Below are 57,671 nucleotides of genomic sequence, written 5' to 3' on the forward strand. Positions count from 1 at the left end.
TTCTACCCCCGCTTTAGTTAAGTTCTTGTTTTCTAATTTATTGACAGTACTATCGTCAACATATTGTCCTCTTACATCTAGTGTTTGACAGCTACTAGTAAATAACAACATTGATATTAAGGTTAGTATAGGAATAAAAATTTTCATATTGTTGCTTAAATATAATCTAGATTTCAGAATTGAAATATAGTACACTGCGCGGGTCTTTGACAAATACTTTTTAATTGACTTGAGTAAATTGTTGCGTGAACAGCACTTAGTACTATAAAAGGTCTGTTAATAATTTGTACTTTAAATGAGGTTTTAAATGGCAGTACCAAAAAAGAAAACATCAAAATCACGTCGTAACATGCGTCGTGCTCATCATGCATTAGGTAAGATCAATGTGGTAGTTGATAGTCGTACTGGTGAATATAAGCTACCACATCATATGTCATTAATTGATGGAACATATAATGAGCGATTAGTGATTGCTAAAAAAATAGCTACTGATGAAGCAGTTTGATAGTAACTTATCATTAGTGGAATCCTGATTTTATAGGTCTAGAGGTGCATAAGATTATATGACGTGTAAAATTATTGGATGTGGTGGCTATTTACCAAAAAAAATAGTAAGTAACCTAGATCTAGAGTCGTTTGTTGATACTACAGATGAGTGGATAAAATCAAGAACCGGAATTTTACAAAGACATCTAGCAGCTAGTGATGAATATACTTCACATTTGGCATTCAAAGCTGCTGAACATGCTTTGCAAGACGCCAATTTACTACCTACTGATATTGATTTAATCATTGTTTGTACAACAACGCCGGATAATAGTTTTCCCTCTACTGCTACTAAAGTACAAGGATATTTTGCATTAAAAAATACTCCCTCATTTGATCTACAAGCAGTATGTTCTGGTTTTATTTATGGGCTACAAATAGCCGATAGTCTAGTGGCATCTGGAAAATATAATACCATATTACTAATTTGCGCAGAAAAAATGTCATCTTTATTAGATTGGAGTGATCGAAGTACTTGCGTATTATTTGGTGATGGTGCTGGAGCAGTAGTGCTACAACGTAAGAGCGCCTCTGATAACCGATCATTAGTTGTATCTCCTGGAACAGAGATGAATTCTGGGATAATTGATAGCCAGATATATTCTGATGGTAGTTATGGCGATCTGCTATATACTGATGGCGGGGTGAGTTCTAATGGCCAAAGTGGTAAAATTAAAATGAAAGGTCCAGCTTTATTTAAAAATGCTGTAGAAAAAATGACTGATTCGGTTATCGAGATTTTAGTAAAAAACAATTTAACTATTGATGATATTAGCTATTTTATACCTCATCAAGCTAATATCAGAATTATTCAATCGATTGTTGAGCGGCTTAATATCAACGAGAATAAAGTAATAAAAACAATAGCTAAACATGCCAATTGTTCGGCATCATCAATTCCCTTGGCTCTCTCTGAATTAAAATCCTCAGAGGCACTAAACGAAGGCGATATTATCCTTTTTACAGCTTTTGGGGCGGGGTTAACTTGGGGGTCTGCGCTATATACTTGGTGAAAATTAACACAAATCCTTGAATACTCTCTAAAATATAAACACATTTAAAGAGAGTGTTCAATGAACCATACGCGTCAAGTTAAGGAAAAGAAAGGTATAAACACTACCCCACCACACCTCGTCATTGCGCGGGTGTTGTCGAAGCAGTCCAGTAAAACGAGTAACTATAACTAGATTGCTTCGACAACACCTGCGCAATGACGTGCTCTATTTTTATATTGAACACTCTCGAGTACCTGCGGGTCTAGGTTCCGTGTCTCCTTCAAATCCTCTCTCATGCTTGAGTTTGCTAGAGAAGTCTAATGTCATCCCGAACCATGCCCTGAACTTGCTTCACGGGTTGTTTCGGGATCTCATCAATTAGCGAGAGATCCTGAAATAAATTCAGGGGATGACATTACCAATTTTTCACTTACACAGAGTGTATATGCTATAAAATCGAAGTTGGAATGATATATTTTCTTAATATATTAATATAAATATATCATTCTTTTATATATATGTGTGTAAATTCATTGACATTTATAGAAATTTATATTATTTTATTGTGTATAGATACTTAGATATTATATTCTAATAAGAATCTTTAAACTAAATTACAAAAAATTAATGAGATTGCTAATATGTCAAAAAGAAAGATTGTTCCCCAAAAGATTGCTATTAAGCCAAAATCTACTCAAAAGTCCATTAGTAAATTTGAGGTTAATCAGGAATTAATATCTCTTATAGGAGGTGATTATGCACGTGAGTTAAAACAGTATTATACTGAGCGAAATCAAGCATTTAACGATTACTATAAGGAGAACTATGGTACTTTTAAAGAGTTTTATACGAGTAATACTGAAGTACAAGAATTTTTAAGACAATTTAATACTAAGCACAAAGAATTTAAAACATCCTATACTAATGAATACCAAAAATTGCAAACATCTTATAAAGCTCAAGAATTTGAGGTTAAGAAGAAAGAACTTAATGAACTTTATATGAATAAGGAGACAAAATTTAGAGAGCATTATATTATTATAGAGAACAAATTGAAAGCTAAATATACGGAAGAATGGAATGAACAACGTAAGGATGCGAAGAAAAAATTTCATATGGATTTTTATACTGATTTAGAGCAAAAATTGGCTGCCGGTAATAGTACTATTACTCAACTAGATGTATTTAATGCGCGGTATATTACTGAGCATGATCAAATATTTATACCAAAAGATTATTATGAGAGTCGTATGGAAGTACTAAAAAAGATTGTGCAAGACCATCCCGATCTACTGTATAATGTGCCTTATGTTGGTGTATCTCTTTTTAAATGGGCTAGTAGTGAACGCAAGCTCAGCGTATATGAGTTAAATCAATTATTAACTCTAACAGATAGTAATGGAATACCAGCAGTAAACTTTAATGAATACAATTACGAAGGTAATACTTTTTTAATTCAGCATATTCTCTTTGGTAATTTGGGGATAGTTCGAATACTACTTGATCTGAAAGATGGTAATGGCAATCCGCTGGTAAACGTCAATCAGGTAGATAAACATGCGGGTGCATCTCCTTTGATGTGGGCTGCGGGGGATAATAAGATGGAAATCCTTAAGCTACTATTCAACCTGAAAAATAGTGATGGCAGCCAAATGACAGATATTAAGATGAAAAATAATCTCGGTGAAAATATTTTACATTTTACTGCACGTGATCACAACAAAGATCAACGTACAATGAAATACTTATTAGGACAAAAAGATGAGAATGGCTTACCTTTATTTGACATCAATGAACGGACTCCAAGCGGTTGGACAGTTTTGGATTGTTATGATAATGATCCAGAGATGTTGCAATTTTTGTTAAATCATGGAGCTAAATATAAAGAAAAAGGAGCACACTCTGAAGAAGCAGATATTGCTAATGCTGGTCAATCCTCTCATGATAGCCGTGTCGATAAGCGCTCCAAAGAGTTATTATTACAACTACGTGAGAATTTTATGGTTGTTACAGATCTATATCAAGATTTATTTCCGGTTATTAACAATGCTATTACAGAATTAGGCAATATTTTCGCATCACCTACCCAAGATCAAAAATTAATCTCTATACCATTATTATTAATAAATGCTAAGGCCAGGGAGACTCTAAAACAAGCGCAAGATAGCCTATTACAAGCAAAATTGGCAACAGAATACAAAAACAAAAATGCAGAAGAGCAGCAAGAGCTAACGGATATTATATTAGATCCTAAGAAATTTTTTGCAAAAGCACTAAATACTATAGAAATAGTAGCAAAAAATAGCTGTAAAATAGGTAATGAGGAAACAACTTTTAACGAAGTTCTTGCTTTAGTTTTTAATGCAATGTTAGGAATTACTGAAGAAAATCCTAATGATAACACGAATTTGTGTAGTAATTTTATTAATCTTTGCGCTGAACTAGTAGATATGAGTACCACCTATTCTGCAGACAAAGGACTCAGTTGTAGTAATGGTACAATAAAAAAGCTGCTTAGTGTCATTGATAGTAAACATGAATCTTTGCAACCACAAGATGCTCCAAAATTAAATGTAGGTAATTATGAATACACAGAAGAGCAACTACAAGGATGGGTTATGGAAGCTTGGACAGGATTCAAGAATAAAGATGCTTTTATAGAGCATTATTTTGGTGGCGGTGATCAATTTAAGTTAGTGGTGAATGAATTTAGAGGTAAAATATTTCAGGTGTTATGCACATACCTATACGATAATAAATCATCGATTCCAGGTATATGTGAGATTGTCTCTAAGATAATCCAACCAAATACACACAAACACACATTGGAAACTCATCCAGAAATGGTTCTCACCGATATATTGGAAGCAATAGTTGATGAGTACGATAGGATGAATGCGTACAAGAAATACTTGCCATACGATGGCATAACGAAGCCCAACGATATTTACTATTACTTGGTTAAAGGAGGATGTAATAAAGAGGAGTTAGAGGATTTTCTTTGTGCTAATGGTGCTGGTCATGATATTAAAGCCGATAGTAAAATACATGCAGAAATGCTGTCATGCGCTAACTTGCTTAACAAGTATGGAAATCTTTGGGACCGTGTAGGTATTGATACTGCTAAACGTGAAGCTTTGATTGATGTTTTAGAACAAAAATCTGCAAACTCATTTAAGGACGCATTACAATTGATTAAAGACGATCATTGCGCCGAGTTACGGCAGAAGCTTATAGATGAGCAAATTGAAATAATTGTTTTTGATAAAAATAATCCATTAAGCTGGAAACAAATAAATGATTTACTTACAATTCTACCAGGAACCAAAATAAGCAGTATTAGTCTGAGTGCAAGTGATGCAACAGGTATTAACGGTTTTTTATCATCTTTAATCGAGAAGAACATTACTATTGAGTTTAAAATAGAAGTAAAGGGTTTTAACATCAAACATAATATTCTTACTAATGAGCTTTGTGAGTATATAGCTGAGTATAATCAGCACAAAAAACACTGGGATCAAAAAACATCATATGATAAGCTTGATAATATTAACCATTATTTGGGAGCGTTAGAAACTTACAATGAGCAGAAAACTATAATTAATTTAGGATCATCAAATACAATCGAAAACCTAGAGACAACAGCATTATTAGGTTTAACAAATGATACTAGTGCCAATATTATATCTGAGGAATAAATTTTTTATAAATAATAAGTTATTAGATGATAAAAACTTAAAGAAAGATAAAAGTTTACTATATTGTCGTTCTCGAGTAAAAAAGTAGGAGAGTGTTGTTTACGGTTTTTTTTAACCTGTCATTGCGAGACCATGTTAGTGGTCGAAGCAATCCAGTATTAACCCCGAGTTTCTGGATTACTTCGGAGCTAAAGCTCTTCGCAATGACAGGTTGTAGCTTTGCAAGTCGCATATAAACGCTTAAACTTAACATTTATGAACGCTCACAAAAGTAGATTAAAATATTATGAATACTACAAATCAAAACTCTATTACTATTACCAAGGAAAAGATCGCTGCCATGCTAAAATCAAAACTAGGATTCTCTGGCGTGGTTTGTGAGGAAATAGTAAATCAAATTTTTAACCAGATGCAAGTTATTTTAAAAAGTGAGCAGAAGTTAGTATTGCAGAAGTTTGGCAGTTTTAGTATCAATAATAAGAAAGCAAGACCCGGTCAAAATTTGCAGACCAAAACTCAAATGATTATTGAACCAAGAAGCGTTGTCAGCTTCTCTCCTGCCAAATATTTAAAGAATATAGTTAATGATCATCATGAACTAAAATGATTGCAAATTTACAATATAAAAAATACTACTTCATTGGTGAAGTAATAACCATACTCCAAATACCTGCTCATCAGTTTATGATATTTGGAGAAAGCTTTACCAAATTTTACTGTTACTAAAATTAAAGGTCGACGATATTGTACTCAAAATCACATACTTAGAAGAGGGCTAATTTTGAAAAATCATGGTCTATAATCATATATGTACACATAAACAAAAATCTGCAATTCCTATCCAGCATTATAAATTTTTGATCAAATTTTAAAACGAAACTCGCAATGAGTTGCAATATATTTGCTAGAATCTAATTCCAACCGCTTAAGTTTTATTAGAATTTTTTCTATTTCTTCTTGTTTTATAGAATTAGAATTATTTATTAAATATTCCATTCTTTTTTCAAGAAACAAAGCTTTCTGTTTGAATTTTATTAATTTATTACTTACGTTTGTGCTAACTTGACTAAGATGTTTGTCCATTTCTTTTGTTAAAGTTTCGATTAACTTAATTAACATAGTATCTATATCATTTAATTGCTTTTTTATGTTAATAGAGAATTGCTGTTTTGTCAGTTCAACTTTTGCCTTAATCCGTTCACGAGGTGTTCTCACAACATCGTTTGCCAAACCTAACTTTTCCATTAGTGCTATTATCCATTTGTGCACATCTAATTGATACCATTTGTGTCCATTCCTATAATCGCGTGGAAAGGCGTGGTGAAAATTATGCCAATTCTCTCCAAGAAACACAAAAAATAAAGATGGTATATCGCCTGCAGTACTATTTATATATTCTTTGCTTCCAAAAAAATGCACTACAGAATTAATACAGAAAGTTGCTTGTTGCTGGATGGCTCTTCCAATACCAATAAATATGAATCCAGCTAAGGAATATTGCAAACTACCACCTATAGCATAACCTATACAAAATGGAACTAATGTATTTACTATTATTGCTATACTCCAATAATTTTTAAATTGCCACATAATGATTTTGTTTTTTCCTAACCTCTTTAAAGCACTCCTCTCTATTTGCTTTCTAGGCGCTCCGCCATCTAACATCCACCCTATATGCGACCAAAAAAAACCTTTTAATTTTCCTTTAGTTGAATACTCATTCTTATTTTCTTCTAGCAGGCAGTACTTTAGAGGAGTATGTGGATCTTTTCCTAACACATCAGTATATGAATGATGTTTATCATGATCAGAAACCCAAGCAAGCACTGGTCCTTGCAAGGTTCCAGCTGATACTACTGCTAAAACAAACTCGATAAATTTGTTTGTTTTGTAAGATCCATGCGCCCATAGCCTGTGTATTCCTACCCCCACAGAAATACAAAAAGTATAAAAGGAGGCAATAATACATATAATTTCAAACGTAGAAATTCCGAATTTATTCCAGTAAAGGAATCCTAAAAAACATATTATTAATGGATATACTATCAGTACAAAACCAGCAATATAATTTATTTTAATATTTTTCATGGCAAACTGTTTTAGATAAATCAAGTTCTCGAACTACAAATTAGAGAATTTTTGATAGATTATTACTTTGTAAAAAAAACACAAGTACTTTTTTGGCTCTTATACCACCTTTTTATCTACTCCGCAAACAGGTAGTCATGTATTGTCTACCGACAACTGTAATTGTCGATTAGATTTTAGGCAGCAAGAAGCCTTCTACTTTACGCAAATGGTTAAAGCGTTACGAAGAGAAAGGGATAACAGGATTAAAAGAACTTAGCAGTAGGCCTCATTCTTTTTCTAGGAAAATATCAGACCAGCAAGCAAAGCTTGTGCTATCTCTACGTAATGAACGTAAATCAGGCGTTAGAAGAATACAAAGTGAGATCAAAAGATTATATGATACTTCACTTTCATTATCTACTATTCATAAAATCTTTAAAAATAACAATATATCATATTTACAAAAGAAAAGGCATTATCGCAAACAAGTCAAAAGGTATAATTGCAAGTTTCCAGGAGAACTAGTACAAATAGAACTTTGTAAAATAGCAGGAGGCTTATATCAGTATACGGCCATAGATGATGCCAATTTTTGTATAAATTTTTCAGTCCATTATATTTAACAATTAGCATACTCTTCTGTGGCATTTCCTATAATAGTATACTCTATGGCATTTCCTATAACTTTCCCTACCAATTCCACCATATTTTCTGAATTATAACACATAGTATTTAGGTACTTAATAGTGGGCGGGATATTTTTTTCAATAAAGTCTACTCCTTCTTTGTTAGAAAAATTACCACGTACATCTAAAGACACTATCTTAGTATGTGGTAGAGTTAGAGCCAACCGTTTCAAACCAATACTGCTAATAGAATTACAGCAGATATCAAGAAATTTAATTTGCATTTCAGGTAATCTCTCTGTCAGAGTAATAAGACCACAATCTCCAAATTTATTGTCACCTACATATAAGACTTGAATAGATAAAGGCAAATTAGCAAATATAGCTTCTATACCTTTATCTCCTATTAGATTGCTATTAAGATTTAAATACTTTAGAACAGAAAAATTAAATATTCCTGCTAAGGTTATAGAGGTTTTGTCACCTAAAGCATTAGAAGCTAAATTAAGCCCCTTTATAGTGCCACAGATTAGCAGCTTACTTATTGTAGCCAAATTTTTTTTAATAATAAGTTGTGAGTATTCTAAATTTAAGCAACTTGCTGAATAATCAATAATATTGGCATTGCTTTCTTTAAACGTAATAGTTACATCTGTAGTAGAAGTTTCAATAGTAATTTCATTAACTTGTTCAAAGGATTTGTCATGAGAATAAGATTTACCACTTAGAAGATTACATAATTTTTGTAAAAACGAGGTTTGAGCTGGTTGAGGATTATACGATTTTATCTTAGACATATATTTATCTTATTAATAGTTGTATAAATAATATTATAGTTGATAAGTTAATTATTGATTAACTATTATATGTCTTTTTCTAAGCATCAACTATGTTCTGTTATTTCACCTAGATTTTAACCTCTACATAAATTTTATATTATGAAAAATTCTTTATTTATTTTTGGATTAGGATATTCAGCCAGTGTATTAGCTAAAAATTTAGCTGCAAAGAACTGGCATATTTCTGGTACTTCACGAGACTACAATAAATGTCGGGATTATCAATGTCTTGGCTATGAAATGTTTGATTTTGCTGATACTAATATTCAAAAAGCATTGATTAAGAGTACACATTTGCTGGTTTCTATACCACCATCCACAGAGCAAATAGATCCTACTCTTGAGTTATACGGTAATTATTTACGCAGTAACCTAAATGGATCTTCTTTGCAATGGATAGGATATCTTTCTAGTACTGGAGTTTATGGTGATCATCAAGGAGCATGGGTTGATGAAGATACTTTATTAAAACCAAGTAGTAATAAACGCGCAGAACAACGCACAGCGGCAGAAATTGCTTGGCTAACTCTTGGTCAAGGACTTAATATTCAGACTAATATATTTCGTCTATCCGGTATTTACGGACCACAGCGTAACGTAATTCAACAATTAAAACATGGACAAGCACAATGTATTTTTAAAGAAGGACAAGTGTTTTCTCGCATTCATGTAGATGACATTGCAAATACATTAGAAATATCTATGCATAAATCAATGGCTGGTGCCATCTATAATATAAGTGATGATGAGCCAGCACCATCGCATGAAGTTATGCAGTACGCAGCTTCATTGCTTGGTTTGCCACCACCAACAATCATTCCCTACCATCAAGCAGCTTTATCAGAGATGGCGCAAGAATTTTATAGCAATAACCGTCGTATTAAAAATGATCGCATCAAAAATTATTTGGGGATCAAGCTCCAATATCCTACTTATAGAGAAGGGTTAGCAACGCTTATATACTGCGAGTAAATGAAAAGTTGGTAAAAATGTTTGTCATGCTGAACTCGTTTCAGCATCTCGTCAGGAACTCTCAAGATGCTGGAACGAGTTCAGTATGACTACTGCTATCCAAGGCTACGCACTGCAATTTTTTCAACTTTTCATTTACTCGCAGTATACGTACAGAAGTTTAACAATTTGATAGTCAATTATAATTGACTATTTGTTTTTAGTTTTTCCCAATACATCTCATGAATATTAATTACTTTTCCTAAATCTTCATGAAATAACCCATTTTTAATCACTTCTTTTGGTGGAAAAATGGCCTGATTATTTTTTAAATCTGGATCAATAATTTCTAACATTGCTTGATTTGGTACGCTATATCCTAGTTCTTCAGCAATTTGCTTGGCAATTTCAGGTCTATGAATAAAGCTAATAAACTTATAAGCATTGTCTAAATTTTTTGCACCAACTGGTATAGAAAAATTATCAAATGATAAAACAGCACCTTCTTTAGGGTAAATAAATTTTAAATTAGGATTTTCTTTCATGGCGATATAGGCTTCGCCATTCCAATTCATACCAATAATCACTTCTTCACTAATGTATGGTACCTTAGTAGATTCAGAAGAAAATAATTTTACATTAGGAATCAAGCTTGTTAGTTTCTCGTATGCTTGTTTTATATGGACTTCATTCGTTTCATTACCGCTATATCCTAATAAAGTTAAAGCGGCATGAAAAACTTCTCGCATATCATCAACCAACATCACTTTGCCTTTATAATTAGGATTAAATAAGTCTCCCCAACTGTCAATATTATCTTTGATATAAGCAGTATTGTATAATATACCAGTATAAGAAAACATAAATGGTATGCTATATTCATTATTAGGGTCAAATGATTGATTAAGTGCATCTGGGTCAATATTTTTAAAACTAGGAATCTTACTTTTATCTATTAATTGCAATAATTTATCCTGCTTCATTTTGCCGATAAAATAACTTGAAGGACAAACAATATCATAACCTGCTTTATCACCTAAAAGTTTCAGCTTTGAATACATTGACTCATTATTATCATAAGTAGATAATACTACCTGTACCCCAGATTCTTTAACAAACTCATCTATAACTTTTTGCGGTAATTCTTCAGCCCAGCAATATATATATAACTTCTGCTCATTTGCTTGAGCTGAGATCGAAATTACTGAAAGTAGAATAATAAAAAGTAATTTTCTCATTTTTTATTCCTCATAATTAATAATTGGGCAGTCACTATTAAACTAATAGATAAAAATAAAATAATTGCACAAATAGCATTAACTTCTGGCTTAACTCCTACCTTAGCCATAGAATATATTAATAATGGTAAAATTTCAAAAGTTGGACCAGTAACAAAATGGCTCACTACAACATCATCAAATGATATGATAAAAGCCAGCAACCATGAAGATAAAATAGTCGGGAAAATTATCGGTACTATAATTTTCCATAAAATACAAAAATCACTAGCTCCCAAATCTTTTGCCGCTTCAATAATATTTTTATCAAAAGATTTTAGCCTAGTCAGGATCGTAATTACCACAAATGGTAAACAAAAAGCAATGTGGGCAATTAATAAAGTAATAAAACCTAATGGCACTTGCAGTACCATGAAACAAATTAAAAAGCTTATACCCATCACAATCTCAGGCATAACTAGTGTTAGATAAATTAAAGCTTTTGAAAACTCTTTAAAACGATAATCATATTTAAAAAAGCTAAACACCGAGATGCAGCCGATAATAGTTGCCAATGTTGCTGCAATTGTTGATACAGTTAATGAATTAATTGTTGCTTTAATTAAAGCAGGATTATATAAAAACTTTTGATACCATTCTAAAGTAAAACCGCCCCAATTTATTCCATATTTTGACGCATTAAACGAATTAGTAATAAGTACCATAATTGGAAAATATAATGCTAATAAGAATAATATGGTATAGATAAATTTACAACACCTAATCATTTTGTTTTATCCATACTATCTTTAGATAATATCACCCAGAATGCCATCATTATAAATAGCGTCATACAGATTACTGAGCCTACTGGCCAATTACGTACAGTCAAAAACTGATTTTTAATTAAATTACCAATCATCATGTTTTTTGCTCCACCAAGGATATCTGATATGTAAAACATTCCTAAAGCCGATAGAAAAACAAACATACATCCAGAGATAATACCAGGATAGCTCATGGGAAAAATCACTTTCCAAAAAACCTGAAATTTTGAAGCACCAAGATCAAGCGCTGCTTCAATATACATGCGATCTATCTTTTCTAAGGCTAGATATAAAGGTAAAATCATAAAAGGAATTAGCGCATAAACCAAGCCTAATACTACCGCATAATCATTATATAATAAACTAATTGGTTGTTCAATAACCCCTACTTTGAGCAATAGCTTATTGATAAAACCATTGGTTCTCAATATTGGAATCATTGCATAGCATCTAATCATTGAACTAACCCAAAAAGGGATCATAGCAAACATTAAACATAAATTTTTAACTACCTTGTTTTCAATGCGAGAAATAATATATGCAAATGGATAGCCACAAATCAGGCTGTAGATAGTAGCAAGCGCAGCAATCTTAAAAGAATATAAATAGATAGTGAGGTAGGTATTAGTAAAAATTACCCGATAATTTTCTAAAGTAAATTCAAAGTTAATTAACTGTAGTTCGTCATATTTTAAAAAACTGGTGAATAATATCAGACTGTTAGGGATTAATACGAATAGCGACACCCAAAATAAGGTAAGAGATATAGCACTAGACTTAAATGAAATTTTACTAATCATCGGCTAAAATCACTTCCCAATTAGCTACCCAACTGACAACTACTTTTTGTCGACTGGTATATTCAAAATTTTCAGCATCTTCGTCAAAAAACTCACTAGCCTTTATCTTCTTGCCATTAGCTAATATAATTAATGAATCAAGCGTAGCGCCTTTATAAATAGTGCTCTCAACAACACCAATAATCTTATTGCTAGTATCTGAAGTTTCAGCTAGTGTTTCTATTCTAAGATCTTCAGGTCGGAGTAATATTTTTATATTATCACCTGTTTTAAAGTTATGAACGTTCGGTAGAGTATAATTAATTATACCCTCAATGATTACCTTAAGGTTATCACCATCAACTTCCATAACTAATCCATCAAAAACATTAATCTCTCCAACAAATTGTGCTACAAAAAGATTCTTTGGTGATTCATAAACTTCTATAGGATTACCAATCTGTTCTATTTGACCCTTACTCATTACTACTACTCGATCTGCCATCGATAAAGCTTCTTCCTGATCATGAGTAACAAACACAAAGGTAATGCCAAGTTTTTTATGTATCTGCTTCAATTCAAACTGCATTTCTTGCCTGAGCTTATAGTCTAAAGCACTTAGTGATTCATCAAATAATAATACTTTTGGTTGTTTGATTATTGCTCTCGCAATTGCTACTCGTTGTTGTTCTCCGCCAGATAATTGACTTGGCCTGCGCTCAGATAGTCCGTCAAGCCTTACTATCTTACATACTTGATCAACACTAGTTTGGATAAAATCTTTGCTTTTACCTTCCATGGTTAAGCCAAAAGCAATATTTTCATATACTGACATATGAGGAAAAAGAGCGTAATTCTGAAAAACTGTATTAACTTTTCTTCGGTTAGGCGGGACTTTATTTACATTCTGGCCATCAATGATAATATCACCTGAATCAGCGTTTTCAAAACCGGCAATCAACCTAAGTATAGTGGTCTTACCACTTCCAGAAGGTCCAAGTATCGAAATAAATTCACCTGCATAGATAGCTAGAGTAAGATTCTTAATAATACTTGTATTGTAATAACTTTTACTGACATTGATCAGTTCGATTACCGGAGTTTGTGCGTTCAATTCTTAATTATCCTCAAATATATTTGGTTTTTACTTAGTTCATGAAGTGGTTTTTGAAACACTCGCTATCATCCTGTATAAGTTTAGTAACTTGGTTTTAAAATTACTGAACTTAATGCAATTCTGTACATAGTAATTCCGTACATAGTAGTCATCCCGAACCTCACAGTAGTCATCCCGAAACAAGTTCGGGATGACACACGAGCTGCCGGCGATAACCGTAGACATTTCTCGGAAAAGCGCAAATGCTCTTGAATCTTCTACCTGTTAGCATGACATATAAAAGATTCTACTATATTTGTTAAAATCAGTAAATGAGAACTATGTGTTTATCAATAAAAAAGGACGCTAATTACTTAGCGTCCTTCAACACACTTGATTAAATGCAATTATTAAATATCAAATCTGATACCAAGCAATAAATTGTGTCCTTTATAAGCAGTTGTACCACTTGCTTCTTCACCTTTCTTAGCTTTTGTTTTACCAAAATCGATCCATCTATAAGCGAATTCAGCATTAACTCCAGGAGCTACTTCAGCAGCAGTACCCAATGTTAACTGATAAGCAGCATTATTCTTTTTCTTACTTGAGACATTTCCATTAGCACTATCAGTCATTTTTTCTTTAACTTGAGACCAACCAACACCAGCACCAACGAAGACTTTAGCAACACTAATATCAAATAAATCTACGTAACCATTAGCCATTAAGGCATAAATTGTGCCTTTATGTTTCACTGTAGTATTAACTCCGTCATTAGCTTTACCAGTTTTTTTCATTTCAGGATTTACTGGCGTAACGAAAGTCAAATCAACTCTAGTATTATCCATGACATAGTAACCAACACCTAAATCAAAAATTGCAGCTGTTTTTCCTTTCATTTTTAGCCCAGTATATTTATCTTTAGCTTTGTTTAGGATTATTCCACCAACATTAGCTTTGACATAAAACATATTTTCAGTACCTGCTAGTGCTGTTGTAGATAAAACAGCGCTGACTGCTGTAGCTATAAGTAATTTTTTCATAAAATATCTCCTTAAAATCTATTACTGTGTAATTAAAACCATAGTTAAGCTAATTTAGCATAGCTAAAAATACCCTCTATGAATCACCAGCAATAAATATCATTATTATTTAAATGATGATAGTATCAACGTTAAAGATCGATTATTTGACGGTATTTATAAATAGCAGTAGTGACAAAAAAACAACTAAATTACGTTGAAAATTAATGATTATAAATCATTAGATATATATTTTTTGAACTTATTTTGTTCATGTTTATATTTTTCAGCGTCTGGTAATGCCGCTTTCGTACTCGTAATATTAGGCCAGGTTTCAGCAAATATCTTTGCTCGCTCTACCCATTCTATTAATTCCGCTGATTCCGGTTTAATGGCATCGATTGGGCATTCAGGTTCACATACTCCACAATCTATACACTCATCAGGATTAATTACCAACATTAACTCTCCTTCGTAAAAACAATCAACGGGACATACTTCAACGCAAGTAGTATACTTACATTTAACACAACCATCCGTTACCACATAAGTCATCGCAGCATCCTATTCAATTTTAGTTGATTTAATAAAATCTGGGTTCTTATAAACAATATTAATAAAAAATAACATATAAAACTAATAAACATTAGCATTAATGGTAATAACATTGAGCTATGAATTGTTGGACTACCTAATCTTAAAACGCTTGCCGGTTGATGTAAACTATACCATATATCTACAGAGAATTTTACAATTGGCACGTTGATAAAACCTATCAGCGCAATCACTGCAGCCGGTTTTTCAGCTCTGGATATATTGTCACCACTATTGACTACCGCTAAATAACTAAGATATAAAATTAGCAAGATTAACATTGAAGTCAGTCTTGCATCCCATACCCACCAGGCTCCCCATATTGGCTTTCCCCATAAAGAGCCGGTAACCAAAGTAATCAAAGCAAAAGCTGCACCTGGTACAGCAGCAGCAATAGCCAACAAATATGATAGTTTGGTATTCCACACTAGATTGATTAAACTACAAACTGCAATAAAACTATATATTGTCAGAGACATCCATGCTGCCGGTACATGAATGTACATCATTTTCACCATTTCCCCTTGTTGATAATCAGCTGGCGATACTATTAGAGCTTGATATAGACCAAAGGTTAGCGATAATATAAGCATACACAGCAAAATAGGTACCAAGCGCGCGGTAAATCTAGAAAAAAAATATGGATTCAATAATTTCAACATTACTTAATAATTATTGTTGATAATATACTATGCTGTAAACTTTTACCCAAATGGCAAGATCTTCTGTAACTTGGATATTTAGTAGGAGAAGTATAGGTATCTTCTGATATTTTAGTGATTTGATTAACTCCAGATGCTACTAATTTCATTTCTACAAATGATGGTAAATCAAACATATAATGGTTAGCTTTGGTGGATGGAATAAAAAATCGCTGATAATCTGACTGTTGGTTAACAAAATCTTGATAATATTGTTGATCAACTTCATATGAAGATTGCTGGATGGCTGGGCCAATAACAGCAGCAATTATATCAGCTTCCGCTACTCGCATTTGATCAATTAAATTGATGATTATATCTGCTTTGGCGCTTTTCCAACCACAATGAGCTGCTCCAATCACCTTTCCTTTAATGCAATAAAGCAATACTGGAACACAATCTGCTGTTTGTATTGCTAATGCCAAATTATTGGTAGCAGTAACTGCAGCATCTCCTTCAGGCTCAACTTCCCCAATATTCTGAATAGTATCAGCATCAATTACTGTATTTCCATGAGTTTGATTTAAGATTAAAATATCATTTGCAGCTAATGCAGCTAATATTGCTTTTAAATTATTATCTATTTCAGCTTCATTGCTATTAGGTTTGTATTTTCTATAAACATGGCTAGACTTAGTAAATTCTCGATCAAAAATTCGATAATATACTTTATCAGTTACTAATTCTTTAAGCATGTTAAACACATATATTAATTCTATAGCAAAATTATCAGATCACTTGCAAAAACACAAGCTGTTAGAATATATAGCCACTCAATTTATCAGGGAATATAAACTAATCCCATGCATTGGCGTAGAAATAGAATTTTACCTAAGCGATCAAATTAATATTGTCGAATTTGAAAATAGGCTTGGAATCAGCGTAAAAAAAGAAAAAGGTAAAAATCAATTTGAAATAGATTTAGCACCAACTACAGAGTTAATAAATTATATTCAGCAAATAAATTCTATTCGAGTTAATATCAGTAATATCGCTTCACAATTAAATGGTCATGCAGATTTTCGTAGCAAGCCTTTTATTAATGATTATGGCAATGCTATGCATTTTCACATAAGTTTTATTAATACACTTAATTATCATCCTCACGCAGGAATGATATTAAAATTAGATGATAGCTTTTTTACGCATGCAGCCAGAAGTCTATGCCACTTTATGCTTGATAGTTTACTGATTTTCTTGCCAGAAGAAGAGGATTATTTACGCTTAAACAAAAGATTTATGGCGCCGACACATGTGTCATTTGGAGGTAATAATCGAACAGTAGCCATTAGAATACCTGATTTATTACCTAGAAGACTTGAGCATCGGCTTGCAAGCTCATTAGTCGACCCTTATATTGCCATTTTCACTATTCTAAAATCAATATATCGTGGCCTACAAGATCCACAAATTATTAGAAATATACCTAAAATATATGGCAATGCTTTTGATGCACAATATAATCTGACACCATTACCAATAAGCCGTAAACACGCTCAAGAGATTTTTGACCCCTCATTTTTCTTAAAGTAATGATTTAGAGCCTGTCAGATCAGTAGATATAAGAGAGGAAGTTTTAGGAAAAACGAAGTCGAGTGCCGCAAGTAGTCTTTGAGTTTGTTTCGGAACTTCGACTGCGTTTTGAGTGAGCAAAATTACCCCTTATATCTACTGATCTGGCAGGCTCTTAGACTATTGTATCAAATCCTTTACTCTACTTTTTAATAAATACCCAATCAAATTCTGAAGATGCATGCACATTAAACTGATATCCGCCACCAATAAATGTTTTTAGCATTTCAGTTGTATCAATGGAATTCTTAATGATAAAATCAACCATTAAACCTCGAGCTTTCTTGGCGTTTAGCCCAATTATTCGCAATTTACCATTATGCTCTTCTTTAAAATAAATATTTATCATCGGATAAATCAGTAAATTCTTATCGATTACATTAGCATATTCCATAGAAGATAAATTAATTAAATATGGTGTCTGATGCTGCTTTAGCGATAGATTAATATGTTCGGTTATGATAGTTCTCCAAAAATCATATAAATTAGTACCTGGTAATTGTTGTGACATCTCAAGCCGGTATGGCTTAATATAATCTAGCGGCCTCAAAACTCCGTATAATCCGGATATGATAAAAATATGCTGTTGTAGAAAATCTGCTTGTGCTACCCTAATTGCTGATTTATCTATTTTTTTATATAAATCCCCATCATACGCAAATATTGCCTGCTTGACCGGTAGATCAGCAAAATCTGAGAATCTACGATAGTTCAACTCAGCAATCTTATCGCTGACATTCATTAATTTTTGTAACTGAGATACCGATAATTGTTGGATAATTTCTACTAATTCGGTGGTTTGTTCAGTAAATAGAGGTTCTGTGCCTATTGATAGTTTAACAGCAGATTTCCAGTCTAATGATTTTGCTGGTGAAATTATACTGATCATGCAATAGCTCTATTCTTCATCAATAAATAATTAAACTCTGCTCCATAAATAAAAAGCATATTAATTATATAAAAAAAGATCAAGGTTACGATAATACTTCCCAAAGAACCATACACTACACTTAATTGATTATAATAAATAATATTGCTAGATAATAAATGTCCACTAACTACCCAAAGAAATACTGTCAATACCGATCCCGGCAGAACATCGACAAAATTTATGCTTACATTTGGTATTATATAATATAAAGTAGAAACACTGATAAAAAGTGCAATTAGAATAAAACTATACCTAAAGAAATTTAATACCGATTCATAACCTTTAACAATTTCCAATATACTAGGTATTTTGGCTAAACCTATTGGTATAATTACTAATAAAAACATCGTAAATGTAATTAATAGACTAATTATTAAGAACTGAACTATACTAAGTAATCGGCGTCTTATATAAGTTGGCGGTGAAGTAATTTCATGTACTCGATTTAATATTGTGCGTAAACATTCGACAAATGACGATGCAGTCCAGATGCTACCAACAATTGCTAGAGTTAATAGGCTCTGCGGCGGAACTTTACTCAACTCATTTAGTCTGTTTTTAATAATATCAGTAGTATTTTCAGGCATGTTTACCAGTAAAAAATCAATGAAATTCTGCCCTAATTCCGAGGCGCCAACAAAACTTGTCAACGCTAGAAAAAAAATCAAAAATGGGAAGATAGATAGTAATATCATAAATGACATGTATCCAGCATGCTCAACTCCATCATGTTCTATGGTTCTTACTGCCGCCTGATACAAACAGCTGATAATTTTTTTCATGTTTAATAATATAATACTTCTCAGATGGAATAATCTCAGAAGTCTATTATAGTTTTATTTAAAACACAACTAATCAATAGCTTTCTGAATCTTAGTACTTAATACTTAAGATAATGGTTATGATTACAGCGTAATCATTAAAAAACATTAAATAGTTATTGCCTAAGTGCTTTAAGTATAGTAGATTTACATCCGCAGTTTGAATTTACGATATTCTAACTATTAGTTAATTAATTAATTATAATCACTTGGAGGCTGTGATGGCTAGAAAAAATAATTATATTCAAGAAGTTGATCGCTTTATTGGCGACAAAATTTATGCATTAAGATTGGCCAAAGGCTTATCTAGACAGCAACTCGCAGAAGTAATTGGCGTTACTCATCAACAATTACAAAAATATGAAAAAGGCACTAATAGAATTTCTGTTGGTAGATTAGTGCTAATTGCTAAGGCATTAAATAAAACCATAGAATATTTCTACAGTGGACTAGAGGATCAAAATACAGAACCAACGCTAACTCAACATCAACGTATGTGTATTGAAGTATCAAGAAATTTTATGAAAATACGTAGCGCTGATCACCAAAATGTGATAAACGCCTTAGTCAAATCTTTAGTTAAAGAATCAGCATAAGCTGATTCTTTAAGCATCTCAATATAACATATGATACTCGTTAGTTACTTAAATCCCCAAATGATTCCTAGATTTTGTACTTGTTCAATAGTTTTTAATTGCCATAAATAGTATTTGCTATATAAATTTATTTAAATATTCCCCTAAATATCTCATTAAATATGCATAAATATAGAACACATAATTGTAATGAGTTGCGATTACATCACGAAAATCAGATTGTTAAATTATCGGGTTGGGTACATCGCAGGCGCGACCATGGTAATTTAGTATTTATAGATCTTAGAGATCATTTTGGCCTTACTCAATTAGTATTTACCGATATCGACGCTCAGTTAATGGATCTGGCAAGTAGATTGCGATATGAAACTGTAATCACCGTCATCGGTAATGTTACTGCTAGAACACCTGAAACTATTAATAATTCGCTTGCAACTGGTGATATTGAAGTAGTAGTTAATGAGTTAATTGTTGAATCCGCAGCAGAGATGCTACCGATAATAGTTAATGGTGACCAAGAAGCTCCTGAAGAGACCAGATTGAAATATCGTTTTCTAGATTTACGTCGAGAAAAGCTGCATCAAAACATTATTTTAAGATCACAAATTATTACGGAAATACGTAATTTAATGTTAGAGAGAGGATTTACAGAATTTCAAACTCCTATTCTTACAGCTAGTTCACCAGAAGGAGCGCGAGATTTTCTGGTGCCAAGTCGTCTACATCCGGGTAAATTTTATGCGCTACCACAAGCACCACAGCAATTTAAGCAATTATTGATGATTTCAGGATTTGATCGTTATTTTCAGATTGCGCCTTGCTTTCGTGATGAGGATGCCAGAAGCGATCGTTCGCCAGGAGAATTTTATCAGCTAGATGTTGAAATGTCATTCGTAACCCAGGAAGATGTGTTTAATACTATCGAACCGGTAATGTTTCAGCTTTTTTCTAAATTTTCTGATAATAAAATAATCAATAGCCCGTTTCCAAGAATAAGCTATAAGCAGGCAATGCTTAAATATGGTTCAGACAAGCCTGATCTGCGTAATCCAATTGTAATTGCTGATGTCACGGAAATATTTAGAAACTCAGAATTTTCTATTTTTCGCGAGAATATCAAAAAAGGTTTTATCGTTCGCGCAATTCCAGCGCCAAAAGCAGCAAGTTTTGCTAGAAGCTTTTTTGATAAAATGATTGAATTTGCGGTTGCTGAAGGTGCGGGCGGCTTAGGTTATATTCAATTTACTTCTGATGCAGAAGTAAAAGGACCAATTGCAAAATTCTTAACTAAGGAGCAGTTAAGTCAACTAAAAGCACTAGCCAATTTAAATGATGGTGATGCTGTATTTTTCGCCAGTGATCTTGAACCTAAAGCTGCAAAAATTGCCGGCAAAGTACGAATTAAACTAGCAGACGAATTAAACTTATTAGAAACTGATAGTTTTAAATTTTGTTGGATTACAGATTTTCCATTTTATGAATTAAATGAAGAGACCGGTAAAATTGATTTTAGCCATAACCCGTTCTCAATGCCACAAGGAGGACTGGAAGCTTTAGAAGCAGCCACGACTGAAGAAGAATTATTGGCAATTACCGCTTACCAGTATGATATTGTATGTAATGGGATAGAATTATCTAGTGGTGCCATTAGAAATCATAAACCTGAGATTATGTATAAAGCCTTTGAGATTGTTGGCTATGATCATGACGTGGTAGATCAGAAATTTGGTGGGATGATTAAAGCTTTTAAATTTGGAGCGCCGCCACATGGCGGTATTGCTCCAGGAATTGATCGAATGGTAATGTTACTAGCAGGTACCGCAAATATCAGAGAAGTCATTGCTTTTCCTTTAAATCAACAAGCCGAAGATTTATTGATGAGCGCACCTAATTATGTTGATAATAAACAGTTAAGAGAGTTGAATATAATGCTGTCACCATCAGTACAGCTTAAACTTAAGAAAGAGATATAGCAGTTATGAGATCATTATACTTCAGCAGACCTCTTTTACAAACTCTATTTCTTTGGTTAAAATTTACTCACACGCTGCGGTCTATATTAATTCCAATTATTATTGCACTTAATATCACGGTTGCATCAGCAAGTAGTATACAAACTACGATTAAACTCACCACAAAGAAATATCTTGCTACTCGTTTCCTTAATGCTACTTTTATGTTTGCCAATAATGATGGCGTGTTAGATATAGGAGCTAAAGGAATTTTTGATCTAAATGGTACACAGTTAAAAGCTAATGAGAAAATGCCTATCGCTTCCGGTACTAAGCCGATTACTGCAGCCGCGATATTAAGGTTATATGATCAAGGTAAATTAGATATACAAGATCCGATTAGTAAATATTTAGATCAAAAATCAGATGTTTGGATAACTAAAATGCCAGATTGGGCTGATGATGTGTCTATACATCACCTACTTACTCATACTAGTGGCATTGCTGAATACTACATGAATGCGCCTATAAATATAAATATGTCCTTACAAGATATCAATAAATCTATTGTTAGTTTTGCAGCTTCTAAAGCTTTAGCCTTTAATCCTGGGGATCAATATCTATACAGTAATACTAATTACATTATTTTAGGAATGGTTATTGAAAAAGTAAGTGGAAAACGATTGGCACAATTTTTTAATGATGAATTTTTTAAACCTCTTAAAATGAAGGCTTCTTATTTACCATCGTTAGAAGAATCTATACTTATTCAGCAAAGTAACCCTAATCGCTCCTTATATCCCGTACGTTATGTTGCAATCCCTACCGGTGGTAAACCAAAATTGGAACTAGCTAAATTTGAATATATGTTTGTTCCATATGCTGATGGTGGAGTCTTTTCTAATACTCGTGACATTATTACATGGTATAAAGCTCTGCATCAAGGGCAAGTATTATCAGATAAATCATATAAGATGATGATCACAAAATATCTTCCCGTACCGAGTAGATCAGGACGTAAAAATTACACCGGTTATGGAGTGTTTATTTCTGAATTTACCAATGGTGATACTCTGATTCATCACTCGGGTAGCAAAAGCGGTATTAGTGAAGCTGGATTTATTCCTGAGCAAAATCTTTATTTCGCAATCCTTGGTAATGTATCCATGGAATCACGAGAAAAAATAAGTAATACAATTGATTTAGATAAGCCTGAGAACCAATTAGATATTATTTATTTTAGAGAAGCTGTACTGACTGCTGTTGAAGGTAATTAAAAAATAGACCTCTTTCTAAACTCTACTTCTGCGGATGATTTGTACACAGGTCCGGTACTCGAATCCGAAACAAACCTAGAGTGCGCTGCGGGTCGAGGTTCCGTGTCTCCTTCAAATCCTCTCTTTGACGCGAGTTTGGAAAGAGGTCTAATATTTAATATATTATTACAAAAGGTAAACAATTTACTTGCAGCTAATTTGGAGAAATGCTATAATTTTTTTCTTATGGACAACATATTTTATAAATTAATACCAATTTCTATTCTTAGCGTTTCATCAATTATGGTGGTGGGCGCTTGCCGCCTCTATTAAATATTCTAAATTCCAACACAGTTCCCATCCTAAATTCGATAGTTTGTTATAGCCAATTATAACGCTATAAAAATTAACCTGCATAAGCAAAGAGTAAAAATATGTATAAATTTAAAATTATATTAACCACCGGACTTGCTATGTTTGCCATGTTTTTTGGCTCTGGCAATTTAGTATTTCCAATAAAGCTGGGCATTGATTCTGGCAGTCAATACCCAATTGCTAGTCTAGGACTTGTTCTTACTGGGGTAGTAGTGCCTTTTCTGGGGTTAATAAGTATGATATTTTATCAAGGCGACCGTAATCGTTATTTTGGTTTACTCGGGAGGTGGGCTCCATTCACTCTCAGTTTATTAATATTATCATTACTTGGGCCATTTGGCGTAGTGCCACGCTGTATAATTGTTGCGTATGGTGGTATTAGTTTGATCTGGCCTGAGATCTCTTTAATATTATTTAGCGCCGTTTTCTCAGCAACTATTTTATTAATCATTTGGCATAAAAGTAAACTAGTACCAATAATTGGTAAAATATTAGGTCCTTTTAAAATAGGAGGAATAATTATCATTATTATTGCTGCTGTCAGCCAATCTCCACATCTTGTTGATACGACTACTTCAGAAAATCCTTTGTTGACAGGGTTATTTCAAGGGTATCAGACTATGGATTTACTGGCAGCCTGTTTCTTTTCAATTACGATTATGGAATATTTACGTAGTATCAATCCTAGTAAAGAAGAAGTCTTAAAAACCAGCCTTGCAGCTAGCATAGTTGGAGCTTCATTGATCTCGATAGTTTATCTTGGGTTTGTAGTTCTAGGCGCTTATTATGCTTCATATCTGATTGATAAAGGCCCAGAACAATACCTGGCCGTTATAGCTACTCTAGCTCTCGGCAATAATGCTGCTATTATAGTAGCAGTAACTATGTTTCTAGCCTGTCTTACTACTGCTGCTACTTTATCAAAACTATTTGCTGAATTTTTATATCACGATTTACTTAAGGAACGTATTTCCTGGCCACTATCAATTATAGTCACCATTATCATCAGTTTTTTACTGTCGTTAATTGGTTTTACTGCTATTTCACAAATACTTGGTAAGATATTGGAATATATTTATCCTGCTTTAATTGCGCTCAGTATCTCCTCAATCCTTAAACAATATATGAATTTCATACCGGTAAAACTAATTTTTTGGGGAACAATAGTTATGTCAGTAGCGTTGGAATTGATAATTTTGTACTAAAAAGATAATACCAGGCTCTAAAGTAACGCGAGGTGCCAATTAAAACTGCTAAAGACTGTTGTTTCTACGTCTGAGCTAGGGAGCTTCGCTCCAGTTGTAATCTAGTAAATTAAAGCTTTATGAGCTTTTTTGGATTACTTCAGGTTTTGCACTTCGCAATAACGATGGTTGTAGTTTTGTAAGCCTTATACTAACGTTAAAATTTCTTCTTTATTTTTATTATTCTACGCCTACTACTACGTTTTTAGTGCCACGTAAGTATTTACTCTTAGTGATTACTTTAGGGTCTTTCTCTCCATTGATATTTAGTAGAATTAAACGATTATAACCCATTTTATATTCGTTTTTAAAATCATAGACTGTTCCTATAACTACTAGCTTATTTTTTTTAATTTCTTCCTCAAACAACTTCAATGCAATTGCTACTTGGTTATGAACATTATGTATGACACCATCTTTTGCTGTAATGTTTGTTGGAAAATCAAAGGTATAAAGCTCTTGTCGAATAGCTTTAGGTTTTTGCTTGTAATCTCCTAATGCAGCTTCTACTGCTCCACAACCTACATGTCCTATAATTAATAGTACTGGAGTGTGTAAATATCTGACCCCATACTTAACTGAACCTATAGCAGTATCAATTTGGTTGCCTATATTCCTAATATAAAATAAGTCATTAATAGGAGTGTTGTCTATAGTAGAGCTCTGAACTCTGGAGTCAGAGCAACTTACTACTGTTGCACGAGGGGATTGGCTACTTTGAATTTCATTTAATGCTGGATTAAGTTTATTTGTAACATGTTCGCTGTTATCATTAAAAATGTTCTGTAATAACTCCCGCGCTCTTTGCTCGATTTTTTCTTCTGCTTGCCCATGCTGATGAGCAGAAACATTATTAGTGAATAATAGAAAAATAATAATTATTATACATCGCATATTAGGCTCTAAAATAAAATATTGCTCTTGTTATTAAAATACTGTTTAAAAATTTATCCTTAATTCTACTGCACCTTGGTTACTACTATATTTTTTAGCCATAAAGTGGTCAAAGCTTAGAGTAACTTCATAAGTTTTGGAGCTTGATAATATTGCTGTGCTTACACCTAAGTTGACCACAGTAATCTTTTTATTTGTAGGTTTAGGGTTAAATGATATACCTAAAGAATCGTATGTTACGTTTATACTATGGCTGCGTTTATATAAGTCTGTATTAACTTTAACATGGGCTTGAGGTATAATATGAAAAGTATTATTACTTACGAGCAAGCCTTGAGCGTTTAACCCTATTATTGATCCAATATTTACTGAGTCTTTAGCATTAGTTTTAGCTAGGTGTGTTTGTATTAATGGATCAGAGCTTTTTTCTCTATAATCTTTAGCATAAAGCTTAGTAAATTTAACGCCTATCTCAGGAGAAACAACAAACGTTTCGTTTACTTTTACATCATAACCTACAGCAATATTAGTTGTAAGGTCTTTTATATCTTGGTTAGAATACACAGCACTTTTTCCACCTAGGCTATTAGATTTCAGAGAGTTTATTTTTAGTTCAGTTACGCCAAAGCCGACACTACCGGTAATGTAAAAATTATTACCAATATCGTATAAAGAGTACAAGGAGAAAGAAACATTGTTTGATTTTGATCTATTTCCGAGTAATTCATCTTTAAATTTAGCTTTATCTTTTAATAATGAGATAGCTACACCAACTAAAAGATCGTCGTTTATATCTACGTCTGCTCCTATTATACCACTTACAGAATTATGTTTTTGCCCTGGGCCTTGAGAAGCGGTGGTTTTTTGGTTAGAGTTACCAAACATTACACTCCCCCAAGTGCTATATTTAGCTGTACTTCTCCAGCTTTTATTTAAATTATCTCCGGCAGCCATCCCCTGGCTTTCCGTTAAATCAAGCACGTTCATTAGAACACCAATTGCAGCTCCTCCATGTTTCATAGAAACATGTAAAGCTATTTCATACCATGGTTGTCCAATCATGCCTATTACTGTACTAAACACGTCGGTTCCAAGTTGGAGTATAGCTTTTGCTTCCTCTTTATCTATACCAACGGCTGAGAGTGCAGGTAGCACAGGGGTAAGCAAAGAATCGGTTATCCAATTACTCCATGAAGCTTCTGCTTTAGTTGCAAAAGTGGTAGTCATTAAAAGAAAAATAATTCCTAATAAGAGTTTTTTATTTAGTTTGGATGCTATAGTTAGCAGAGAGATATTAAGTTTCATGAGAATGTTATAATTTATTTTGCTTTAATTTAATAAAGCATGATTTGTTCAACTAATAAACAAAAAAGGGTAAGGGTTTTGTTTTTATTATGATGTTGTTGTAAATTTTAATGAGATCGTTAAGAATTTTGTAAAATAATGTATGATCTTGCAGAGTTTTGAACATAAATTTTATAAAAAGAAAGGAGTGTAATGGCCTTGTTGCATGAATAGCCGAACTATCCAAATATCTAATAAGGTGATATAATTGTGATCGTAGAAATTTGATGATTATATCTCATGACTTACGAAATATTAAAAAATATCCTAAAGATCATTTTAACGTTTTGTTTACATACATACTTTAAGATTAAAAGAATAATTCGGTAATTAGATAATTGCTAATCAAGATTAAAATCGATGAATTTACTACAGCTTTAGTCGTAGCATTACCAACACCTCTTGCACCTTTATCAGAAAAATAGCCACTATAGCAACTAACTACAGCTATAATAAAACCAAATACAGCAGCTTTCACTAACCCAGAAACCACATCCATTGTTTCTAAATAATTAAAACTACTAGTTATATAACGAGTGCTATTAAAATCAAGTTTATATACACTGACACAATACCCTCCCAGCACTCCTATTATATCTCCAATAAATACTAAACATGGCAGCATAATTACAGCAGCACTTACTCTTGGTAAAATGAGATATTTCATTGGATCAGTAGATAAAGTATATAAAGCATCGATTTGTTCGGTAACCCTCATGGTTGCAATTTCTGCAGCAATTGAGGCTCCCACTCTACCAGCTACCATTAGACCAGCAAGTACTGGACCCAGCTCTCTAGTAATAGATAATATTACTACTGTAGCAATAGAGTTTTCTGCAGAAAAACGTGAAAAACCAGTATAGCTCTGTAAAGCAAGTACTGCTCCCGAAAAGAATGCAGTCATTGCTACTACCGGTAATGAATAAAAACCAATAACTAAAAATTGACGATAAATAAGCCGTAGATAAAACGGAGGCTTCGTAATACTTCTAATAATACTGACAATCAATAAGGAAAAAGCGCCAATTTTCCTTATAATTTCTATGGCACACTTACCAATTTGACCTATTATAATTAACATAAATTTATATTTTTAAAACTTAATCAGTTTTGTATATTCTGTGATATCTTTTTCCCAGTCTAGTTAGTATCTCATAAGCTATAGTTCCAGCATCTTCAGCTAGCTGATCTATAGTATAGTAATCACCAATAATTTCAACTTGTTGTCCTAAAAAAATTTGCTCAGATGGAATATCTGTGACATCAACTACCATTAAATCCATAGAAATTGTACCTACTATCGGTGCTGAGTGTCCTGCAATATATACTTTACCTCGATTACTTAGAGCTCTTGGGTAGCCATCAGCATAGCCAATTGGTAATGTTGCAATTATGGTATCACGTTTGGTGATAAAAGTCATATCATAGCTGATTGCGTTACCTGTTAGTACACTCTGCAATTGAATAATAGGAGCGGTTAATGAAACGACATGTTGCATTGGATTTGGTTGCCGTGGTGTTGGATTTATTCCATATAGCGCCGCTCCTGGACGAATCAAATCATAATGGTAATCTGCCCCTAGAAAGATACTGCTAGAATTTGCCAAGCTTACTTTAATTTCTGGAAAATATTGTCTGTAATTTTTTAATTTTTCCAATTGCTGCCGATTATAAATATGATCAGCATCCGTGCTGGTAGACAAATGACTCATAATATACAATAGCTCTAAACCGTTTAATAAGTTTGGATTCTGCTGGATAATTTCTATCTCTTCATGTGGGATACCCAATCTATGCATGCCAGTATTAAAATGCAATATAGCTGGTAACTTAGTATTCTTATTAGAAGCTAACTGGTTCCAGATCTGCAGTTGAGCTAAATTATTTAATACCGGAATCAATTTATATTGGTCAAAATCCTTAGCATCGGTATTAGAAACACCGCTTAATACAAAAATATTAGTGCTATTACTTATAAGTTTATTAGAGGTAACAGCAATATTATTTCCTAAACTTTCTTGTAATTCTATGGCTTCATCAAGAGTTGCTACAAAAAAATCTCTACATCCTTCCTGGTATAAAGCTGTTGCGATTTTTACAGCACCAAGACCATAACAATTTGCTTTAACTACCGCTCCTAGTATAGCTTGATTAGCCATAGCAGATAAAATACGGTAATTGGCACGGATCAAGGATAGATCGATCGTTAAGGTGCATTTTATTGGTTCAAACATTTTCTTACAATCTTATCGTACGTTATTTTTATCTTTGCAAACAGCTAAATTCATTTAGCGTATGAAGCTCTTGATCACTTAAAATTTCTCAACCGTCTCTAGGTTATGCAAGAGGTCTAATGAACTATAGCGTCAAGTTAAGAAAAAATTGATAATACGACCGTATTGCTTAGGCGTCTTTACAGTCATAGCGCAACAAAGTCGAAGCAATCCAAGAAATGAACAGTATATTTACTGGATTGCTGCAACCACTAACACGTGGTCTCGTAATGACGTTCATATCGCTTATTTTTCTTTAGCTTGATGCTATGATTCATTTTTTATGGTAATATTTATTGACTTTTTGTTCTACCTCAGAAATAACAAAAGCTGAAACGTCACCATTAAGACTCGCTATTTCTTTAACTAGCCTTGAAGAGATAAATTGATTTTTTTCGGAAGCTGGTAAAAAAACAGTTTCAATCTGAGGCGCTAATCTTGAATTCATACAGGCCATTTGAAATTCATATTCAAAATCTGATACAGCACGTAATCCACGAATAATAACATTAGCTTCAACTTTACGAGCAAAATCTACCAATAAGCCATCAAAACTAGTAACTAGAACATCTGCCTCTACTTGGTATTTTTTTAAATATGATGATACCATTTCACAGCGTTCTATTACTGAAAAAATAGGATTTTTATTATATCCTGTTGATACGGCAATGATTAACTCGTCAACAATTTTCTTACTGCGAATTAAAATATCAACATGACCATTAGTGATGGGATCAAAGGTACCTGGATAAATACCTATTCGTTTTTTATTATTCATGAAAATGCTTTTTCGAGAGTAATGACAGTTTTGGAGAGTGTTCAATAGACCTCTTTCCAAACTCAATTTCTGATGGCAATTTTGTTGTCGACACTTGGCTTCGCTCCTCACGTATTTCTATATACTCTGCGGTGCTCGCCTGCGTGTCTCCTAAAAATTCCTCATCATAAATGGGTTTGGAAAGAGGTCTAATGAACTGTGTTAATTAAGTTAAATATGTCATTGCGATGTCACGTTGTAGCCATGGCAATCCAATTTATTAAAGGGTTAACAGCCTTTTTTTGATTGTTTCAACCATAAATGGTCGTAATGACGAGTTACATTACTTATATTTCAATAAAATGAGGGATCCACAATTCGTGTGGATGTGTCAGCTCGTGATGACGGTCTTAGTATGTGATATACTAAACGTTCAAACTAAAATCGTGAACGCTCACCACAACTCCGAACCTATATGCTCATTTTAAAAATTCTACGCACTGAACTTAGGCTACTTCTATGGATTTACTTGATATTATTATGTTTCTATCTTCTTGCTCTAGTTTATTAAGATTTTCATTACTCTTAGTCATATACTGAACATTACTGCTAATTTTTCTTGCTTTATCTGCAAGCAATATAGGTATACCATCAACTATTGGATATGCAAGTCCTGCAAATTCACTTATTAATTCCTGATTTTGTTTATCATAAGTTAATGACTTATTAGTAACTGGACAAAGCAGAAGCTTTAGCAGCGTTGAGGAAATTTCCATAAATTATTTGACCACTCTTACAGTTAGTTAAATTGAATTTTTAGCCCTTGACCAAGGTAAAGCAAGCCCATCAGTGCCTGTAACTAGATCCCCTGAACCATCATATTCAGCTGCTAAAAAAGAATATTTACCAGAAATCAATTTTACCGGTTTTATTTTTTGACCGTTATGAAAATACTCTTTTGCTTGCTCTCTAGTAACTGGATTATTTTTAGAAGCGGTTTTTGCTTTTGCTTTTGACATTTTTTACTCTAATTATCTCAATTTTCGGCGACCATAATAGCAGTTGTTTTTATTGGTATCAAGAAAAAAGTTTTCCTATACCGCTACGCATTAATTGTTTTGCATCCATTTTTCCTGCTTTTTTCATTAATTCACTGATTTGCTTAAACTGTTTTAGCAACATATTCACCTTTTGCACTGATGTTCCAGAGCCGCCAGCAATTCGTTTTCTACGCATGGCATTGAGTATATCAGGATTTTTCCGTTCAGTCTTAGTCATCGATAGAATAATGGCTTCCTGGTGTAAAAGTAATTTATCGTCTAATTTATCTGAAGCGATTTTAGGAATCATCTGATTAGTGCCAGGTAACATCGATAATATGCTGCTAAATCCTCCTAGCTTTCTGATACTACGAATTTGAGATAAATAATCATTTAAGTCAAATTTGCCTTTCTGAAATTTTGCTGCTGCTCGTTCTGCATCTTGATGATCGATAACACTAGCTGCTTTCTCTACAAATGAGACAATATCTCCCATATCTAATATACGAGATACCACACGCTCAGGGCTAAATTCTTCTAAGTTAGATAAATGTTCACCATTACTCAAAAACTTAATCGGTTTATTAGTAACATGTTTGATACTAAGTGCAGCCCCACCACGTGCATCACCATCAATCCTAGATAAAATCACTCCAGTGATTGCTAGTTTATTATTAAAATTATTGGCCACATGAACGGCATCTTGCCCAATCATTGCGTCTATAACTAACAATATTTCTGTTGGCATTACTAAGTTTTTTATTTGCGCAACTTCCTCTAGCATATCATCATCGATATGTAACCTACCAGCTGTATCATATATCACTATATCGTATCCTGATAATTTTGACTCAGTTATCGATCTTTTGGTGATTGCAATCGGATTGGAATTTGTAACTATAGGAAGACTATCAACATTGATAGAAGAAGCTAATTTTGCTAGCTGTTCTTGGGCAGCTGGGCGATAAGTATCAAGAGAAGTCAGTAGCACCTTTTTATTTTGATTTTTAAGCCTTAGGGCAAGTTTAGCGCTAGCCGTAGTTTTACCACTACCTTGTAAACCGACCATCATGATATTAACCGGTGGTGCTGACTGTAGCTGTAGGCTAGTGTTCTCAGCAGAACTTGATAAGATATTTATCATCTCATCATGTATTATCTTTACTACCATCTGTCCTGGTGAAACAGAACGAATCACTTGCTGACCAACAGCCTTTTCTCTTACTGCTGCAATAAAATCTTTTACTACTGGTAATGCTACATCCGCTTCCAATAAAGCAATACGGATATCACGTAATGCACTATCCATATTACTCTCAGATAGCGTTCCGTTACCTTTAATTTTATCAAAAATTCTAGTTAGATTATGCGTTAGTGTTTGAAACATATTATAAAATCATATATTGTATTAATTACTTTTTATCATTAGAATCTAAATAGATTTAGCAAGATATATTCTGATTTAGGTTTTATAAAAAAATAAAAAGATGAATAAATTACATATTTTTTGTAAAAATTCTACTCTTCACTCTTGTTAAACTATAGTAATAGAAATATCTATAAAACTCAAATTATATTATGATAGTAATAGACACAGTAGCTTTGCCTAAAAATATAACTTCTATACGCTCTAAAAAAGTGAAATCTGCAAAGTTAGCATTTTCTAGAAGCAATGGGTTAGTTGAACATGAGAGCCCTGAGTTATCTAATATCACTTCTACGAATCCGTTCCTATTTTTACAAGAAGTAGATGAATATGAAAAAGATCAAGCTAGACTTAAAGAGCAAGGCAACAAAATTTTAAGATGTTTAAATGATATAAGATTCAGCTTGCTTAACGATAAACTACCAAAGCAACATATAATGTATCTCAAACAAACTATTGAAAATAATAAAGAACAATTTCGCTTTCCTGAGTTACAGGCCATAATGGCAGCAATTATATTACGTGCAGAAATTGAACTTGCTAAAATTGAAATGCACTCAAAAAAGAACATTTAATGAGCTTTGTCAAATCGTCATTGCCATTACAAATATAACTTACAACGCTACTGAAGCAGCGGTCACGAGAAATTAGGCATAATTATCAAGATATATTTATCTGTAATTTCTGGGAAAATTTCTTTTGTAAAAGGCAATAATTGGTTGCTGCCATCGAGAAATTCTATTTCAATTATATCACCGGCGCCAAAATTAAAGAAGCTTTTAACTACACCCACCGACTTTGAATTTTGATCGATTACGGTTAATTCTTTTAAGTCCTCAATATAAAACTCATTTTTGTCTTTGATTGTAGGTAGGTTATCTTTTAAACAAAAGATCTCATGGCCAATTAGTTTTTCTGCTGCAGTTCGATCATGAATATCCTTAATACTACAAATTAATCGGTGCTTTGTATTGATGCTACAAAGTTTTAAGCGAAGATCAGTGCCGCTTGCATTTAATAATGGTAATTTAACTATATTGGTAATTGGCTCAGTGAATGATTGTATCAGTACATGACCTTTGAGTCCATGAGCTGAGAATACCTTACCTACTAGAATTAATTTCGCAAGAGGTTTGTTGTGAGTCATTTTTAATCACGATTGTTCATCTAAGTTAAGAATTTGTGCGGTTTTAATTGATTCACCATGCGAAGCATTCACGATAATGCCACCGTTATTAGCTTTTAAGGCGATTAAATTATGTAATAATTCTTTGTTTTGTTGATCAAGATTTGATTCCACCTCATCTAATAACCACAAACTAGCCTGACATGAAAGCAGCTTGGATAGCGCTACTTTCTGTTGATTGCCTCTGGAAAGTTCGTAGCACTTTGTATTTAATATGTGCTGTAAATTAAAGTAATAGATCGAAGCTTCAAATGCCTCTGGAGAATTATAAATTTCAGACCAAAATTTTAAATTCTCTAATACTGTTAATTCAGATTTTAAACCAAGACGATGTCCTACATAAACACAATATGGCTTTTCATGGTTTTGTGATAACAGACTCTGTTCTTCTGGTCTCTTTGGTGTACCAAAATAAACAAATCCATTGGTCGGCTTTTGAATCCCGGCTATAATTTTAAGTAAGGAACTTTTGCCACAGCCATTTTTGCCTTTGATATGCACAATCGTAGAAGGGAAGAAAGATACACTTAAAGAATTAAAAAGATCTTGCCCCAGAACATGAAAAGATAGCTGATAAAATGATAGTATTTTATGCAACATTAATAAAATCTTAATCTTATATTTAGTAAAATCTTCTGGTCTTTGTAAAAATTTAATTACATCTACCTTTTATAAGATAAGGCAAAATAAATAAATTACAATATTTCTATAATAACATACAGAGGAGAAGCTAATGTCTAGTCCTTATAACCCAAAATACGCCATCAAAATAGACATAGATGGTCATACATATGTCATGTGTGACATAAAAAAGGCAGCAAGCGACATAGGTCTTGAAGTCAATAAATTACCTTACTCATTACGAGTTTTGCTTGAGAATGTAATACGAACCAATCAAGACCCACAATCATTACTGGCGTTTAAGGAATGGTTGAAACAAAAAAAATCAGATGCAGAGGTAGCATTTATGCCAGCTAGGGTATTAATGCAGGATTTTACTGGCGTTCCAGCAGTAGTAGACCTTGCTGCGATGCGTGATGCTGTCAAGAAACTACAAAAAGATCCACTAACAATTAATCCATTAATACCAGTAGATCTAGTAATTGATCACTCGGTACAAGTGGATTATTCAGGATCTGCGGAAGCTTTTAAGAAAAATGTTGAACTAGAGATGCAACGTAATTTGGAACGTTATGAATTTCTGAAATGGGGACAACAAACATTTAATAATTTTAGAGTAGTACCTCCCGGTACCGGTATTTGCCATCAGGTTAATCTCGAATATTTAGCGCAAGTTGTGTGGACTCAAAAATATAATAATGAAACCTTAGCTTACCCGGATACTGTAGTTGGTACTGATAGCCATACCACGATGGTTAACGGTTTATCGGTTCTTGGTTGGGGTGTAGGTGGCATCGAAGCTGAAGCGGCAATGTTAGGTAGGGCTTTGCCGATGATTTTACCGGAAGTAGTGGGAGTAAAATTAACCGGTGAATTAAAGGGTAATAGCACTGCTACTGATCTGGTGTTGACGGTAACACAAATGCTAAGGAAGAAGGGGGTAGTCGGCAAATTTGTTGAGTTTTTTGGTCCGGGTCTTGATGCTTTAAGTTTAGCAGATAGAGCTACGATTGCGAATATGGCGCCTGAGTACGGAGCAACTTGTGGCTTCTTTCCAATTGATAATGAAACAATCAAGTACCTACATTTGACAGCACGTGATCCTCAACAGATTAAACTAGTAACTGAATATGCAAAAACTAATTTATTGTGGCGTGATTCTAATGATGCCCCAGAATATACTGATGTTTTAGCTCTCGATTTATCTACTTTAGAAACCTCGCTAGCTGGGCCTAAGCGTCCTCAAGATCGAGTAAACCTTAGCAACATCACTAGTAATTTTAAAACAGAATTACCTTCTTTAGCTAAAGGTGATCAAGATATTACTAAGAAATACCCAGTGGCTGGTAAAGATTTTAGTTTAGGGCATGGTGATGTAGTAATTGCAGCGATCACCAGCTGTACTAACACTTCTAACCCTTCAGTAATGGTTGCCGCCGGATTGTTAGCCAAAAAGGCTTGCAATTTAGGTTTACTATCAAAACCATGGGTTAAAACATCTCTAGCTCCAGGATCTCAAATTGTTACTGAATATCTTGCTGCTGGTGGATTAGACCAATATTTAAATAAATTGGGTTTTAATTTAGTTGGATATGGATGTACTACTTGTATCGGTAATTCCGGGCCGTTAGCTCCTGAAATAGATAATACTATTAGTAATAATCAGTTAGTTGCAGCTTCAGTATTATCCGGTAATAGAAATTTTGAAGGTAGAGTACATGCTTCTGTGCGCGCTAATTACCTTGCATCACCGCCTTTAGTGGTAGCATATGCTATAGCTGGCAGTATCAATCTTAATTTACAGACTCAGGCTCTTGCTGTCGATCGTAATGGCCATGATGTTTACCTAAAAGATTTATGGCCAACTCAGCAAGAGATTAAGGAATATATCAATCAATCTTTATCTTCAGCGATTTTTAAAGCTAAATATAGTCAGGTATTTACCGGAGATCAATATTGGCAAAGCTTAAAAATAGCAAAAAGCAGTACTTATAATTGGGATAAAAATAGCACATACATAAATCATCCACCTTATTTTGAAAATATTGAAAAAGCTATGTTAAGTCTTAGTGATATTAAATCTGCAAGAATATTGGCAATTTTTGGAGACTCAATTACTACTGATCATATATCACCAGCCGGTAATATTAATAAAGCAAGTCCAGCAGCAAAATATTTAATGAATCATGGTGTTATGCAAGCGGATTTCAATTCTTACGGTGCACGGCGTGGTAACCATGAAGTAATGATGCGTGGAACTTTTGCTAATGGTCGTATAAAAAATGAAATGTGCCCTGGAATAGAAGGAGGAGTGACGATCAATCAATTAACCCAGCAACAGATGAGTATATATGATGCTGCTATGGATTATAAACTACGCTCAATACCGCTTGTGGTTATAGCGGGTGCAGAATATGGTACTGGTTCTTCTAGAGATTGGGCTGCTAAGGGAACTAGTTTACTGGGAGTGAAAGCAGTCATTGCTGAAAGCTTTGAGCGCATACATAGATCGAATTTGGCTGGTATGGGAGTGTTGCCAATAGTTTTTGCCAATGGTTTAACTAGAAAAGACTGCAAGCTTACTGGTTCAGAAGAAATAGAAATTAATGGCTTAAAAGATTCTATTGAACCATATCAACGTTTACAATGCGTGATTAAAAGGCAAGATGGTGTCCAAGATACAATAGAAGTAATTTTACAAGTTTTTACTGATAGTGAAATAGAATATATCAGACAGGGTAGTGTTATGCATACTGTGGTATATACTCGGTGAAAATTGAGAATTGCGTTGTCGTCGTTAGAGATCTCTAGTGCGCAGCAAACTTATGTACGCTCTGCGCTTCGACTCTACGACTCCTAGCGCTTCTGCAATTTTGACCTTCGTCTATTATATACTACACTACTCTCAAAAATTGTTTTTTGAATCATTCGAGAGTATTCAATGAACAATGGCTAATCTTATACCTTAATTAACACAGTTTATTGAACACTCTTGAATAATTTAAGTATGTTTACTTAAACACGATTGTGGTATGAGATATTTGTTGTAAGATTATGTAAGCTAAAATAAAATGAATGATGAAATTAAACAGTACTTGCAGCCAGGAAAAAAAAATCTTATCATCATCTACGTTTTTTATTTATGTGGAAGCGTGGCGCCATTATTGCCTATAATCGGGGCAATTGTGTCCTATTACAATCGTAATAACACAAAAGATGATATTTTTATTAGTCACTACTCATTTATAATAAGAACATTTGCTATATGGGTAGTGGGCACTGTAATATCGATGACGATAAATGCTACTTCGGTTATGCAAGTAGTATTAAGTATGTGCATTTTAATATGGTTAATACTTAGAGTAACCATGGGACTGCGATATTTGATCGAGGATGTAGCACATCCAAATCCTGTAACTTACTGGATAAAGTAGTTTTGTTTTTAGAGTAAGTTTTTATTCAACATTAATTTGAATTGAGAGCTGTTATTGATGCCAGTTATAATTCAATTTTTTAAAGATATGAGTCATGTACGACTTGCGGCTGTTTGCCTAGGTATACTGACTTTTGTCTTGTTATTTATAGTGTACATCTCAAAAATCTCTGGTAAGGATATGGCTTTGCTGTATTCAGAATTAGAAGCAGAAGATAGCGGTAAAATTATACAAGAGCTTGAGAGTAAAAATATACCATATCAGTTGTTAGATGATGGTCATACTATCAAAGTGCCTAGAGATCAAGTAGTAAAGGCTAGAGTAAATTTAGCTCAAGCAGGGATACCTAATAAGGGTTCAATAGTTGGTTACGAGATTTTTGACAAGGAAGATAGTATTGGTACTACTAATTTCTCGCAGAATGTTAAGATGGTTAGGGCGCTTGAGGGAGAAATTGCTAGAACTATTGCTTCTTTCGAACAAGTGGATAAGGTCAGAGTGCATTTAGTGCTGCCACAGAAAGAGATTTTCTCTAAAGAGCGTTTGGATCCTCGTGCTTCTGTAATAATTCGCTTTAAAAACAAAAAAAACTTTAATAAAGCTGAGGTGGATGCTGTAAGTCACTTTATAGTCACTGCTGTACCAGGTTTAGATATCAAAAATGTGACAATTGTAGATAGCTACGGTAAATCTCTCAAGCTTGGTGCTCAAGATGAAGAAGCAGAATTTTCTGGCGCTCGTGGTGAAGAATATCGCGTCGCCTACGAAAATAGATTAAAAAAAGTGATAGAAGATTTATTAGAACAATCTTTGGGGGCTGGTAAAGCTAAAGCTCAAGTAGCGGTAGAAATGAATTTCGATCGCACAGTTATTAATACAGAATCATATGATCCTGATAGTGCGGTAATACGTTCAGTGCAAACTATGGACGAACGAGAAAGTACTCCCGTAGGTGGTGAAGATAATGTTGATATCTCGGTAGCCAATAATATACCTGGTGGTGGTGCTGGAGGAGCGCAAAATCAAAATCTTGCTACTACCGAAAAGAGCGATCAGACCACCAATTATGAAATATCTAGAACTGTTAAAAACCAAATTAGTGAAAGTGGTGTTGTTACTAAATTATCTATTGGAGTGCTGGTTGATGGTACTTACAAACCTAATGCTGAAACTCAGAAAACGGACTATATTCCAAGAAGTAATGACGAAATTGAAAAAATTACTAATTTAGTAAAAGTAGCAGTTGGTTTTGATGCGGAGCGTAAAGATAAAATAGAAGTTATAAACATGCAATTTAACAGTGATCTTAATCTATTCGACACAGAAGAAGAGCCTCATTGGTTAAAAGACGAGCTACCTAATCTATTCCAAACTTTAGTGTTTGCTGTTGTAGTAGTATTGATTTTAGTGACGGTAATTAGACCTATTACTTTAAAAGCATTTGAAGTAAAACGCGCTAATGATAATTTGTTAACAGGTCTTGGAATATCAGGAGATATGGCTACATCTTCCTTTGATGTAGGAGGCGGTGGCGGTATGCCTGGAGGTGGTAGCGAGGCGTATGACTCTGGAAAAGTTGGCGAACGAACTTCCTTGAAATCTGAAGCTAATACGCAACGTATTAATGAACTTGTAGTGTTTTATCCACAAGAAATGCTCAATGTCTTAAGAAAATGGTTAGATGAAGGGAAATAACTATGAGTATTGCTGCTAAAGATATTTTTAGATTAACTGGAGCCCAAAAGGTAGCGATAGTACTTTTGTCAATGTCAGAAGAAAATGCTACCAAGATATTTTCTCTAATGACTGAAGAAGAAATCAAAGAAATATCTCATGCAATGTCACGTTTAGGTTCTATTAATCCAGAAGTAGTGGATAAATTATTAGGACAATTGCATACTGATTTAACAGAGAGTGCTATATTTTTAGGTAATTTGCATACTACGGAAAGATTGTTGGAAAAAGTCCTAGATAAAGACCATGTTCAATCATTAATGGATGAGATACGTGGTCCACAAGGTAGAAATACTTGGGAAAAATTAGGGAATGTTAGTGAAGAAATGTTGGCGTTATATTTCCGTAATGAACATCCACAAACGGCGGCTTTAGTATTATCAAAATTAGCGCCTGAACAAGCGGCCAAAGTACTGAGTCATCTGCCTGATAGTTTTGCTTTTGAGGTTATTACTAGAATATTAAATATTGGAAATGTAAAAACTGAGGTTTTAGAAAAAGTTGAAAAAATATTACGAGTTGAGTTTATTAGTAGTATAGGTAGAACACAAGAATATGATAGTTTTGAAATGATAGCTGAAATATTTAATAGCTTAGACCGTAATAGTGAAAGTAAGTATATGGCTATGCTTGAGTCTAGTTCTCCTGAAGCTGCTGTTCGTATTAAAGATTTAATGTTTACTTTTGAAGACTTGGTAAAAATTGATGCAAAAGGAATACAAAAATTATTACGTAACGTTGAAAAATCAAGGTTAACTATAGCATTAAAGGGTGCAGGAGAAGCTTTACAAAAAGTTATATTTGCTAGTATGTCGCAACGAGCAGCAAAAATCATATTAGAAGAATTAGAAGCTATTGGTCCTATCAGAGTGAGAGAAGTAGATTTAGCTCGTACCGAGATTGTTAATATAGCAAAAGCGCTTATTAATAATGGTGAGATAGATGTTGTCGTTGATAGTAAAGATGAATTTATAACATAGTAGATTATGCACAAATATAGCAAATTTGTTTTTCGTGAGTTACCTAAAACTGCGGTAGTCAATATTAGTGATAATAATGTTGATTCTAATCAGGAAGAATTGATCAATAGCGTTGTTACTCAGCATTTACATACTATTATCAATACAGAGGATGGAGTGATTGATTCTTTTGCAGATCAAGAACAACATGATACATTTTCAATTGATACTGAGCAAATTAAATTGGAAGGTTATAATAAAGGTTTTGCAGAGGCAAAAATTCAATATGAACCCATAATTGATAGTTTAAAGACTGATAATAATTTTCTTGAGCTTATACAACAGCAATTATTAACAATTGTGCCATCTGCTAGTATTGATACACAAATAGCAACAATATCAGTTCATATTCTTAATGAAATTGCTAAAAAATTACATGTGATTTTACCGGTAAATTTTGAACAAATAGTGCATACAGAGCTATTAAGTAGTATCAAAAAGTTTTATAAGGAAGGACAAATTAAGTTGACAATACACTCCACTAGACAGGAATATTGTGCTAATGTTCTGCGTTTAGATAATTTACCAGATAAATTAAAAGAGAATATACAAATAGTTACTGATGATACTATGGGTATCAACGATTGCAAAGTTGAATGGTCTAATACTTGCTTGGAATATAATCAAGCACAACTTGATGAAGAAATTACAAAGATATTAGCTCAACTAAAGAATACAGTATAATAATTATAGGAAAAAATATGACAAAAGACAATAATAATGTGGATCAAGAACTAACACTAGAAGCGTTATATGATGTGCCGGTGCAAGTTTCAGTAGTACTAGGAAGAACTACAATGCAGCTTAGTCATATATTGAAACTTGGTCGTGGAGCTGTAATAGAGCTTGAGCGTGGTGTAGGAGAACCAATTGATGTCTATGTAAATAATAAAATTGTTGCTAAAGGCGAAATAGTAGTAGTAGATAGTAAAATCGGGGTAACTTTAACAGAGGTAGTTGCAAGTGATAAAGAAAGATAAAACCTGATTTGTGTTTGTTTAAATCTTAGTAGATTAAAAAAGAGAGCACACAAATTAGTATAAAATTATCTCTATTGCTATCCACTTCTCTTCTGTATTAAAAAATTTGTATCTTTCACGTCTCTGGCAAACCTTTAATGTATCAGGTATACAGATGGTGAGTTTGACAACAAACTGCTTTCTCGATGTTATTCCCAGCAACGGCGGGAATCCAGCGTACATCTAAGCATTTGAGGCTTTTATTCCTAGATTCTCGCCGTTGCTGGGGATGACATCGAGTGCGTTAATAAGACTAGTGTATATATCATACATCTGCGGTTTGCCAAACCCCTGAATAGATACAAAAATTTTAACCTAGAAATTTCTGAGCCATAGCAAAATACATTGGTATTCCTATAGTGATATTAAATGGGAAGGTAATTGCAAGGGACATTGGTACATAAATAGCTGCCTTAGCTTGTGGCAAGGCAGTACGCATTGCTGCAGTTACTACAATATAAGATGCACTAGAAATTAGCACTGTAAATAAAAAGCCGGTGCCTAAGTCCAACTCTATAAGCACACTCAAAGCTATACCAATTACTCCGCCTATTAAAGGCATGCCAATACCAAATATAACTAACTTCAGATTAAACTCTTTTAAATCAGATAAATGCCTTGAAACTAGTAATCCCATATCTAGTAAGAAAAATGTTAAGATTCCATAAAATGGAGTGATTAAAAATCCTTCCATTTTTTCCATGCTTTTAGCTCCTGACATCCACCCTACAAGAAACGACCCCATTAATAGCAATATTGATCCATTGGTTGCTATTTCTTGCATAAGCTTCAATAGCGATTGAGGGTTATCCTTTGCTACTCTTGGCTGAGATTTATATGCAATTAACAAACCACTTACAATAGCTGGAGCTTCCATTAAAGAAAGTACTGCGACAATATATCCTGAATAAACAATAGAATTTATTCCCAAAAAACTTACAGCAGTTACAAATGTTACCATACTTATAGAGCCATAATGAGCAGCTACAGCTGCTGCTGTCAAATCATCTAACTTTGTTGTTAATTTCAATATATAATAGCCAATAAATGGCTGAATAAAACCAGTACCCATACCTGCAAGAATAGTAAAAATAACTGCGCTATTAATAGTATTTGTTTCTGCAATTGCGATTCCACCTTTAAAACCTATTGCCATCATTATATACATGACAAGAAATCGACTAATTTGTTCTGGTACTTCTAAATCTGACTTTAAAAGGCCTGCGATAACCCCAAGAGAAAAAAATAATATAGGAGGTGATAATAAATTTTCAGTAAAAGAAGTAAATAATTCCATGGTGAGGAGATATAATTTGTGTTATTAATAGAAATGTAGGTCAAGGAAACGCAAAAGTTGGTAGGTTAAAAAAATTATAGCATTAATGAGAAAATGTTCATGAATCATACATGTCAAGTTAAAAGGAAAAAAGTGACGGCATGAGCTGCCTTTGCAAACACTCCACGTGTCTTGCTTGAGCATCAATTTTCCTTAACTTGACGTATATGGTTCAATGAACTGCACCAAACTGTTAGTGATCGTTCATGGTTTTTAAAAATGTCGTCTTACTTGAGATTTTGTTAAAAATCGAAACAATCCAGCTTTTTCTATTTCCTGTACGTCTCTCTCTTACTAGCACACTAGCACTTATTTGTAGATCACCACGGAGTCTAGCGGCTCCTCGTGATGACGCCTTGTATGTGGTATATTAATGTTCAAATTAAAAAAACCGTGCATACTCTCAACTGTCATCGTCACTACGAAACGAAAAGCCTGAAGCAAATCATAGTTGATTCAGAAAAACGAGAGTATTCAACGAACTGTGTCAATAAGATTCGTCTGAGCTAAGGCTGTAGCTAGTCGAAGCAGTCCAGTCAATTTTAACACCGTGTTTTTCTATATTGCTTCGACTTTGTCGTAAAGCTTGACAATTTGACACAGTTCATTGAACACTCTCATTAATGCTTCTTTAAAACATATGAAAGTCTTAAGCTATAAATCTAAAGCTTGTCTATAAAGCTCTAATATAGCTTCTTGTTCTGCCAGTTTATTCTTGTCAAGCTTCTTTAATTTTAATACTTGCTTCATGGTTTTCACATCAAATCCATTAGCTTTTGCTTCAGCAAAGACTTCTTTTATATCTTCAGCTAATTCTAATTTAGAGTGTTCCAGTTTTTCAATTTTACTAATATATTGCTTTAACTGTTCTATAGCAATTACTTCTGTCATTACTTAACCGATATTAACCTTGTCATTATTTATTATTTACTTCATTCAATAAAGCTTGCTCAGCTTCATCTAAATTTACAGAATTCGGTGTTAATACTTTACTGACATCTGTTGCAATTGGTGTATCAATTGGTTTTTGTAAGTAATAATGTGGTGGCACATCAATCGCTTTACTTCGTTGTACCTGATATTCATCAGGACCAGGAGTCACTATCCCTATAGTTTCTTTTACCCGCTTGTTGCATGATGACAGTAAGGCTAGCATTAGCATAACCTGTAATATGCCTTTTTCAAAAAACCACTTTTGTTGTGATAGATTACTTTTATCTGCTGTTTGAATCTTAAACATAGTTGAGTGTGTTATATATCTGTGTTTCATGAACTCTCTACATTTCGCTACCATAAATGATTTTTGAAAGAAGTCTAATAAAATCATACGCATATATTTACTTATTTTTATCAATTTTAGCATCGCTGGCATTACGAATTGCTTCTGCTTTTGCGGCTAGGTCATCATAAATTTGTTTTTCTTTTTCTTCAATATTTTTTTTAGTTTTATAAAGATCATATAATACTAACATCACTCCAATGAAAATAAAGCTGTCTGCCAGATTAAACACCGGGAACCAATAATTATTTTGATAATGAAAACAAATAAAATCAAACACTGCTCCACGGTAGCAACGATCAATTACATTACCAATAGCACCACCGATAATAAAGCTATATCCCCAAAAACTTGTAACAGATTTAAGTTTTAATAAGCCGTAGCATAGGTATAAAATAATAATGCTGTTAAGCACTATGAATACTATATTACTATATTGAAGATAATTCTTAAATATGCCAAAACTAATACCGTAGTTCCAAACATATACTATATCTAAAAAACTAGTAACTCTTAGTAATCTTGCTGGTTGTTGAATTAAATACGAGATAAACCACCATTTTATTGCTTGATCTATAAGTATTAACTTAATTATAATTGAAAAAGCACGATAAATAATGAAAACATGATTACGAATATGCGGTGGTAATCGCAATAATAAACGCCGAAACACTTGAATTATACCCCTTGAAGAGTGAAGGATTGATGAGCATAGCGTCGCGCAGAAATATGCGCAAAGCCTAGCGCTTAGCGTGCGGATAAAGTAACATCACGGTCTGCTGCAAGAATCGGTGTAGCTTCAAGTTTAGTACTTAAAGCCCTAATTTTATTTTTAAAGTTCTGGAATTGAGCTAATTTCTTGCCAGTTAATTCAATCCCAGGAGTAGTTTTTATTGACATAGGATTTACATGTTTGCCCGCGATTTTAACTTCATAATGCAGATGCGAGCCAGTAGTTCTACCTGTACGACCAACATAGGCTATTACCTGCCCTTGTTTAACTTTACTGCCTGCATGAAGATTCTTGGCAAAATTACTAGCGTGAGCATATGCAGTTGATAAATTAGAACTATGTTTAATCTGAATAAATTTACCGTAACCAGATTTCCAACCTATTTCTGTAATAACGCCATCACCGGCAGCGTAAATTGGAGTACCATCTGGTGCAGCAAAATCTATTCCTCTATGTAGTTTGGTAAAACCTAGGGTAGGATGTTTACGATTACCATAATGAGATGAAACGCGTACAATATTTACCGGTGTTTTCAGTAAGCTTCTTTTTACACTTTTACCATCTTCAGAGAAGAAACCGTAATTAGCATCGCCTAGCAATGAATAACGATATATATTATATTCTTTGTCAGCCAATTTTAAAGATACATACAAAACTTTACCATGATGTGAAAATTGACCAGATTCAGTCATAAATTTTTCAGTAATGACCGTAATTTTGTCTCCACGTTGAATTTGTCGCTGAAAATCTATCTGATAGCTATAAGCATTAACTAATTCTATTATATTATTAGCACCAAGGCCAAGATCCTTTAGTGCAGAAATAAAACTGCTGTTAATGATCACAGAAGATTTTGCAACAAATTTATTGAGTGGGATAGCAGTGTTTTTAGCTAGAAAATTATCATCTACTTTAATTATTTCTACAGAATTGATTTTATCAAGCACTACGATTACTTTAGTTAAGGTACGAGTCTCTGCGGTTAGATCATCATCATTTTCAATAATATTTAATGTGTAATCAAAAGATATTTTTTGTCCAATCTTTAAACTAGCTGCTATATTATTCTTAGATGTGACTGCTTTAATGATTTGTGCTATTTCTGTTGACGTAAGACCTTGTTTGGTAAGTATAGATTTTAAGGTATCACCTTTTTTTACCGTTACGGTAGCGTTTTCTGTTAATATTTTATCTTCATAAACTAATTCTTCTGGTTCAATTAAAGAAAAGAAAGTTGTGCGACTTATATAATTTTTAATTGATATAGACGCAAACCCAGCTAAAGCTAGAAATAAAAAAATTGATAAATAAGTAAGATTGCGTCTTGGCCTGGTGCGGAAGCCAACTGATGAAATAAGAGTGATTTCAGGAAAGTTGCTATACATCAATGAACTTATAAAAGGATTTAAATAAACAATCTAACTTATGCAAGGATATAAGCTTCAGGATCTATCTGAAACTAGACCAACTATGATTGAGACAAAATGAAATTACAACAAAAAAATTACAAAGCTTTGAGAAATATGAAGGATAATAGCTATTATGTATCTATAAATAAAAAATTTTGTTGGCTTAGAGCCTGTCAGATCAGTAGATATAAGGGGTAATTTTGCTCACTCAAAACGCAGTCGAAATTCCGAAACAAACTCAAAGACTACTTGCGGTACTCGACTTCGTTTTTCCTAAAACTTCCTCTCTTATATCTACTGATCTGACAGGCTCCTATACAATAACGCAAGTCAATTTGCGCTATTGTATAAGTGTAAGTAGTCATTTCTAAGAGCCTATCGACAGGTGCAGCTAGGTCATTGTGTCGTCAAAACTGGTTCCCCGTTCTGTAACGAACAAAAACTGCTTGTGAGGCTTTGTTTTGTCTAAAAAACTCCTTTCTTAAGTAAATTTACTTATTTTAAAATTCGCTCTCAACACTTAAGTACCTAGCTTACTTAAATTAGAAATTAACCCTGATTTTTATAGAACCTTGATGTCCTACATATTTTTTTGCCAAATGCGCATCATAGCCGATACCATATTCCATCATCCGATATTTTATAGTTAAGCTTGTACCAAGATTGACAAAGGTTTTTTCAGGCTTAGAAATTTTTGTTGGCATTGGTGCTAATGCTCCATTTAATCTTGCATCAACTTTTGCTGCCTTCCCTTTAAAATCTTGGCTTACAAAACCATGCACCTCTGGCATTAATAGTACATCTTTTACCTGATGTAAGAATGAAGCCCTAGCGCCAATAACTCCCTCAATTTTATCAATTGATTTTTTACTGACCGTTAAATTTCTGCGATTAGTACCGGTTTCAGTATAACCACTATCATTAAATTTGGCGTATCTAAAACCCACCATCGGAGTAAGCGTAGTATTTGCATCAGGTAATGTGTATCTATAGCCTCCTAATATTTCTCCACTATAGTTAGTTGAATTATATTTTCCAAGCGCAGTTTGGCTTAAAGTAGAACTTATTACACGCTTTTCATAGTTACGCACTCTACTTGAGCCAAATGAAGCAATAGCTTGAACAAACCAATTTTCAGGTAATTGCTGTACCCCATATATTGAGAATAATGTGCTCTCAACTTTCGTGGTATCACCTAATTTTTGATTTTTATGATCAAATTTGGTACTAATAGCCGTTAATGCCATTCCCAAAGCTAAATTATCATTAGCTAAACAATCAAACCCAATCGTACCACCGCCAGACTTACCTTTATATCCAGGAGCATCACCTTTTTTCTTTTGTGTTGATTGACCATAAAATGGACTACCCCAAATACCATAACGCTCCGCAGTGAATTCATCACCAGCAGCAACACCCATACCTTCAGAAACTTTTACTGCTGCACTAGCGGCTCCAGGTAGGCTATGCATTCTGTTACCGATTACGTTTTGTGTGGCTTGTACAGCTCCAGTAGTAGCTTCTGCTACAGCTTCTGCCACACCTGCTGTAGGCGCCACTACGCTCATACTATCTACTATTTTACCTTTTGTTGCCTGATCAGGAGCTTTACCTAGGTCATTTACTAAATTTCCGGCATCACTTGTTAAGTCAGCACCGGTGAGGGCTTTTACTATTCCAGGGTTAGTTTTACCAAAATCATTCTGCAACCCTTTTGTTGAATTATTGATAGCAGTAATATTGTGAGTAACAGGATCTTCTACCCACTGTACATACTTATTACCATCATTAACATTAACTATAATAGGTACGTTATTGTCTGGAGGTACATTATTATCAGGGACTGGTGCTATAGCATTTGATAATACTGCTGTAGCGCTAGATGTCCAAGCTAAAGCCTTTGTATCATTGTTAGCTAATGTCGGCGCTGGAAATCCAGCAGTGATTACTCCGCCATTAGTAGCTTCGAATAATGAATAGCTTTTACCGGTATCGACTAAATCTGAAGTACCGTTTAAATTAATAGTAACTGATGTTGCTTTTGATAAATTCAACTCCGTAGCTCCACCAGTAGCATCGACTTTGATCTGACCAATACCACCACCAGCTTTTAGATTAGTATTTACTATTACGTTACCAGTAAGAGTTGCTGTACCTTTATTATAGGTTAAGACCTTGTCTTGAAGGTAAATGTTAGTATCAATTCCATCAATATTTCCGTGCACGGTAACATTCTCATTTACATAAATATTACCGCCAGTACCTTGATCTACTCCGCCAATAAAATTAACTGCACCAATATCATCGAAGGTTAAGTTCTTAGTATAAACTTTTGGATTGATAGCAGTACTACCAGGGCCATCAATAATTAACTCTTGGATTCTATTGAGCTTAGAAGTACCAATTGTTTCTACACCATTTTTTGCAATGATTAACTGTTTAGCAGCTTGCTTAGACCAAAGCTTCACTATTCCTTGGTTATCTCCAGCCCCCACTAAATTGTTGTGTAAAGTAATGGTTCTATCTGCTCCAGGATTATCATGACCAAGAACTAACTGCGAGTCAGCATGGCCAAAATTAATTGCCGTACCATTAAGTAGAGCAAAGTTACCGTCAGTAGCATCTAGCGCTAGACCACCGGCACCACCAGCACCAGCTTCACCAATATTAATTACTGCAATATTAACAGCAGTCTTACTTTGATCCCAGAGTATTGCGCCTCTTTTTATATTTAATACATTAACATTAGTAAGATCAACTGCATTAGCTCCGCCAGCAATAATGGTCATGGTGTCGTTGCTACCGGTACCGCTAACTCTCAATTCTTTTAACTTATTAGCACCAGTGCCTAATGTTTGACCAGCTGCACCACCAACAATTACTAACTTACTACCAGCACCATTTGCGTGTAATTCTACTATTCCTTTACCAAGAGCACCTGGGTTAATAGTATTTAAGGTAATAGTTTTTGAAGCACCACCAGTGCTTTGTAACTTCAATACCGAATCAGCATGAGCAAATGCTATATTAACACCAGCTGGATTAAGAGTAAAATCTACGTTTCCACCACGTACTAACGTACCAGCTCCACCAGCTTCACCGATAGTAATAGTGGCAGCTTTCACGATGTCAGCGGATAAAGTTGCTGTAATTCCATTCTTTACATTAATTGCATGTAATGGATTAGTAGTACCAATAGCGCCAGTTACTCCACCATTTACAGTAAAGTTCAAGGTTCCGTTTGCTCCACCAAGAGTAGAATCAATTGCACCAGTAATTAATCCTCCACCAGCATTCAATGTACCTCCAGCTTTAGTGAAATCTATATTACCAGTGATTGTACCACCAGCTGTTACTGCCGCTGCGGCGTTATTAACGACAAAAGTCTGAGCCTTAGCGTTCCCGGTTACGTCCATAGCTCCAGCTGCATCAAAACTAACTACTTTCAGAGCTTTGGTTGCTCCTATCGTTCCGGTTACTCCGGTAGCATTATTAATGTTTAGTGTGCCGATATTGGCTATACCGTTAGTATTATCTATATCACCAGTTACACGACCACCGCTTACTTTTAATATTCCATCATCAGCAAAATTAATTTTTGTGGCTTTAATTTCTGCAGAATCAGTATCTAATTCATGAGCACTTGCAATTCTAAGTTCATGGATCTTGTTAGTAACACCAATGGCTACATTTGTAATTGTGGAATTACCACCGGTAAAAATAAGAGTACCTTGATCTGGAGCAGTTCCATTAATTTCTTCATTAAAAGTTATACCGCTAATAGCACGACCACCAGTAACAGTTAGTGTTGAGCCGTTACCTAATTCTATAGCAGTTCCAGCATTGGCAAAGCCAGCTGCTGCTTGTAGATTCACAGTGGCATTAGCTCCAAGTTTTAAACCTGATATTCCTTTTGCTGGAGTAATTGCACCTCTAATGGTTACATTATTGGCATCGACTATTATAAGGCCTCGTCCTGCAGCACTAGGAGTAAAAGGGCCTGTTAAAGTAACATTGTCAGCATTAACAACTAGCTCGGAACCTGCATTAAATGTTATCTCTCCTAATTTATTGTAGGTATTTGCTGCAATTGCGCCGAAAGCGTTACCATCCAAGGTTAATGTTCTGCCACCAGCAATATTAACAGCCATAAATCCGGCAGCAACACCTGAAATGGAGCCTATAGTAATGTCGTTATTTATTACAGTAGGACCACCAGGATTAACTGCTACATCTATCCCACCTATTCTTGGTGCTGATCCTGCATTAACGGTAACTGTATCAGCAGCATTGAAAATTAGCCAATTATTATTTACGTTTGGCGCAGCTATTATAGCGTTAAGATTTATAGCACCGCCACCGCCGCCGGTATTTACTCCTGCTGCAGCACCCAATGCATTACTTGTTCCTCCAGCTATTACAGCTAATGCTGAGGCGGTAGCCAGGAATTTTTGTAAAAATTTTGTTTGTTTAATCATACTATTTCTCTTATTTTTTGATGATTTGATAACAAATTTATCAATTTGTATACTATAAATTTTGTAGTTATTAAATACTATAAATTTTGTAAATATTAAATATTTTTGTGCGATTATCACAAATAAAATTTAATATTGTAAATGCTTATTAACAAGTTAATTCAGATTTAATAATTTCAGCGACCCTTTTAGTTTCATTTAATGGAGTATAAGAATAATGTTGTAAAACATTTACTGATTGATCTAATTTTTTAGCAATACCTAAATCAAACAGCTGTTGTACAAAGAATCTATGTTTGGATAGCTTAAAGCTATCAGGAAGAAATATATATAATGGCTTGGCTGTGGACGCTGCTTCACTACACATTGAGATTGAGTCGGCTGTAGAAATTATATAATTTGCACTAGCTAACAGAGCTAAATATGGATTGGGTCCTGAATCTTGAGGATCATAAATGATGTGCGGATTGCTGAAGTGCTGTCTAATAACCTGCTTTACTACTTGTGGAGTACGTCGGCTAAAAGTAATAAAAAGCTGTGACGTATGATGAATTACTATGTTTTTTAATATAGAGACTAATAATTTTGCTTCAGCAACGGTAAATATATAGTTTTTACTATTACCTCCAATTATTACTGCTATACAGTTTAGTGTTTCTGGATAAATCTTTCTTATATTTTCAATATTAGCTTGATCTTTTATACTTCTGTGGATGTCACTAAGTGCGCCAATAATTCTAATTACATTTGATGATGTTTGTGTAAAGGAATCGTGCTGTGGTAAAATTACCATGTCAAATTCATTAAAATTACTATCAGGTTTCATTATTTGCACTATTTGCAGTTTTTTTATCGATTTTCGTTTTAGATAAAGCGCAAGAGCTGCAGTTCTACGACCAGAGGAAATAATTATATTTGGTAGATTATTTATCTCAATTGATTGCAAGCAATCGTGTTTGATGTGCAGTGGATAGAATTGCAGTAAAAAATTTGGCAATTTGGCAAAACAATTATAATTAATATGTTTAGCTGTGTATGGCACTACAAGTTCTTTCGCTAAAGCAAGAGCCTGATTTGAATTTCCTAATCTATAATCCGTCAGAACTAAAATTTTACTATCCATTTCTTCAACAATATATTTGCAAAACCATTTAATATATTAAATTAATATGCTTGATTGATTAACTGTGTATATTAAAAACAATTAATGCGTACATAAGTTTTGTTTATGATATTTTTGCAACGTTATAACCTGCGAACAGTGCTTTGATCAATATTGACCTTTAAGTTAAGAGGTTGATAGTATATAATACTTATTCGTTAGGTTTTTCTGATTGCATTAATTTGCAAACTATGAAAAACTAAATTTTATGTTATAATTTAAATTTAATAAGGAGTTGATTGGTTATGATGAAAAAAATTACATTAGCGCTTTTAGCTGTATTCTTTTTATCTGGGTGCAGTAGTAGTGCGAAGAAAGGTGGTATGGCTTCCAATGTAGAGAGTTCGCTAGTTGCTGATTTTGAAAAACATGCAGGAGATAGGGTTTTCTTTGCATTCGACAGTTCAAGCATATCACATCATTCTAAAGAAGTGTTGCATAAACAAGGCGAGTGGCTAAAAAAACATCCGCATATTAAAGCCACTATCGAAGGACATTGTGACGAAAGAGGTACTAGAGAGTATAACTTAGCTTTAGGTGAAAGAAGAGCTGAAGCAGTAAGAAAATTCTTAGTGCATCACGGTATAGAAGCCGGTAGATTAGATACTGTTTCTTATGGTAAAGAACGTCCAGCTGTAATTGGTAATGATGAAAAAGCTTGGAGTCAAAACCGTCGTGGGGTTACTTCAATTATGCACCACTAGACGTATACTCGGTGAAAATTGAGAATTGCGTTGTCGTATCTAAAGATCTGTGGTGCTCACGTACTTAAAAGTACGCTGCGCTCCTCGACTTTGATACTCCTAGCACTTCTTCAATTTTGACCTTCGTCTACTAAAGCTTTTGTTCATACGAAAACAAGGGCGGGTTATAATAAAGTTCTAAAAAGTAATTCCAAGGCTAACTATCAAATGATAGTTAGCCTTTTTTGTATAGTGTCTGGCAGTAGCAGGTAGTTTTTACTAATATGGCAGAAGGTGATTCAGAAGATCAAGCATCGAAAACGGAAGATCCATCCCAAAAGAAGCTTGAAGATGCTTTGGAAAAGGGGCAGGTAGTTAACTCCAAGGAAGTTAATAACTTTCTAATGCTATTGTTTTTGACGATAATTATTATTTTTATAATTCCTTATAGCTTTGGGCGTTCTGCAATGGCGCTACGATTCTTCATAGAGAATGCTGGTAATGTACCAATTGATCAAGGAATGGTAGGAGTGCTTTTAGAAAAAATACTTGTTAAATTTATCTTAATCTTAAGCCCTCTTTTTCTTGTAGTAGTTATAGTAGCGTTTTTATCATCTTATATTCAGCATGGGGAATTTATCTTTGCTTTAGATCAAATTAAGCCTGATTTATCAAGGATATCAATATTCAGTGGTTTTAAAAGACTATTTTCTATAAAAAGTGTAGTCGAATTCTTAAAGAGTTTTATCAAGATTCTATTAGTAGGGATTTTTTTATACTCAGTTATTACCAGTGACGTTCGAGAATTAAGACAGTATCAAAATTTAACTATTGGAGCGATTTTAAATCAATTGCAAATTATGGTCAATAATGTCATGATTTGTGCTACCATAATCATGGTCGTTATTGCTTCAGCAGATTACTTCTATCAACGTTTTGAGCATTTTAATCAATTAAAAATGACTAAACATGAGCTAAAAGAGGAATATAAAGAATTGGAAGGACATCCTGAAATAAAGCGTAAAATCAAAACACTAAGAAAAGAACAATCTCAAAGACGTATTCAGCAAGCTGTACCCAAAGCAACGGTAGTTATAACTAACCCCGAACATTATGCAGTAGCGTTGCATTATGACAGCAATACCACCAAAGCACCTGTGCTTGTTGCCAAAGGTTTAGATCTAATCGCTCAAAAAATTAAAGAAATTGCAGATACGCATCGAATTCCAATCGTCGAAAATCCTCCTCTTGCTAGAAGTATTTACAAGCAAGTGAAAATTGATGAAGAGATTCCAATTGAACATTATGAAGCTGTAGCTAAAATAATTAGTTATGTGATGTCACTCCAGGCTAAAAGAAAACAAAATAGATAGCCTTTATGATACAAGTATCAGCATCGATATTATCAGCAGATTTTGCTAAGTTAGAGCAAGAAATTAAGGCAGTAGAACGAGCTGGCGTTGACATGATTCACATTGATGTCATGGATGGACATTTTGTTCCTAATTTAACTTTTGGCACTCTAATATTAGAGACCATTCGTAAACTGACAAAATTACCACTTGATGTTCATCTAATGATCAGTCAACCTGAACTCTTTATTGAAAATTATGCTAATTATGGTGCTGATATAATTACTATCCATCCTGAATCAACTATACATCTTGATCGTACTTTAAGTACCATCAGGCAGTGCGGTCTGAAAGCAGGAATTGCGCTGCTCCCATCCACTCTACCAGATATTATAGATTACGTGATTGATAAAATTGACTTAATATTAGTAATGACCGTAAATCCTGGATTCGCTGGGCAACAATTTTTAGAGACGCAGCTACCCAAGATTCGTATTTTATCTAAAAAAATTAAACATTTAAATAAAGGTATAAGGATATCAGTTGACGGTGGTATTAACGCTACAACTGCAGCAAATTGCGTAGAAGCTGGAGCTTCTATTCTAGTTTCTGGTAGCTTTATTTTTGGAGAAAGGCAAGAAGAGCTCAAAAATAGGATCAATCAGCTACAAAAATTAAATCTGGGAGATTAAAGACTAATGCAAAAAATTATTAAGTTAAAGAATATTAAGATAGCAAATAATTTACCCTTTATACTAATTGCTGGGCCATGCCAAATTGAGACTCTAGATCATGCTCTTTTTATGGCTGAAAATTTAATAACCATAACTAGTAAGCTAGCTATTCCATTTATCTATAAATCTTCATTTGATAAAGCAAATCGCACTTCTGTAAACAGCCCCAGGGGAGCTGGATTAGATCATGGTTTAGAAATTTTAGCTAAAGTAAAGGCCAAATTTGATTGCCCAATATTAACTGACGTGCATACAGAATCTCAATGTGCAGCTGCTGCTGAAGTAGTAGATATTTTACAAATTCCTGCATTCTTATGTCGTCAAACTGATTTACTTAAGAGTGCTGCTTTAACTAATAAAATTATTAATGTAAAAAAAGGACAATTTTTAGCACCGTGGGATATGAAAAATGTTTATGAGAAACTCAAGATTTTTGGTGCCAATGATGTGTTGTTAACGGAGCGAGGCACTTGTTTTGGTTATAATAATTTAGTTACAGATTTGAGAAGCCTTGCTATCATGGCTGAAACTGAAGCGCCGGTAATTTTTGATGCTACACATTCGGTGCAACAACCGAGTGGGATTGGTAATGTCAGTGGTGGTGAGAGAAAATATGTAGAACTGCTTGCCAGGGCGGCCATTTCAGTAGGTATTGCTGGTGTATTTATGGAAGTACACCAAGACCCAGATAACGCTCCAAGTGATGGCCCATGTATGATTAAGTTAGATAGACTGGAATCCATTCTTAAAATCATCAAGCAATATGATGAACTTACTAAGGCCATCATAGTACCTAGTGTTGTTGTATAGCATAGCGTCGGTCAGTTAGGCGATGACCAGCAAATTTGTGAGGATTCAGTTGTGATCACGTATTAATACGCTGCGCCAACCTCGCTTTAAAATTTAACTGTCATCGCCTAACTAACTCTAGCTAACGAGAGTCGCCAATTAAAATACTTTATTAAAAACCACAGAGGCCAGTTCCAGCCGTCTGAGCTGAGGCCATTTATGGTCGAAGCAATCCAGTTTAAGATACTAGTTTATAGATTGCTTCGTTTAGCCCTAGCAATGACAGAGTTAGTGTCAAAGCAAGGTTGTTCATGTCGTCTCTTTTTCCTAACTTGACACAGTTCATTGAACACTCTCATGTAATTCCTCTAATAAAAGAGTGGAAAGTTAAAAGACATCTTGACTTTAATTTTTTTTGTGGTAACCTAAGGTTTAATTTACTTAAATATTACAACCTATGTTGTTTGATTTAGATGCTATTTTATTTATTGGCTTTTTAGTTATTAATCTATGGCTTGGCCTAAGCAGTAGTAGAGGTATTACTACCTTAAGAGAATATTCTATAGGTAATAAGAATTTTAGCACGGCAACAATTGCTTACACTATCATGCTACATGGATTGGCGGGAGTTTTTTTTACACGACTGTTAGTGAGGTATATAGTCGTGGCATATATTTTGTAATCGCTTTACTCTTTGACGCTTTTACTTTTGTAATAATTGGATATTATTTTGCTCCGCGTTTATCAGAATTTATAGGTAAGATGTCTATAGCGGATGCTATGACGAGCGTCTATGGAGAAAAGGTTGGTTTTGTTACGGCGATAGCTGGTCTAATAGGTATAAGTGGCTCGATAGCAGTTCAACTTAAACTTAGTGGTTTAATGTTTAATTATGCACTTGGTATGCCGGAAATATATGGAGTAATTATCTCTGGTTTAGTGATCACTATATATTCTGCTCTAGGTGGAATCAGATCAGTGACCTTTACTGATATTATTCAATTTTTTACATTTGGAACTATAGTACCACTGATATCTTTTTATCTCTATTATAGCTTTGTAAATGTTGATGTAATAGTTGATACTATAAGTCAAAGCCCTTTGTTTGACATAAAGCAATTATTTGACTTTAGTGAGGCAAGTAATAAAAAATTATTTATCATCATAGTTTTTATGATACCAGCTTTTAATCCTGCGATGTTTCAAAGAATAGCCATGGCTAAAAATTGGCAGCAAGTAAGATCATCATTTTATACATCAGCTTTCTTTATAACATGTTTAGCTTTATTAATATCATGGATAGCGATCATTTTATTTGTTAAATATCCAGATTTAAAATCAAATGAGGTAGTAAAACATTTGATATTTAATGAACATTTACCGCAAGGTTTTAAAGGATTATTGTTGATTAGTATTATGGCGATGATTATGTCAACAGCAGACAGCTATATTAATTCTTCTGCAGTTTTAGTAGTGCATGATTTTTTAAAAAACATGAAAATTAAGGATCAATTAGCTGCTACTCGTTTAACTTCTTATTTTATTGGAATATTTGCTATTATAGTAAGTTTAAAGCAAGGCACTCTGCTTGATATATTTATGTTTACCACTTCTTTCTATATGCCTACCGTATCAGTGCCTTTTATTATGGCTTGTCTTGGACTTAGAAGCACTGAGAAACCTGTGCTATGGGGGATGGGAGCGGGGTTGTTCGTTGTGTTAGTATGGAACTATTATGAGATACAATCAGACAGTATAGTGCCTGCTATGTTTGCTAACCTAGTGACGTTAGTGTTTATGCATTATTATTACTTAGCAAAGAGAAGAACAAACGAACTGTCAAAAGGCGAAAGATAAATAAAGATAAATGGTTGTATCTTTTATTTTATTAGGGAGATAATTTTATTTAGTTCTAGGCATTGCGTGCAAAATTTTAATGGGATTATTTATGTGTTTTTTGCCTAAAAACACATAAATAATCCCATTAAAGTTTTGTACGCAATGCCTAAGACAGTATCGAGCTCTAGTTAGTTGTTATAATAATAACTAAATTCTAATGGATGAGGGAATTGCTCTATGGCAGTCACTTCTTTCCATTTCATTTCTAAATAGCTCGTCAATAATTCTTTACTAAAAACTTCTCCAACTAATAAATAGCTATTATCTTGTTCTAGAGCTACTAGAGCTTCTCTTAGCGAACCTGCTACGCTTGGTAATGTTTTAGCAATCTCTTTATCTTCAAATAAATCTTCATTATGGCT

General features: G+C 33.8%; 54 protein-coding genes and 1 pseudogene (2 of these 55 only partly in view). 24 read left to right on the top strand and 31 right to left on the bottom strand.

The window, feature by feature from the left end:
* Positions 1-147, bottom strand: partial view of an outer membrane protein assembly factor BamE gene (locus Trichorick_RS03950; protein ID WP_323737740.1) — the 5' end (the start) only. It extends 315 nt beyond the left edge of the window; only the first 147 of its 462 coding nucleotides appear in the window; the start codon lies at positions 145-147; its stop codon lies off the left edge, out of view.
* Between the two features lie 160 nt (positions 148-307).
* Between Trichorick_RS03950 and rpmF the strand changes: the two genes are divergently transcribed.
* The 4 genes from rpmF to Trichorick_RS03970 all read left to right on the top strand — a co-directional run bounded on the left by rpmF (position 308) and on the right by Trichorick_RS03970 (position 5,846).
* Positions 308-505 carry a 50S ribosomal protein L32 gene (gene rpmF / locus Trichorick_RS03955; protein ID WP_323737741.1) on the top strand — a complete coding sequence of 66 codons (198 nt, stop codon included), beginning with the start codon at positions 308-310 and terminating at the stop codon, positions 503-505.
* A gap of 58 nt (positions 506-563) precedes the next feature.
* Positions 564-1,559, top strand: a complete 996-nt coding sequence (locus Trichorick_RS03960; protein WP_323737742.1) for a beta-ketoacyl-ACP synthase III — start codon at positions 564-566, stop codon at positions 1,557-1,559.
* A gap of 623 nt (positions 1,560-2,182) precedes the next feature.
* Positions 2,183-5,239, top strand: a complete 3,057-nt coding sequence (locus Trichorick_RS03965; protein WP_323737743.1) for an ankyrin repeat domain-containing protein — start codon at positions 2,183-2,185, stop codon at positions 5,237-5,239.
* 286 nt (positions 5,240-5,525) lie between these two features.
* A complete protein-coding gene (locus Trichorick_RS03970; RefSeq protein ID WP_410250232.1) occupies positions 5,526-5,846 on the top strand; it encodes an HU family DNA-binding protein in 321 nt (106 codons plus the stop codon).
* Positions 5,847-6,100: 254 nt separating this feature from the next.
* Here Trichorick_RS03970 and Trichorick_RS03975 read toward each other — a convergent pair whose 3' ends face one another.
* Complete coding sequence (locus Trichorick_RS03975) at positions 6,101-7,327, bottom strand: acyl-CoA desaturase (RefSeq protein WP_323737744.1); 1,227 nt, start codon at positions 7,325-7,327, stop codon at positions 6,101-6,103.
* Positions 7,328-7,563: 236 nt separating this feature from the next.
* On the opposite strand from Trichorick_RS03975, the gene Trichorick_RS03980 reads away from it, so the two are divergent.
* Positions 7,564-7,932, top strand: a complete 369-nt coding sequence (locus Trichorick_RS03980; protein WP_410250265.1) for a hypothetical protein — start codon at positions 7,564-7,566, stop codon at positions 7,930-7,932.
* Here the strand turns inward: Trichorick_RS03980 and Trichorick_RS03985 are convergent.
* Entirely contained in the window at positions 7,929-8,732 is an 804-nt protein-coding gene (locus Trichorick_RS03985; RefSeq protein WP_323737745.1) for a leucine-rich repeat domain-containing protein, read from the bottom strand. The genes Trichorick_RS03980 and Trichorick_RS03985 overlap by 4 nt on opposite strands.
* Positions 8,733-8,873: 141 nt before the next feature.
* Here Trichorick_RS03985 and Trichorick_RS03990 point away from each other — a divergent pair, with 141 nt between their 5' ends.
* Entirely contained in the window at positions 8,874-9,746 is an 873-nt protein-coding gene (locus Trichorick_RS03990) for an SDR family oxidoreductase (RefSeq protein ID WP_323737746.1), read from the top strand.
* A gap of 179 nt (positions 9,747-9,925) precedes the next feature.
* On the opposite strand, the gene Trichorick_RS03995 is transcribed toward Trichorick_RS03990, so the two are convergent.
* The 8 genes from Trichorick_RS03995 to pgeF all read right to left on the bottom strand — a co-directional run bounded on the left by Trichorick_RS03995 (position 9,926) and on the right by pgeF (position 16,656).
* Positions 9,926-10,963, bottom strand: coding sequence for an ABC transporter substrate-binding protein (locus tag Trichorick_RS03995; protein ID WP_323737747.1), 1,038 nt, complete (start codon positions 10,961-10,963; stop codon positions 9,926-9,928).
* The gene (gene potC / locus Trichorick_RS04000; RefSeq protein WP_323737748.1) at positions 10,960-11,730 is read right to left on the bottom strand and encodes a spermidine/putrescine ABC transporter permease PotC; all 771 of its coding nucleotides are present in this window, start codon (positions 11,728-11,730) and stop codon (positions 10,960-10,962) included. Before potC ends, Trichorick_RS03995 begins: the two co-directional genes overlap by 4 nt.
* A complete protein-coding gene (locus tag Trichorick_RS04005) occupies positions 11,727-12,569 on the bottom strand; it encodes an ABC transporter permease (RefSeq protein ID WP_323737749.1) in 843 nt (280 codons plus the stop codon). The genes potC and Trichorick_RS04005 overlap by 4 nt, the downstream gene beginning before the upstream one ends.
* Positions 12,562-13,662, bottom strand: coding sequence for a spermidine/putrescine ABC transporter ATP-binding protein PotA (potA, locus tag Trichorick_RS04010; protein WP_323737750.1), 1,101 nt, complete (start codon positions 13,660-13,662; stop codon positions 12,562-12,564). The genes Trichorick_RS04005 and potA overlap by 8 nt, the downstream gene beginning before the upstream one ends.
* A 392-nt stretch (positions 13,663-14,054) precedes the next feature.
* Positions 14,055-14,687, bottom strand: a complete 633-nt coding sequence (locus Trichorick_RS04015) for an outer membrane protein (protein WP_323737751.1) — start codon at positions 14,685-14,687, stop codon at positions 14,055-14,057.
* 210 nt (positions 14,688-14,897) lie between these two features.
* Positions 14,898-15,221 carry a ferredoxin FdxA gene (gene fdxA, locus Trichorick_RS04020; protein ID WP_323737752.1) on the bottom strand — a complete coding sequence of 108 codons (324 nt, stop codon included), beginning with the start codon at positions 15,219-15,221 and terminating at the stop codon, positions 14,898-14,900.
* On the bottom strand, positions 15,218-15,922 hold the full coding sequence (ccmC, locus tag Trichorick_RS04025; protein WP_323737753.1) for a heme ABC transporter permease CcmC: 705 nt from the start codon (positions 15,920-15,922) through the stop codon (positions 15,218-15,220). Before ccmC ends, fdxA begins: the two co-directional genes overlap by 4 nt.
* Positions 15,922-16,656, bottom strand: a complete 735-nt coding sequence (gene pgeF, locus Trichorick_RS04030; RefSeq protein ID WP_323737754.1) for a peptidoglycan editing factor PgeF — start codon at positions 16,654-16,656, stop codon at positions 15,922-15,924. Before pgeF ends, ccmC begins: the two co-directional genes overlap by 1 nt.
* On the opposite strand from pgeF, the gene Trichorick_RS04035 reads away from it, so the two are divergent.
* Complete coding sequence (locus Trichorick_RS04035) at positions 16,655-17,494, top strand: type I glutamate--ammonia ligase (RefSeq protein ID WP_323737755.1); 840 nt, start codon at positions 16,655-16,657, stop codon at positions 17,492-17,494. The two genes, pgeF and Trichorick_RS04035, sit on opposite strands and share 2 nt — an antisense overlap.
* A 181-nt stretch (positions 17,495-17,675) precedes the next feature.
* Here the strand turns inward: Trichorick_RS04035 and Trichorick_RS04040 are convergent, their stop codons facing one another.
* Together Trichorick_RS04040 and Trichorick_RS04045 are read right to left on the bottom strand one after the other, a co-directional pair.
* Positions 17,676-18,422: a YaaA family protein gene (locus tag Trichorick_RS04040; protein ID WP_323737756.1), complete on the bottom strand. Its 747-nt coding sequence runs from the start codon at positions 18,420-18,422 to the stop codon at positions 17,676-17,678.
* Positions 18,419-19,246: a YihY/virulence factor BrkB family protein gene (locus tag Trichorick_RS04045; RefSeq protein WP_323737757.1), complete on the bottom strand. Its 828-nt coding sequence runs from the start codon at positions 19,244-19,246 to the stop codon at positions 18,419-18,421. Before Trichorick_RS04045 ends, Trichorick_RS04040 begins: the two co-directional genes overlap by 4 nt.
* Positions 19,247-19,506: 260 nt before the next feature.
* On the opposite strand from Trichorick_RS04045, the gene Trichorick_RS04050 reads away from it, so the two are divergent.
* From Trichorick_RS04050 to Trichorick_RS04065, 4 genes are all read left to right on the top strand, one after another.
* Positions 19,507-19,881, top strand: coding sequence for a helix-turn-helix domain-containing protein (locus Trichorick_RS04050; RefSeq protein ID WP_323737758.1), 375 nt, complete (start codon positions 19,507-19,509; stop codon positions 19,879-19,881).
* A 161-nt stretch (positions 19,882-20,042) separates the two neighbouring features.
* Positions 20,043-21,854, top strand: a complete 1,812-nt coding sequence (gene aspS / locus Trichorick_RS04055; RefSeq protein ID WP_323737759.1) for an aspartate--tRNA ligase — start codon at positions 20,043-20,045, stop codon at positions 21,852-21,854.
* A gap of 5 nt (positions 21,855-21,859) precedes the next feature.
* Positions 21,860-23,110 carry a serine hydrolase domain-containing protein gene (locus Trichorick_RS04060; protein ID WP_323737760.1) on the top strand — a complete coding sequence of 417 codons (1,251 nt, stop codon included), beginning with the start codon at positions 21,860-21,862 and terminating at the stop codon, positions 23,108-23,110.
* Positions 23,111-23,523: 413 nt separating this feature from the next.
* Positions 23,524-24,669: a branched-chain amino acid transport system II carrier protein gene (locus Trichorick_RS04065; protein WP_323737761.1), complete on the top strand. Its 1,146-nt coding sequence runs from the start codon at positions 23,524-23,526 to the stop codon at positions 24,667-24,669.
* 219 nt (positions 24,670-24,888) lie between these two features.
* Here Trichorick_RS04065 and Trichorick_RS04070 read toward each other — a convergent pair whose 3' ends face one another.
* The 8 genes and pseudogenes from Trichorick_RS04070 to ffh all read right to left on the bottom strand — a co-directional run bounded on the left by Trichorick_RS04070 (position 24,889) and on the right by ffh (position 32,403).
* Positions 24,889-25,602 carry a carbonic anhydrase gene (locus tag Trichorick_RS04070; protein ID WP_323737762.1) on the bottom strand — a complete coding sequence of 238 codons (714 nt, stop codon included), beginning with the start codon at positions 25,600-25,602 and terminating at the stop codon, positions 24,889-24,891.
* A gap of 45 nt (positions 25,603-25,647) precedes the next feature.
* On the bottom strand, positions 25,648-26,829 hold the full coding sequence (locus tag Trichorick_RS04075) for an autotransporter outer membrane beta-barrel domain-containing protein (protein WP_323737763.1): 1,182 nt from the start codon (positions 26,827-26,829) through the stop codon (positions 25,648-25,650).
* A gap of 427 nt (positions 26,830-27,256) precedes the next feature.
* Positions 27,257-28,027, bottom strand: coding sequence for an MlaE family ABC transporter permease (locus tag Trichorick_RS04080; protein WP_323737764.1), 771 nt, complete (start codon positions 28,025-28,027; stop codon positions 27,257-27,259).
* Positions 28,028-28,046: 19 nt separating this feature from the next.
* A complete protein-coding gene (locus Trichorick_RS04085; protein ID WP_323737765.1) occupies positions 28,047-29,180 on the bottom strand; it encodes an alanine racemase in 1,134 nt (377 codons plus the stop codon).
* Between the two features lie 313 nt (positions 29,181-29,493).
* Entirely contained in the window at positions 29,494-29,997 is a 504-nt protein-coding gene (coaD, locus tag Trichorick_RS04090) for a pantetheine-phosphate adenylyltransferase (RefSeq protein ID WP_323737766.1), read from the bottom strand.
* A gap of 590 nt (positions 29,998-30,587) precedes the next feature.
* A pseudogene (locus Trichorick_RS04100) lies at positions 30,588-30,752 on the bottom strand (Trm112 family protein); the annotation flags it as partial.
* 27 nt (positions 30,753-30,779) lie between these two features.
* The gene (locus tag Trichorick_RS04105) at positions 30,780-30,995 is read right to left on the bottom strand and encodes a hypothetical protein (RefSeq protein WP_323737767.1); all 216 of its coding nucleotides are present in this window, start codon (positions 30,993-30,995) and stop codon (positions 30,780-30,782) included.
* Between the two features lie 58 nt (positions 30,996-31,053).
* Complete coding sequence (gene ffh / locus Trichorick_RS04110) at positions 31,054-32,403, bottom strand: signal recognition particle protein (RefSeq protein WP_323737768.1); 1,350 nt, start codon at positions 32,401-32,403, stop codon at positions 31,054-31,056.
* Positions 32,404-32,594: 191 nt separating this feature from the next.
* Here ffh and Trichorick_RS04115 point away from each other — a divergent pair, with 191 nt between their 5' ends.
* On the top strand, positions 32,595-33,017 hold the full coding sequence (locus tag Trichorick_RS04115) for a flagellar assembly protein FliX (protein ID WP_323737769.1): 423 nt from the start codon (positions 32,595-32,597) through the stop codon (positions 33,015-33,017).
* Positions 33,018-33,079: 62 nt separating this feature from the next.
* Here the strand turns inward: Trichorick_RS04115 and rimM are convergent, their stop codons facing one another.
* Both rimM and ccmA read right to left on the bottom strand, forming a co-directional pair.
* Entirely contained in the window at positions 33,080-33,589 is a 510-nt protein-coding gene (rimM, locus tag Trichorick_RS04120; protein ID WP_323737770.1) for a ribosome maturation factor RimM, read from the bottom strand.
* Between the two features lie 6 nt (positions 33,590-33,595).
* Complete coding sequence (gene ccmA, locus Trichorick_RS04125; RefSeq protein ID WP_323738870.1) at positions 33,596-34,216, bottom strand: heme ABC exporter ATP-binding protein CcmA; 621 nt, start codon at positions 34,214-34,216, stop codon at positions 33,596-33,598.
* 145 nt (positions 34,217-34,361) lie between these two features.
* Here ccmA and acnA point away from each other — a divergent pair, with 145 nt between their 5' ends.
* From acnA to fliN, 6 genes are all read left to right on the top strand, one after another.
* Entirely contained in the window at positions 34,362-37,022 is a 2,661-nt protein-coding gene (gene acnA, locus Trichorick_RS04130; protein WP_323737771.1) for an aconitate hydratase AcnA, read from the top strand.
* Positions 37,023-37,320: 298 nt separating this feature from the next.
* Entirely contained in the window at positions 37,321-37,683 is a 363-nt protein-coding gene (locus Trichorick_RS04135; RefSeq protein WP_323737772.1) for a hypothetical protein, read from the top strand.
* Between the two features lie 57 nt (positions 37,684-37,740).
* Positions 37,741-39,378, top strand: a complete 1,638-nt coding sequence (gene fliF / locus Trichorick_RS04140; protein WP_323737773.1) for a flagellar basal-body MS-ring/collar protein FliF — start codon at positions 37,741-37,743, stop codon at positions 39,376-39,378.
* 2 nt (positions 39,379-39,380) lie between these two features.
* Entirely contained in the window at positions 39,381-40,397 is a 1,017-nt protein-coding gene (fliG, locus tag Trichorick_RS04145; RefSeq protein WP_323737774.1) for a flagellar motor switch protein FliG, read from the top strand.
* A gap of 6 nt (positions 40,398-40,403) precedes the next feature.
* Positions 40,404-41,120 carry a FliH/SctL family protein gene (locus Trichorick_RS04150; RefSeq protein WP_323737775.1) on the top strand — a complete coding sequence of 239 codons (717 nt, stop codon included), beginning with the start codon at positions 40,404-40,406 and terminating at the stop codon, positions 41,118-41,120.
* Positions 41,121-41,137: 17 nt separating this feature from the next.
* A complete protein-coding gene (fliN, locus tag Trichorick_RS04155) occupies positions 41,138-41,416 on the top strand; it encodes a flagellar motor switch protein FliN (RefSeq protein ID WP_323737776.1) in 279 nt (92 codons plus the stop codon).
* 349 nt (positions 41,417-41,765) lie between these two features.
* On the opposite strand, the gene Trichorick_RS04160 is transcribed toward fliN, so the two are convergent.
* The 7 genes from Trichorick_RS04160 to Trichorick_RS04190 all read right to left on the bottom strand — a co-directional run bounded on the left by Trichorick_RS04160 (position 41,766) and on the right by Trichorick_RS04190 (position 51,813).
* Positions 41,766-42,752 carry a sodium-dependent bicarbonate transport family permease gene (locus Trichorick_RS04160; protein WP_323737777.1) on the bottom strand — a complete coding sequence of 329 codons (987 nt, stop codon included), beginning with the start codon at positions 42,750-42,752 and terminating at the stop codon, positions 41,766-41,768.
* 693 nt (positions 42,753-43,445) lie between these two features.
* Positions 43,446-43,682, bottom strand: a complete 237-nt coding sequence (locus Trichorick_RS04165) for a DUF2312 domain-containing protein (protein ID WP_323737778.1) — start codon at positions 43,680-43,682, stop codon at positions 43,446-43,448.
* 25 nt (positions 43,683-43,707) lie between these two features.
* The gene (locus Trichorick_RS04170; RefSeq protein ID WP_410250233.1) at positions 43,708-44,061 is read right to left on the bottom strand and encodes a DUF3035 domain-containing protein; all 354 of its coding nucleotides are present in this window, start codon (positions 44,059-44,061) and stop codon (positions 43,708-43,710) included.
* Positions 44,062-44,128: 67 nt separating this feature from the next.
* Complete coding sequence (gene lspA, locus Trichorick_RS04175) at positions 44,129-44,707, bottom strand: signal peptidase II (protein WP_323738872.1); 579 nt, start codon at positions 44,705-44,707, stop codon at positions 44,129-44,131.
* A 110-nt stretch (positions 44,708-44,817) separates the two neighbouring features.
* Complete coding sequence (locus tag Trichorick_RS04180; RefSeq protein WP_323737779.1) at positions 44,818-46,188, bottom strand: M23 family metallopeptidase; 1,371 nt, start codon at positions 46,186-46,188, stop codon at positions 44,818-44,820.
* Between the two features lie 566 nt (positions 46,189-46,754).
* Entirely contained in the window at positions 46,755-50,690 is a 3,936-nt protein-coding gene (locus Trichorick_RS04185) for an autotransporter domain-containing protein (protein ID WP_323737780.1), read from the bottom strand.
* A gap of 148 nt (positions 50,691-50,838) precedes the next feature.
* The gene (locus Trichorick_RS04190; protein WP_323737781.1) at positions 50,839-51,813 is read right to left on the bottom strand and encodes a mitochondrial fission ELM1 family protein; all 975 of its coding nucleotides are present in this window, start codon (positions 51,811-51,813) and stop codon (positions 50,839-50,841) included.
* Between the two features lie 284 nt (positions 51,814-52,097).
* Between Trichorick_RS04190 and pal the strand changes: the two genes are divergently transcribed.
* From pal to Trichorick_RS04220, 6 genes are all read left to right on the top strand, one after another.
* The gene (gene pal / locus Trichorick_RS04195; protein ID WP_323737782.1) at positions 52,098-52,556 is read left to right on the top strand and encodes a peptidoglycan-associated lipoprotein Pal; all 459 of its coding nucleotides are present in this window, start codon (positions 52,098-52,100) and stop codon (positions 52,554-52,556) included.
* A 263-nt stretch (positions 52,557-52,819) separates the two neighbouring features.
* Positions 52,820-53,908 carry a flagellar biosynthesis protein FlhB gene (flhB, locus tag Trichorick_RS04200; protein ID WP_323737783.1) on the top strand — a complete coding sequence of 363 codons (1,089 nt, stop codon included), beginning with the start codon at positions 52,820-52,822 and terminating at the stop codon, positions 53,906-53,908.
* Positions 53,909-53,913: 5 nt separating this feature from the next.
* Positions 53,914-54,579 carry a ribulose-phosphate 3-epimerase gene (rpe, locus tag Trichorick_RS04205; RefSeq protein ID WP_323737784.1) on the top strand — a complete coding sequence of 222 codons (666 nt, stop codon included), beginning with the start codon at positions 53,914-53,916 and terminating at the stop codon, positions 54,577-54,579.
* A 6-nt stretch (positions 54,580-54,585) separates the two neighbouring features.
* Positions 54,586-55,431 carry a 3-deoxy-8-phosphooctulonate synthase gene (gene kdsA / locus Trichorick_RS04210; protein WP_323737785.1) on the top strand — a complete coding sequence of 282 codons (846 nt, stop codon included), beginning with the start codon at positions 54,586-54,588 and terminating at the stop codon, positions 55,429-55,431.
* A 436-nt stretch (positions 55,432-55,867) separates the two neighbouring features.
* Positions 55,868-56,092 carry a hypothetical protein gene (locus Trichorick_RS04215; RefSeq protein ID WP_323737786.1) on the top strand — a complete coding sequence of 75 codons (225 nt, stop codon included), beginning with the start codon at positions 55,868-55,870 and terminating at the stop codon, positions 56,090-56,092.
* Complete coding sequence (locus tag Trichorick_RS04220; RefSeq protein ID WP_323738873.1) at positions 56,029-57,267, top strand: sodium:solute symporter family protein; 1,239 nt, start codon at positions 56,029-56,031, stop codon at positions 57,265-57,267. The genes Trichorick_RS04215 and Trichorick_RS04220 overlap by 64 nt, the downstream gene beginning before the upstream one ends.
* A gap of 170 nt (positions 57,268-57,437) precedes the next feature.
* On the opposite strand, the gene glnA is transcribed toward Trichorick_RS04220, so the two are convergent.
* Positions 57,438-57,671, bottom strand: the 3' portion of a protein-coding gene (glnA, locus tag Trichorick_RS04225) for a type I glutamate--ammonia ligase (RefSeq protein WP_323737787.1). The gene runs 1,182 nt beyond the window's last position; only the last 234 of its 1,416 coding nucleotides appear in the window; the start codon falls outside the window, past its right edge — the gene reads right to left on this strand; the stop codon is at positions 57,438-57,440.

The organism is Candidatus Trichorickettsia mobilis, assembly GCF_034366785.1.
Classification (GTDB): domain Bacteria; phylum Pseudomonadota; class Alphaproteobacteria; order Rickettsiales; family Rickettsiaceae; genus Trichorickettsia; species Trichorickettsia mobilis_A.

What these genes read in the sequence shown, in the direction of transcription:
- Trichorick_RS04165 (WP_323737778.1), bottom strand. Translation starts at nt 43,682, where the DNA reads ATGACAGAAGTAATTGCTATAGAACAGTTAAAGCAATATATTAGTAAA.
- Trichorick_RS03985 (WP_323737745.1), bottom strand. Translation starts at nt 8,732, where the DNA reads ATGTCTAAGATAAAATCGTATAATCCTCAACCAGCTCAAACCTCGTTT.
- Trichorick_RS04115 (WP_323737769.1), top strand. Translation starts at nt 32,595, where the DNA reads ATGATAGTAATAGACACAGTAGCTTTGCCTAAAAATATAACTTCTATA.
- fliG (WP_323737774.1), top strand. Translation starts at nt 39,381, where the DNA reads ATGAGTATTGCTGCTAAAGATATTTTTAGATTAACTGGAGCCCAAAAG.
- Trichorick_RS04070 (WP_323737762.1), bottom strand. Translation starts at nt 25,602, where the DNA reads ATGCGATGTATAATAATTATTATTTTTCTATTATTCACTAATAATGTT.
- rpmF (WP_323737741.1), top strand. Translation starts at nt 308, where the DNA reads ATGGCAGTACCAAAAAAGAAAACATCAAAATCACGTCGTAACATGCGT.
- rpe (WP_323737784.1), top strand. Translation starts at nt 53,914, where the DNA reads ATGATACAAGTATCAGCATCGATATTATCAGCAGATTTTGCTAAGTTA.
- Trichorick_RS04080 (WP_323737764.1), bottom strand. Translation starts at nt 28,027, where the DNA reads ATGTTAATTATAATAGGTCAAATTGGTAAGTGTGCCATAGAAATTATA.
- Trichorick_RS03995 (WP_323737747.1), bottom strand. Translation starts at nt 10,963, where the DNA reads ATGAGAAAATTACTTTTTATTATTCTACTTTCAGTAATTTCGATCTCA.
- Trichorick_RS04040 (WP_323737756.1), bottom strand. Translation starts at nt 18,422, where the DNA reads ATGATCAGTATAATTTCACCAGCAAAATCATTAGACTGGAAATCTGCT.
- potC (WP_323737748.1), bottom strand. Translation starts at nt 11,730, where the DNA reads ATGATTAGGTGTTGTAAATTTATCTATACCATATTATTCTTATTAGCA.
- fliN (WP_323737776.1), top strand. Translation starts at nt 41,138, where the DNA reads ATGACAAAAGACAATAATAATGTGGATCAAGAACTAACACTAGAAGCG.
- rimM (WP_323737770.1), bottom strand. Translation starts at nt 33,589, where the DNA reads ATGACTCACAACAAACCTCTTGCGAAATTAATTCTAGTAGGTAAGGTA.
- acnA (WP_323737771.1), top strand. Translation starts at nt 34,362, where the DNA reads ATGTCTAGTCCTTATAACCCAAAATACGCCATCAAAATAGACATAGAT.
- Trichorick_RS04215 (WP_323737786.1), top strand. Translation starts at nt 55,868, where the DNA reads ATGTTGTTTGATTTAGATGCTATTTTATTTATTGGCTTTTTAGTTATT.
- Trichorick_RS04035 (WP_323737755.1), top strand. Translation starts at nt 16,655, where the DNA reads ATGTTAAACACATATATTAATTCTATAGCAAAATTATCAGATCACTTG.
- fdxA (WP_323737752.1), bottom strand. Translation starts at nt 15,221, where the DNA reads ATGACTTATGTGGTAACGGATGGTTGTGTTAAATGTAAGTATACTACT.
- Trichorick_RS04085 (WP_323737765.1), bottom strand. Translation starts at nt 29,180, where the DNA reads ATGTTTGAACCAATAAAATGCACCTTAACGATCGATCTATCCTTGATC.
- fliF (WP_323737773.1), top strand. Translation starts at nt 37,741, where the DNA reads ATGCCAGTTATAATTCAATTTTTTAAAGATATGAGTCATGTACGACTT.
- Trichorick_RS04015 (WP_323737751.1), bottom strand. Translation starts at nt 14,687, where the DNA reads ATGAAAAAATTACTTATAGCTACAGCAGTCAGCGCTGTTTTATCTACA.
- Trichorick_RS04060 (WP_323737760.1), top strand. Translation starts at nt 21,860, where the DNA reads ATGAGATCATTATACTTCAGCAGACCTCTTTTACAAACTCTATTTCTT.
- Trichorick_RS04065 (WP_323737761.1), top strand. Translation starts at nt 23,524, where the DNA reads ATGTATAAATTTAAAATTATATTAACCACCGGACTTGCTATGTTTGCC.
- flhB (WP_323737783.1), top strand. Translation starts at nt 52,820, where the DNA reads ATGGCAGAAGGTGATTCAGAAGATCAAGCATCGAAAACGGAAGATCCA.
- Trichorick_RS03975 (WP_323737744.1), bottom strand. Translation starts at nt 7,327, where the DNA reads ATGAAAAATATTAAAATAAATTATATTGCTGGTTTTGTACTGATAGTA.
- Trichorick_RS04045 (WP_323737757.1), bottom strand. Translation starts at nt 19,246, where the DNA reads ATGAAAAAAATTATCAGCTGTTTGTATCAGGCGGCAGTAAGAACCATA.
- Trichorick_RS04050 (WP_323737758.1), top strand. Translation starts at nt 19,507, where the DNA reads ATGGCTAGAAAAAATAATTATATTCAAGAAGTTGATCGCTTTATTGGC.
- Trichorick_RS04005 (WP_323737749.1), bottom strand. Translation starts at nt 12,569, where the DNA reads ATGATTAGTAAAATTTCATTTAAGTCTAGTGCTATATCTCTTACCTTA.
- Trichorick_RS04170 (WP_410250233.1), bottom strand. Translation starts at nt 44,061, where the DNA reads ATGAAACACAGATATATAACACACTCAACTATGTTTAAGATTCAAACA.
- ccmC (WP_323737753.1), bottom strand. Translation starts at nt 15,922, where the DNA reads ATGTTGAAATTATTGAATCCATATTTTTTTTCTAGATTTACCGCGCGC.
- coaD (WP_323737766.1), bottom strand. Translation starts at nt 29,997, where the DNA reads ATGAATAATAAAAAACGAATAGGTATTTATCCAGGTACCTTTGATCCC.
- Trichorick_RS04105 (WP_323737767.1), bottom strand. Translation starts at nt 30,995, where the DNA reads ATGTCAAAAGCAAAAGCAAAAACCGCTTCTAAAAATAATCCAGTTACT.
- Trichorick_RS03965 (WP_323737743.1), top strand. Translation starts at nt 2,183, where the DNA reads ATGTCAAAAAGAAAGATTGTTCCCCAAAAGATTGCTATTAAGCCAAAA.
- pal (WP_323737782.1), top strand. Translation starts at nt 52,098, where the DNA reads ATGATGAAAAAAATTACATTAGCGCTTTTAGCTGTATTCTTTTTATCT.
- Trichorick_RS04185 (WP_323737780.1), bottom strand. Translation starts at nt 50,690, where the DNA reads ATGATTAAACAAACAAAATTTTTACAAAAATTCCTGGCTACCGCCTCA.
- kdsA (WP_323737785.1), top strand. Translation starts at nt 54,586, where the DNA reads ATGCAAAAAATTATTAAGTTAAAGAATATTAAGATAGCAAATAATTTA.
- Trichorick_RS04180 (WP_323737779.1), bottom strand. Translation starts at nt 46,188, where the DNA reads ATGTATAGCAACTTTCCTGAAATCACTCTTATTTCATCAGTTGGCTTC.
- Trichorick_RS04190 (WP_323737781.1), bottom strand. Translation starts at nt 51,813, where the DNA reads ATGGATAGTAAAATTTTAGTTCTGACGGATTATAGATTAGGAAATTCA.
- aspS (WP_323737759.1), top strand. Translation starts at nt 20,043, where the DNA reads ATGCATAAATATAGAACACATAATTGTAATGAGTTGCGATTACATCAC.
- Trichorick_RS04075 (WP_323737763.1), bottom strand. Translation starts at nt 26,829, where the DNA reads ATGACTACCACTTTTGCAACTAAAGCAGAAGCTTCATGGAGTAATTGG.
- ffh (WP_323737768.1), bottom strand. Translation starts at nt 32,403, where the DNA reads ATGTTTCAAACACTAACGCATAATCTAACTAGAATTTTTGATAAAATT.
- Trichorick_RS04135 (WP_323737772.1), top strand. Translation starts at nt 37,321, where the DNA reads ATGAATGATGAAATTAAACAGTACTTGCAGCCAGGAAAAAAAAATCTT.
- Trichorick_RS04160 (WP_323737777.1), bottom strand. Translation starts at nt 42,752, where the DNA reads ATGGAATTATTTACTTCTTTTACTGAAAATTTATTATCACCTCCTATA.
- pgeF (WP_323737754.1), bottom strand. Translation starts at nt 16,656, where the DNA reads ATGCTTAAAGAATTAGTAACTGATAAAGTATATTATCGAATTTTTGAT.
- Trichorick_RS03970 (WP_410250232.1), top strand. Translation starts at nt 5,526, where the DNA reads ATGAATACTACAAATCAAAACTCTATTACTATTACCAAGGAAAAGATC.
- Trichorick_RS03990 (WP_323737746.1), top strand. Translation starts at nt 8,874, where the DNA reads ATGAAAAATTCTTTATTTATTTTTGGATTAGGATATTCAGCCAGTGTA.
- Trichorick_RS03960 (WP_323737742.1), top strand. Translation starts at nt 564, where the DNA reads ATGACGTGTAAAATTATTGGATGTGGTGGCTATTTACCAAAAAAAATA.
- Trichorick_RS04150 (WP_323737775.1), top strand. Translation starts at nt 40,404, where the DNA reads ATGCACAAATATAGCAAATTTGTTTTTCGTGAGTTACCTAAAACTGCG.